Genomic DNA, 40,814 nt, shown 5'->3' on the forward strand with positions numbered 1-40,814 from the left:
GGTGAGGGCGCTTTGCTTGCGAAGCACTGCTTCGCAAGCGCCCGAACGCACAGCCGCCAGCGGCTGGGCCGGGCCCCGGAAGGGGAACTTGCAGCGCCCCCCGCAACCGGACCCACCCCGCCATCCCACGGAATGCATGCTGTTGCTGTTGCTTCTGAGGTTGCCGGCCAGCGGCCGGCACTACTGCGGATCGCGGGTGATGTGGATGTCGGTCGGGGTCGACAGCGGAATGTTCCGCTCGGCCAGGATCTGCAGCAGGCTGAAGTACAGATCGCTGCGGGTCGCATACACCTGCCGCGGGCTGGCCACGTACGCGAAGCTGTTGATGGTGATCTGACCACCGGCAATGCTGTCGATGTAGACCGTCGGGGCCGGCTGCTTCAGCACGTTGGTGTGCGCGGTGTACGCATCCAGCAGCGCCTGACGCAGGCTGCCGACATCGGTGCTTGGCGGCACCGCGAACTGGATCTGGATGCGGCCCTGGTTGTTGCCCATCGTCATGTTGCGCACGGTCTTGGTGACCAGCTCGGAGTTGGGCACGATCAGGGTGGACTTGTCGCCCACCTGGATCTCGGTCGAGCGCAGGCTGATGCGGCGGATGTCGCCCTCCTGGTCGCCCAGCTTCACCCAGTCGCCGATCTTCACCGGACGCTCGGCCAGCAGGATCAGGCCGGAGACGAAGTTCTGTGTGATCACCTGCAAGCCGAAACCAATACCCACTGACAACGCACTGACGAGCAGCGCCAGCTTGGTCAGCTCCAGCCCCATCGCCGTCAACGCCCAGATCACGGCGAGGATGATGCCGACGTAGCGGGCGACGGTACTGACCGAGTTGCGCGCCCCCAGGTCCAGTTCGGTCTTGGGCAGGTAGGTATCGGTCAGCCAGCGCTGCACCAGCTGGGTGATCGCCAGGCCGGCCAGGAGCACCACAACCGCCAGCACGATCTGCATCGGCTTCAGGGTGGTTCCGCCCAACGGAATGCCCGTGGTGAGCAGCGAAGAGAAGCGTTCCACCACCGCGCCGATGTTGCCAAACGGTGCCACCAGCGCCAGCAATGTGATCAGCACGACGATGGTGCGCAGGGCTGCAGAGAGCAGCACGCCGGCCTGCTCCAGCCGCGACACGCTCAGGCCGGTACTGAGCAGGATGGTCTGGCCCACTTTGCTGTCGGCGTTGAGCATCCACGTGCTCAGGTCATCGACGAATTTGAACAGCAGGGTCGCCGCCAGCACCACGATGCTGCCGCCGATCAGCTGCTGGTTCACAAACTTGGCGAAGTTCAGATACCCCAGCAGGGTGGCGATGATGGCCGCTACTACCGCGACGTTGCCCGCCACGCGTGCCAATACCAGCCAGCTGCTGCGGCGCACCGGTGGGGCCGCGCCCACGCCATCGGCCTGCGCCTCCAGCTTGGCTTCGGCCTCGGCGGTCTGCCGCCGATGCAGGCGCGCCAGGGTCACCAGCATGGCCATGATCAGGCCGAGGTAGGTCAGCGCAATCAGGCCGTCCAGCGCCACCGTGGTGACGTCGCTGGTACGTGTGGCCTGATCGAGGGCGACCAGCACCGTGCTCAGCCAAGCCAGCGCCGCCGCGCACCACGCGTACTTGCGCAGTTTGAGTGCGGCGGTGTCATCCAGATTCAGCAACCGCCATGACGGCCGCTTGGGAACCAGCATGCAGGCGCTGAGTGCCGCAATGAACGCAGCGCGGAACGTTGCGGTCTCCAGCCCGTCGGCCACCACCTGCAGGCGCGGCGCAATCGCATTGATGGCATCCAGCGCCGCCATCAGCACCACCACGGCATAGCCGGGCAGCAGTGTCCCCACCAGCAGCAGCCACATGGCCAGGCCGGAACGGCGCAGGCGACCGTCCGGCGCGCGCTCGGACTCCGCAAAGCGCCGCCCCAGCCTGCGCAGCCACAGCCGCAGCGGGAACATCATCACCAGCGCGGCCACCAGGCCCAGCAACGGCGTGCCCCAGCCATTGGCCCGGATGCCGGCGACGAAGGTATCGCGCCCCTGCTCGGCCAACGGCGCGACGCGTGCGATATCGATCGGCAGGCGTTCGGCAACCTTGCTCCACAGTGCCGGCGACAACGGCGAGGCGACCTTCTTCCCCATGTCTTCGGCGCGTTGCGCAGTGCGCTGCTGGTCGATGTCGGCTGCCAGCTGCTGGGCACGCACGGCACTGGTCTTGGCCTGCGCTACCGACGCGGCCAGGCCGTCGCGCTGCTTGTTGATGGTGCGCCGTTGTGCCGCCAGTTCGGGCGGCTCGGTGGTGCCCTCGGCAGGTGTGCCCAGCTGCGCCAGTTGTTCGTCGAGGCGGACGAGCTGTGGCTGCAGCTCCTTTTCCAGCGCCTCAGCATCCCGCCGCGCCTGCGAGGCATTCTCGGACAGCATCGCCAGCGTCTCGATGGCGGCCGCATCACCACGCTTGCGGTCGACCTCCTTCAGCTTTGCATCGATACCTGCCAGCTGCTGCTTCGGCGTGGGCTCATCATCCTGCGCCAGCACCGGCGCGGACAGCAGGAAGGCGCTGCACAGCAGCAGGGCCAGCCAAGGGCCCCGTGCACGGATCGATCGCAGGAAAGAAGACAAGCCAGCCACACCGGTTCGCGCGGACCACCGCGCCTGCGCGCGACTATACGGCAGAGGCGGTCAAGGGCGGATGGGCGGCCCTGGCAACGTCGAGCATCAGTACTTCAGGCGCAGCTCTTCCACGGCCGGCTGCTGCAGCGCGTACCAGTCCTGGAACTCTTCCTCGGTAATCTCATCGGGCGCATATACCGCCACCGGGTGCCAGTCGTGATCGGTCGGCAGCGGCTGGCGCGGGCCGGCGCGCAGGCTGTAGGCCACGCCTTCGTAGTCGACCAGGTCATCGACCTGCGGCCACTGTTCGCGTGCGAACGCGGATTCACTCTTCAACAGGATCACCTGGTACATCGGCACCTCCACCTCGGTTGGATCAGGAAAACACGGCGCTGGCAGCAGGATACCGCCACGCCGGTGACAACGGGCGCTCCGCCGGGGCGACGGAACGTTCTGGACACGGCCATCGCCCCGGCTTCACCCGCCCATGGCAAGGCCATCGGCATCGTGGAGGCCCACCCCTGCCACGACCGCCGATGACCGAGCACCCGCCGCTGAAAACCGTCGCCGACCTCAAGCTGCCCCGCTACCTGGGCACCTGGTACGAGATCGCACGCCTGCCGATGCGCCATGAACCGGAAGGCTGCACCGACGTGTCGGCGCACTACACCCTGCTCGACAACGGCAACGTCGGCGTCACCAACCGCTGCCGTATGGACGGCGAGGTCGAGGAAGCCACCGGTGAGGCCTGCGCCGTCGACAACGACAGCGCGCGCCTGGAAGTGAGCTTCCTGCCCAAGGGCCTGCGCTGGCTGCCGTTCGCCAAGGGCGACTACTGGGTGATCCAGGTCGCGCCGGACTACAGCGTGGCACTGGTCGGCAGCCCCGATCGCAAGTACCTGTGGCTGCTGGCCCGCGAGCCGCGCCTGGACGCGACCGTGCAGGACCATTATCTGGCGGCCGCCCGCCTGCAGGGCTTCGATCTGTCCGAACTGATCCAGACCCCGCATACCGGCCGTCCCACCGCCTGAGCAGCACACGGCCATGGACCTGAAGAGCGGTTACCCCTGGTGGGCGGTACGCAATGGATTGATCCAGGCGTTTCCGCCATTGGAAAAGGACCTGCGCTGCGACGTGCTGGTGGTCGGTGGCGGCATCACCGGTGCGCTGATTGCCGACGAACTGTCCCGTCATGGCCACGACGTGGCGGTGATCGAGCAGCGCGACATCGGCTGGGGCAGCACCGCCGCCAGCACCGCGCTGCTGCAGTACGAGATCGATACCCATCTGCTGGAACTGGCGCAGCGCCATGGTCAGGACGCCGCCGCGCTTGCCTATCGGGCGTGTGCCGAGGCGATTCCGGCCCTGGGCGACGTGGCTCGCGGCCTGAAAGACGTTGATTTCCAGCGCATGGACAGCCTGTACCTGGCCAGCCGCCATCGCGACGTGCCGCGCCTGATGGCCGAAGGTGAGGCACGGCGCGGAATCGGCCTGGATGCCCGCTGGCTGGGCCCGGAGGCACTGCGGGAGCGCTTCGACGTGGACGCCGGCGGTGCCCTGCTCACGCGCCAGGCGGCGCGGGTCGATCCCTATCGCCTGACCTATGCGCTGCTGCAACGCGTGCGCCGGCGCGGCGGCAATGTGCATGACCGCACGGTGCTGCACACGCTCACTCCCTCCGCACGCGGCGTGAGCGCCCTCACCGAGGGCGGCGCCACGATCCACGCCCGCCACGTGGTGCTGGCAATGGGCTATGCCAACCAACGCTGGCTGCATCAGCGCGTCGCACGCAACCGCAGCAGCTATGCCTTCATCACCGACCCGATCGATGCGGACGTGCTGGGCCGCCTGCGCAACACGATGGTGTGGGAGAGCGCACGCCCGTACCTGTACCTGCGCGCCACCGGCGATCGCCGCCTGCTGGTGGGCGGGCTGGACGACGCCATCGACATCCCCGCCCGCCGCGATCGGCGCGTAGAGCGCAAGGCCGACAAGCTGATGAAACAGCTCCAGCACTGGTTCCCGCGGCTGGATCCGGTGCCCGCCTTCTCCTGGGCCGGCACCTTCGCCGAAACCGCCGACGGCCTGCCGTTCTTCGGCCCGCACGATCAGTGCGGGCCACGGGTGCATTTCGCCATGGCCTACGGCGGCAACGGCATCACTTATTCGATGATCGGCGCCCAGCTGCTGCGGGCCCGGATCGAGCGGCGCAGGCATGCGCTGGAAGGGCTGTTCGGGTTCGGGCGGCTGTGACCTGCAGCCAGGCATGGCCTGGCTCTACCCCAATCCGGCGCCGACAGGCATCATTCAAGCAACCCCTGCTAGCGTCGGCCTGTACCGCCGCGTGTTGCGTGGCCACCTGTCCGCTGGAGCGCCGTCATGATCCGCCCCCTGACCCTGCTGCTGTGCCTGGCCCTGCCGGGAACCGTGCTGGCCCAGTCCGCCGCTGGCGCCACCGCGCCGCAGGCCGCCGGCCTGGACCTGACGCTGCCGCAGGCGCCGATGCGCTACCTCAACGACCCGGCCCTGCAGCAGGACCCGCCAGGCACGTACTACGGTGACAAGAGCGGCCCGCGCGTGCACGACGACGCGAAGATCGCCGACGTCACCGACGACAAGGTCAAAGTGTCCGGCAGCTTCACCACCGGCATCGGCTATTCCAAGAACGGTGGCAACAGCCACTACAACGCCGCCACGCTGAACCTCAGCAAGAACTACACCACCGATGAAGGCAAGACCCACGGGGTCAACGTCAACATCCACGTGAGCGAAGGCAAGGGCCCGGGCTTCTACGGCCCGTACGGCGGCTACTACGGCCGCGGCCCGGGCTACTGGGATTACCCGCCGCCGTTTGGCTGGTAAGCGCCGCGTCGGGCCTGGGCCGACCAGGGTCGGCCGCTACCGATGCGTACGTTTGGTAGGTGTCGACCTTGGTCGACACGCTTTCTCCCCGTGTGCCGGCCAGCGGCCGGCACTACCAGCAGGTCAATCCAGCCAGCCATCGCGCTCGCTGTGCAGGATGCGGCCGTCATAGCCGCTCAGGCGCACCTCCACCTTCTGGTTGCGGGCATTGCGGGCTTCCAGCGACCAGGTCGCACCATCGCGTTCCAGCGAATGGATTTCGCGCAGGCCATGCGCCTGTGCACGTGCCAGTACCTGCTCGGTGGTCAGCAGCGTGCGGCCGCTGTGCTCATCGAAGATCTCGCCGGTCTTCGGGTCCACGTAGACCTCGCTGAAGCGGCCATCAGCGCGGCTCACGTCGGCTTCCCACAGGCCGTCATCGCGTTCGATCTCGTGGATCTGGGTGTAGCCGGCCTTGCGCAGGGTCTGTTCGACCTGGGCCATGCCCAGCGGTGCAGCCTGTGCGGCCGGTGCGATGGCCAGCAGAGCAACAGTGGCGAGGGTGAGCGACTTCAACATGGGGGTTCTCCTGTTCGTGTTCGTGGCCGGACCATCCCGGCAACGCCACAATGCACCCCGTGGTTAACAGCTCCTTAGCCGGCACTGTTAGCCAGCTGTTACTCAGCCCCGGCACACTCAAGCCTGTTCCTACAGCCCGCCCTGCGCCCCGATGCTCTCCACCCTGCCCCTGCTGCTGGCCCTGGCCAGCGCCCCCACCGCCGCCGCACCGGCACAGGACCCGGCGCAGCAGGTCGCGCGCCGCGCCGTGCAGCAGGGCCGCTACGTGCCGTTGGAAAGCGTGGTGCGCGATGCGCTCAAGCGCTTTCCGGGCCAGCTGCTGGAAGTGGAACTGGACGATGGCGTCTACGAAGTGGAGATCCTGCGCGGCGACGGCGTGGTAGTGGAGCTGGACTATGATGCGCGCAGCGGAAAGCTGCTGAAGACGGAGCTCGACGACTGATGCGCATCCTGTTGGCCGAAGACGATGCCGCGCTGGCACAGCGCCTGGTGCCCCTGCTGGAGCAGGCCGGCTACGTGGTGCACGTGGTCGCCGACGGCCGCCAGGCCGAGGAGATCGGCCAGATCGAAGATCTGCAGGCCGCCATCGTCGACCTGGGCCTGCCCGGGCTGGACGGACTGAGCGTGATCGAGCGCTGGCGCGGCAACGGCCGCAGCTTTCCGGTGCTGGTGCTGACCGCACGCGGGCGCTGGCACGACAAGCTGGCTGGGTTCGATGCCGGTGCCGATGACTATCTCACCAAGCCGTTCCAGGCCGACGAACTGGTGCTGCGCCTGCGCGCCCTGATCCGCCGCAGCCATGGCCACGCCAGCCCGCGCCTGCACTGCGGGCCGCTGCAGCTGGACGTCAACGCTGGCCGTTTCGAGCTGGACAGCCAACCGCTGTCGCTCAGCCCGCAGGAGTTCCGCCTGCTCAGTTACTTCATCCACCACAGCGGCCAGGTGATCGGCCGCGACCGCCTGGGCGAACAGGTGTTCGACGGTGGCCACGACCCGGACTCCAATGCGCTGGACGTGCTGCTCGGACGCGTGCGCCGCAAGCTCGGCATCGATCTGATCCAGACCGTGCGCGGCCAGGGCTGGCGGCTGGCCGCGCCGTGAGCCGGCAACCCTCCCTGCGACGGCGCCTGCTGCAGGCTGGCGGCGCCGGCCTGCTGCTGGTTTCGCTGCTGGCCAGCGCGCTGCTGGGCGAACTGTTCAAGCGCAGCGCGCGTGACCGCCTCGACCACGAACTGCAGCAGGACATGCTGACCCTGCTGGCGCAGGCCGAAGTGGACCCCGAAGGACAGCTGCGCCTGCGCCAGGAACCCAATGACGCACGCTTCCAGCGCGTGTTCTCCGGTGCCTATTGGCAGATTGCCGGTGCCGATGGCCGCGTGCTGCTGCAGTCGCGCTCGCTGTGGGATGAAACCCTGCCGGCCATGGCCACAGGTGCGGCCACCCGCAATCTGGCTGGGCCACTGCAGCAATCCCTGCGTGCACGCGTGCAGCAGGTGCGCCTGCCGCGCGCCAGCGCACCGTTCGTCGCCGTGGTTGCCACCGACCGCAGCGCGCTGGATGCGGATGTGGCCGCGTTCCGCAAGCGCACCGCCATCGCGCTGGGCGTGCTGGTCGCGGCCTGGCTGGCGGTGCTGGCCAGCCAGGTGCACTTCGGATTGCGTCCGCTGCACCGCCTAGGTGCACAGCTGGAACGGGTTCGGCGCGGCGATGCGCAGCGCATCGAGACGCAGGGACTTGGGGCGGAGGTCGCGCCACTGGGCGAAGAACTCAACGCGCTGCTGGAGCACCAGCAACGCATGGTCGCGCGCGCGCGCACCAGTGCACAGGATCTGGCGCATGCGCTGAAAACCCCGCTGAGCGTGCTGGCCACTGAGGCCGACGGCGACGGCGCGGACTGGCGCGCCACCGTACGCGAGCAGAGTGCGCGTATGCAGGCCAGTGTCGACCGTTACCTGGCCGCAGGGTTGGCCGCCGACCATCGCCAGCGCACCGACGTGGCGGCAGTCGCACAGGCGATGTGCCGGCTGATGGCACGCGTGCATGGCGAACGTGGCATCACGTTCACGGCGGCAGGCATCGATCCGGCGCTGCAGTTCGCCGGTGCCAGTGCCGATCTGGAAGAAATGCTGGGCAACCTGCTGGACAACGCCGGGCGGTGGGCGCAACAGCAGGTGGACGTCACCGCAGACAGCAGTGACGGGCAGCTACGCATCGAAGTACGTGATGACGGCCCGGGCCTGGCCGCGGAGTCACTGTCGCAGGTCACCCAGCGTGGCGTGCGCCTGGATGAGCGCGAGGGCAGCAGTGGGCTGGGCCTGGCGATTGTGGGTGATATCGCTGCCAGTTATGGCGGGCGGTTGGCGTTGGAAAATGCACAGCCGGGATTGCGGGCCACGTTGTGGTTGCCGGTGGCGTGAGGCGGCCAACCTGACGGCGGGTAGTGCCGGCCGCTGGCCGGCAACCACGTGATCAACGGGAACACCCTGCGGAAGCCGGCCAGCGGCCGGCTCTACCAAGCGCCAACCCGACCGGTCGCCGTGCTCCCGGTAGGTATCGACCTTGGTCGACACGCATCAAAAGCGCCGACCAAGGTCGGCATCTACCAAAGCAGTGCATCGGTTCCGTCGGCCATCGCGCCCCCTGTAGGTGTCGACCTTGGTCGACACGCACCCAGCATCAACGGTGATGCATCCACCAGCAATCAATCGCATCCAGCACGATGTGGATGATCAAACCGATGCCGAACAACCGCGTTTTCTTCGGCACGCACAGCCCGGCATAGACCGCAATCGCCGGTGCGGTGTGCAGCGGGTGGAACCCGATGCTGCAGCGGTTCGGTGCATAGATCGGATCGGCCAGCAGGTGGTCCAGATCGATGATCCAGCCCAGCAGCATCAGCAGCCACGCCGAGGCGAAGCGCTTGCGCCAGAACAGCCATGCCAGCAGGGCTGGCACGGCGGCATGCAGGAACAGGTGGAAGATCGCGCGCGCGCTCATCGGGGCCGGTAGCGCCGGGCCATGCCCGGCGTTCCCGTTGACCTCACACCAGCGGTTCGTCGGACAGGTAGGTATAACCGGTCAGGCCGGCTTCCAGCGCCTCCGACAGCTCCTGCGCACGTTCCGGCGACAGCTGCGCCTCGGCCACGCGCTGCGCATAGGTGGCGCGCAGCTCATCCAGGCGGTAACCCACGTAATCCAGCATCACGTCGGTGGTGTCGCCGCGGCGCTGCTGGGTGATGGCATAGCCATCGGCATCGGCCAGCACTTCCACCGCGTCGGTATCGCCGAACAGGTTGTGGATGTCGCCCAGGATTTCCTGGTAGGCGCCAACCATGAAGAAGCCGATGCGGTAGCTCTCGCCCGGCTTCATCTTGTGCAGCGGCAGCGAGCTGTCCAGGCTCTCGTTCTCGACATAGGTTTCCACCATGCCGTCCGAGTCGCAGGTCATGTCGGCGATGATGCCGCGACGGTCCGGGGTTTCGTCCAGGCGCTCGATCGGCACGATCGGGAACACCTGGTCGATCGCCCACACGTCCGGGATCGATTCGAACACGCTGAAGTTGACGAAGTACTTGTCGACCAGGCGCTCGTTCAGTTCATCCAGCACCGGGCGATGGCTCTTCTCGTCGTAGCTCAGGCGCGCACGCACGCCATGGGCGATGGCGTAGAACAGATCGTCGATGCGCGCACGCTGCGGCAGGTCGATCTGGCCCAGCGCATAGCTGGCCAGGCCTTCGGCGTGGAAGTGCTGTGCTTCCTGGAACAGTTCCACCGCCGGGCGCACGTCCAGCTCGTCGTGGATCTCGCGCAGGTGGCGGATCGCGGCCGGCTCGTCGTCGTGCTGGTCCGGCACGCGGCCTTCCTGCGCCTCTTCCACTTCCGAGACATTGGCGATCAGCACCGCGTGGTGCGCGGTCATCGCGCGGCCGCACTCGGTGACGATGCGCGGCGGGGTCAGGCCGAACTCTTCGCAGGCATTGGCCAGCGGCTGCACGATGTTGCTGGCATAGGAATGCAGGCCGTAGTTGATCGAGCAGAAGCTGCGCGAACGGGTGCCTTCGTAATCCACGCCCAGGCCACCGCCCACATCGACGTGGGTGATCTTCGCGCCCAGGCGCGACAGCTCCACGAAGTAGCGGGTGGCTTCGCGCATGCCGTTGGCGATGTCGCGCACGTTGGAGATCTGCGAGCCCATGTGGAAGTGCAGCAGGTTCAGGCAGTCGGCGTACTCGGTGTCACGCAGCGACTTCCACAGGTCCAGCAGCTGGCGCGGCGACAGGCCGAACTTGGCCTTGTCGCCACCGCTGTTCTGCCACTTGCCGGCGCCCAGCGAGGCCAGGCGCATGCGCACGCCCAGGCCCGGCTTCACGTCCAGCGCCTTGGACTCTTCCAGCACCAGCTTCAGTTCGGAGGGCTTCTCGATGACGATGAAGGTCTGCAGGCCCAGCTTGCGGCCGATCAGGGCCAGGCGGATGTACTCGCGGTCCTTGTAACCGTTGCAGACGATCAGGCCACCCGGGCGTGACAGCGCCAGCACGGCCATCAGCTCGGGCTTGCTGCCTGCTTCCAGGCCGAAGCCTTCGCCGTGGTGGCTGGCCAGGGTGCCGGCCACGCCGCGGGTCTGGTTGACCTTGATCGGGTACACGGCGGTGTAGCCGCCGCTGTATTCCCAGTCCTGCTGGGCCTGGCCGAAGGCCGCCTGCAGCTTGCCCAGGCGCTGGCCGAGGATGTCCGGGAAGCGCACCAGCAACGGCAGCTTGGCGCCGGCCGCACGCGCCGCGTCGACCACCTTGGGCAGCGACACCACCGGGCCGTCCGCCCCGGTCGGTCTCACCACCATGTGCCCGGCCTGATCCACGTCGAAGTAACCGTCCGCCCAATGCGGGATCGAGTAGGTCTTGCGGGCTTGGTCGAGGGACCAATCGGTCATTTCAGTCGGCCTTGTTGGCAATAAAAGGGGGGGCATGATAACGCCTATATGCCCACAGGTTCGTTATCATGCGCGCCCGCGCCCGTGACAGGTTCCAACCTGAACGGGCCGATCCGTCCGGATGTGGCATCTGTGCCACGCGGCCCCGCCCGCCAGCCCGGCTTCACCCCTCCGAACAGGACTGTTTTCAATGACTGACAGCAACAACTGGTACATCGAACACTTCGAGCGCACCGGCTCGGCCATCGGCTACCGCATCACCGGCAAGCTGGACGAGGTGCAGTCGCCGTTCCAGAAGATCGAGATCTTCCAGACCACCGACTGGGGCAACCTGATGACCATCGACGGGGCCATCATGCTGACCAGCAAGGACAACTTCTTCTACCACGAGATGATCAGCCACCCGGTGCTGTTCACCCACGCCGCGCCCAAGCGCGTGGTGATCATCGGTGGCGGCGACTGCGGCACCCTGCGCGAAGTGCTCAAGCACACCGGCGTGGAGAGCGTGACCCAGTGCGATATCGACGAGCAGGTCACGGTGATGGCGCGCAAGCACTTCCCGGAACTGTGCGACTCCAACGACGACGCCCGCGCCGAGCTGCTGTTCGACGACGGCGTGGCCTACATGGCCAACTGCCCGGCCGGCAGCGTGGACGTGGTGATCGTGGACTCGACCGACCCGGTCGGCCCCGGCGAAGGTCTGTTCAACAAGGCCTTCTACGAGAGCTGCTTCAAGGCCCTGAAGGACGACGGCATCCTGGTGCAGCAGTCCGAGTCGCCGCTGATGCAGCTGGACCTGATCAACGAAATGCGCACCGAGATGGGCAAGGCCGGCTTCGGCTCGTTCAAGACCCTGCCGTTCCCGCAGCCGTGCTACCCCACCGGCTGGTGGAGCGTGACCATGGCGCGCAAGGGCGACAGCAGCTTCGACTTCCGCCAGGCCGACTCGGCCGCCAAGACCTTCAACACCCTGTACTACACAGCCGCGCTGCACACCGGCGTGCTGGTGACCCCGCCGTTCGTGCAGGCTGCATTGAAGGGTTGATCCAACAAAAAACCCGCGCTGGCAACAGCGCGGGTTTTTTCATGTTCCGGTAGTGCCGGCCGCTGGCCGGCAACCTCATGCAACGATCAAAGCGCCCAGATACCGGCGATCACCGCCACCACCAGGCCCCACTTGATGACCTGGTAAGCCACCACGCTGCGCTCGCGCAGTGCCTTGGCCTTCAGGCGCACCTTGTAGACGCTGCCAAAGGCCTTGTTGACGCCACCGGTCGGGTCACCCGGCAGGTTCGGCGAGGCACCACCGGCCAGCAGCGTGGCCGCCACCGCGCGGTTGAACAGGCCCGGCAGGCCGAAGCGCAGCGGACGGGCGATGTCGCAGAACAGGATCACGCGGTCATCCGGCGTCTCGTTGTGCGCGTGGTGGATGTAGGTCTCGTCGAACATCATCCACTCGCCGTCGCGCCAGCTCTTCTTGATGCCGTCCACTTCGATGTAGCAGCCGTCGTTGTTGGGCGTGGCCAGGCCCAGGTGCAGGCGCAGCGAACCGGCGAACGGGTCGCGGTGCGGGCGCAGTTCGCTGCCCGAAGGCAGCTGCGCGAACATCGCCGCGCGCACATCCGGCAGCGACTCCAGCAGCGCGGTGGTCTTGGGGCACATCGCCTTCGCCGACGGATGCGACGGGCCATACCACTTCAGGTAGAAGCGCTTCCAGCCACGGCGGAAGAACGAGTTGAAGCCGGCGTCGTTGAACGTGCTGGACGCAGCGATCTTCTGTGCATCGCGCAGCGCCAGCGCCTCGTCGCGGATCATCTGCCAGTTCTGGCGCAGCGGCTCCAGCTGCGGGAACTCCTTGGCCGGGTCCAGGAACGGCGTGGTCGGCACCTTCGAGAACATGTACATGACCACGTTGATCGGGGCCATGAAACTGGAGTGGTCCAGCAGCTGGCGCGACCAGCGCGCGCGGACCTTGCCACGGAAGTGGATGTACAGCACGCAGGCGACGAACAGCGCTGCAATGACGATTTTGATGATCAAAACACTTTCCTCCAGCCGCAGCCGGAACGGGAAACAGGGCGATGCACGGCCGGACGGCCAGCACCGGTGGGGACCGCGGCAGGGGACGGGGACGTGCCAGGAAGGGGCGGCCGCCGATGTCGCGAATTAACAGCTTATGGTCGGCAGGCCGTGCGTCGGGGTCAAGCTGGACGTGCGTGACGTTCAGCGGGCCGCGGATGAACGAAATAGAGCGAAACGCAACTTATTGATTCTGAAAGAATCACCGGCCAAGTGAGACATAATTGTCCGATTGGGCGCGACGAACTGTTCCAGCCACGACCCCGACATTTCTCCGACAAATCGTGGAATAGCGAACTGGCGAGTACTAAAATTAACGAAAACTTAGTAGCTCCCTGTAACACCGGTTCGCTTGACGCTTTGCGCCACCCACCGGGTCGTCCGAGACCCCGACATGTATCTTCCCGCTCTGCCCCCCTCCTCCTGCGGCGATGACGCCGCCACCCCGCTGCTGCTCAAGCGCGGCGAACGCTTCCTGGCCCCCGACGTCTACCGCACCTGCCTGGACGGGCGCGAGGCGGTCATCAAGGACTATTCCCGCTACCGCGGCACTCCCGTTTCGCTGATCGCCCGGCTGATGGTTCGCCGTGAAGCCCGCATGCTGCAGCGCCTGGGCGGCTGGAAGCATGCCCCCGCGCTGCTCGGCACCCTGGGTGGCCTGGCACTGGGCATGGAGTTCATTCCCGGCCAGACCCTCAGCACTGCACAGGCCGTGGGCAATGAAGTATTCGAGCAGCTGCAGCACGCGCTCAGCCGCCTGCACGCCGCCGGCATCACCCACAACGACCTGCATGGCACCAACGTGGTGGTCAGCAGCGGCGTACCGGTGCTGCTGGACTTCACCTCGGCCTGGCGGGCCCCGCGTTGGCTCCGCCGCAACCCGCTGAGCCGGCAGATGCGCCGCAGCGACATGAAGAACCTGCTGAAGATCCGCCAGCGCGTGACCGGCCAGGCGCCGAGTGCCGCGCAGGCCGCACTGGTGGCCGACCCTGGTTGGGTGGCGGCTGTGCGGCAGGGCTGGAAGCGGTTCTACAAGTGGGCCAAGCGCCGGTAGGGGTCGAGCTTGCTCGACCGCTTTACCGCTCTTTGTAGAGTCGAGCTTGCTCGACTGAAGCGCAGAGCAGTCGAGCAAGCTCGACTCTACAAAGAGCAAGCCGAGCATCGGCTCGGCTCTACAACATCCCGCCGAACGGCTTACAACGCGTCCGCGTCCAGTTCACCGGTACGAATACGCACCACACTGCCCAGGTCGTACACGAACACCTTGCCGTCACCAATCTTGCCGGTGCCGGCCGCCTTCACGATGGCCTCAACCACGGCCTCAACCTGGTCATCGGTCACCGCCACTTCCAGCTTCACCTTCGGCAGGAAATCGACCACATACTCCGCGCCGCGGTACAGCTCGGTATGGCCCTTCTGGCGACCAAAGCCCTTCACTTCCGTCACCGTGATCCCGGTGACCCCACGCTCGGCCAGCGCTTCGCGCACGTCGTCGAGCTTGAACGGCTTGATCACCGCCATGACCATCTTCATCGTCTATCTCCTGTCTTCCGGCGTGGAGGATAGCGCCTGAACGCGGCCCGTGCGAAGCCGCTGCCGCCTGTCCGGGCGATGGGTGCCAGCAGTATCCTTGTCCCCGAATGGCCTGCCCGCGCCGGATGCACGGGCCCACCCCCACGGAGCACCCCATGATCGACCTGAACCACATCGATGACCTCGCCCGTCGCCTCAGCGACCTGGTGCCGCCGGGCCTGCGCGAATCGCGCGAGGAACTGCAGGCCACCTTCAAGAGCGCGCTGCAGGCCGGCCTGGCCAAGCTCGACCTGGTCACCCGCGAGGAATTCGAAGTGCAGCGCGCCGTGTTGTTGAAGACCCGCGAAAAGCTGGACGCGCTGGAAACGGCCGTGCGCGAACTGGAGGGGCGCGGCGCCGCAGAATGAAAAAAGAGGCGCACCGCGCCTCCCACTACAGAGTATTTCCCGGATGGGGCCTTGCAGCAAGGCCCTCCGGGCGCCCTAGACTCGCCGGCCTGTCGATCCGGCAGGACACGCAGGGGCAGTGCCGATGGCGCAGGACACCGAATGGACACCCGTTTCGCATGACACCTGCGGCCAGGTCGCCGGGCCGTTCTACCACGGCACCCGCGCTGACCTGGCGGTGGGTGAACTGCTGAGCGCGGGCTTCCGCTCCAACTATCGCGACAGTGTGGTGATGAACCACATCTACTTCACCACGATTGCCAAGGGCGCCGGGCTGGCTGCGGAGATGGCCCGGGGTGAAGGGCGGCCGCGTGTGTATGTGGTGGCGCCGACCGGGCCGTTTGAAGACGATCCGAACGTGACCAACAAGAAGTTTCCCGGGAACCCGACGCGCTCGTATCGGAGTGCGGAGCCGTTGCGGGTGGTTGGGGAGATTGTTGAGTGGGAGCTTTACGACGCGGAATTCGTTCGGCAGTTGAGGGCGTTTGTTTCTTCGGGGAGTGGGGAGATCATTAATTGATGGGGGAGAACGTGCCCAGACGACCGAGCTACGACCTTCATCATGAGCTGCTAGAAGCACGTAGAAGCACGGAAATGCACTTTCTACGCAATAAGTTTTCACGATACCTCCAGTTTGGCTGGCATCGGCATGGCAATCATGCCAGCGAGAAATGCCCTTCCCAAGAAGCGAAACGAATAACAATCCCAACGGCCCCCTCATCTCCATTCCATCGCCTAATCCCCCCGACTCAATCAAGGGCCGACGGCCTAGTCAATCAAGGTCCGCCAGCACTCCAAAGAAGTGAAGCACAGAACATTCGGGCGCCGCGGACCGTTGGAGGCCATATGTATCTAAGGTCTTAGAGACCTCATATCACGCTGAAACGATCGCGCATCAGCCATTGGATTGGGTTAAATCCCATGCTTGATAGTGTCTATCCGTCAGATCTCAATGGGGAGGCCTAGGCGGTGCACGCAATCCTTATAGGACAGTGAGATCTTTACTTGAGCTCACCGGCAGCCCCTGACCCGGCTCAGTCTCTAGGGACAGAACTGCCAAATGACCATCTTTTTACCCTTAGGACCCGCCAACACCACCAACCGCCCCCTCGAGGCCGCCACATCTCTGGCATACATTCCACATCGTTCAGCCGCGATTGCCTAGACTCAAAGCTGCAGACTCGTGCGAAAAATGGGTTACCATCCCGAACACAGGGGCTGAATGGAATCGATTATGCAGGCGTACTTTTCGAGACTTACAAAAGATCTTAAAGGCTGTGAAAATGAAGTGGAGTGCAGAGCTCGCTTCATGTCGATCTTTAGAATGTTCATACAACAGATCGACTACGCACTTCTGGAGTGGTTAGCAGCCAAAAATATCGCCAAACAGATTCAACCAAGCGGCGACTACGTGCGCCCCTTGCTACAACCAGCAGACGGCTCTCTCATCGATGCTTTGGAAGCATTGCTAATAGCCGCAGAGCAAGCAGGTTGGTCCGGCGCCTCGAGAGTGCTTATCCTTCCAATAGGAGCACGCGCCGCCGGCAGGCTGGTCGGGGAAGAGAATTCAACCCTGATAAGCCTAATGCGGAGCATAGTTGCACGCCGCAACTCTGGCTCAGAGGGGCATGGCTTGCCAGGCGACTTCGATCGAGAAGCAGACATTGATGCACTCGAATTTTTTCTGGATGGCATGAAGCTGCTCTTGCCTACCATCTCCCCCGAATCTACGCTCCTCTTCGGCCCTACTAGAGAAATAATTCCGCTAAAGCTATTGCGTGCATTTGACGGGACACCCTGCCTAATCCGAAAGATAAAAACTCTCGCAAGTGATAGATGCAGAGTTTACGCCCAAATAATAACCGGACCGCTGCAACGCGAGGAGTTCAACTACGACGCTGCAAGCAATCCATTCTTTGGTGCGAGCGGACCTGGAATTCCGGTCATATCAACATGGGAAAACTCATGGAACCCACTTTGCTTTGTTCCTGATCGAACAACCGACACGTTCACTGGTCGTGCAGCCCAAGTTAGCGAACTGGAGGACTGGGCGAATGACGAGGGATCCAGGGCCAGTCTTATTTTTGGTGACGGAGGCTTCGGAAAGACAACACTTGCAATTGAATTTCTACATCAATTTCTAGATGAATATCTAGATATTAGGTGGCAACCAGCAGCAGTCATCTTCTACACTGCCAAGCGCACTCAATGGGGTTTGGACGGCTTGCGTCCGATAGGCGTTGGACAACCTCATCTCGTTGAAATGCTCGCTCATGTCCACCAATTGCTGTTCTCCGCTTATCCCGACGCAGCATTTTATAGATCAACCGCAGCCGAAGCTGCCAGCAAACTCCAAACGCGAATCAAGAAGGATTTAGGATACAAACCATCTGACATACTTCTCATCATCGACAACACTGAGACTCTAATTTCTAACGAGACTGAAAGAAATGAGCTTGGTAAAGAGCTGCGAGAAGTAGGTCGGCGAGTGGCGCGGATCATCTTGACATCACGCCGCCGCGAGCTAATGGAAGCAGTTCCCATTACAGTAGACGTCCTAGAGGAGCCAGATGCACTTCATCTTGTAAAACGCAGAGGTGAAAAGCTCGGCTCAAAAATTATTATTAATTCAACTGACGACCAGCTCTCAAAAGAGATTTCTCAGCTGGAGAGACGACCTATTGTTCTAGAAGCACTGGCAAATGCAGCATCCGAGCCCAGCGTCAAGAAGCTTTCAGATGCAACGAAGCGAGTTGCCAGTATGCTGCAAAGAGAACTCGGCGAGTTCCTATTTGCAGACGCGTGGTCGAGGTTCTCCAACGACGTACGCCGCGTATTACTTCTAATGACAAGAGTTGGCGATGCACACGATGCACAGTCTCTTCGAATCTGCTCTGATGTGATAGGAATATCACCCTCAGCCACCGAAGTGTCGCTTGAGGAATCTGGTGGCATCGCATCCGTTGTCATCATCCAAGGCCAGCCGCAGATAACTTTCTCTCGAAATTTCCTGGAGTTCTCCAAGAATAAGACGGTAAAGTCATCCAACAGCATAGATAGTCCGTCATCAGACGAGATATCCAAGGCTCAAGAGGCGTACTCAAATTTTGTCAAAGACTCTCAGAAATTCACCGGCGACCGGGTTGGTGAGGCATTCCGAATACCCCAGGCACGGGCTGCTCATCGTGCGCGGCAACAGGGGAAAATCTCCGAAGCTAAAAGACTCTTCGAGGCCGCAATACTCAGCGACGCCGCCAATGGATGGCTACTAGATCGATTCGCATATTTCTTGTTCCATGACTGGCGCGACAATGAATCCGCATTACATCAGGCGAAGAAGGCCGTTGAGCTCCTCCCTTCAGAGGGAGAGGTCTGGTTCACTCGCGGACTAATTGAAGCGCGCCAAGGGGACACCAGAGCGGCTGAGATTTCGTTGCGAAAGGCCCACCAGCTGGGAATTCCCGAAGTGCGCTGTGATGTGCAGCGAATTTGGGGGTATTTAAAGAGCAGGCCTGTGCAGTTGCCAACAGCGAAAGCGCTTATTGCAAAGCTCGATCGGGCGCTAAGCTCACATCGATCCGACGCAAGATTGAGAGGCGAGCTCCAGTTACTCAAAGGGAGATACGAGTTTCTAAACTCCAAGTACGGACGCGAAGTTTAATGCCACCAAAACTATGCGCCGTCATCAATACACAAATCGCAAAGCAGAAATTGGCTTCCGCAGGGCCAACTCAAGACGAACCATGAAGCGACGGAGGCTCTCGACCGCAACTCCTGAAGGAATCGGTCAAACGTCTTAAAAATAGCTCCGACAGGACCGGGACCATTCCTCGATCGCCTGTTGCGAATGAGCTGGGAAACACTCGTCAATGTAATCTGCGGCATCGTCGAGAGATCTTCCCAGAAGGAGTGGGCCGGCCACCACTTGAACACATCAACCCGCATGTGTGCGCATCAGTTCACGAGGTGCGTTTTCAGCGCGCTCGAACCCCGGCGCAGCAGATACAACGCAACCAGGAACGGCCACAGCGAGTTGATCGATGAAAACACGCGCTGGGTCAGCCCCCTGAACCCCTCCGGGTCCGCTCCCACCACATTCAACCAGAGATAGACAATCCCCGCGACGCTCACCGCAGCAGTCACGGCGTACGCTCTTCGGTTGGCAGACCACGCGCTCAATTCGATGTGCGACATCGCCGGTGCAATGATGTTTGCGATGCCAATGGTGTAGAAGCCGTGCATCGGATGGCCCATGGGCCAGAGCCCGTTGGTCAGCATGGAGATGCCAAAGATCATCCAGCAGATTGCGCCTACGGCAATCCGGCGGCCGGACTCCCGCCACACCCCAATGGCAAACGCCACGAAGCCCACGCCGGAGCCGATGGCGGCGATCCTGCCGCAGATGCTTGCAAGCGTGGGTGCCTGCAGCAGCTCGCTGGCGTGCTGCGCAAGCGGGCTGTAGCCCGGCGCGAACAGGGCGGCAACGCTCGTCCAGAACAGAAACCACGGAAGCGGGACCAGACCCGCAGACAGAAGAAGTCGATTGCGGCGTAACACGTACAGTGATCCTTGTTTTGGCCTGCGCCAGTGGTTGGAATCCGTTCAAACACCGCAGAACCTTTCTGCTTCGGGCAGGAGAGCTCCGGATGACTACAGCGGTAGTCAGATTCTGCGTGACGCCCCACGGGGTCAATAGGCAGAAAGTCACTCACTCTTGGAGGCGAAGCACACGGCACCCATCAGCGGCCGTCGCACCGGTTCCTTCGCATTGGCGATCACACATTGCCGTCGGCCCGATGTTGTCGCATTTGCCGCGCCTTACATCTCTGACGGAAGGTTCTGACGACTCCGTTCCAGAAGTGCCGCTCCGCCTAGCACGCCAAGGCTCTCGCCGCTTCCGGTGCTATGCGACAATGCCAAAAGCGTCTCGGGTTTTGGCGGCATTGACCCCTACCCGTTGGCATTCCGAACAACAGCAGGTAATCGTTACTGCGCCACCGTGCATCGGTGGTCGGGACTCGAAAACCCGGATTGCTAGACGTAAGTTTGCGCTTGCCAGCCGGCACCACCGCGCGTGGTGCCGGCTGGCAATCCGTCTGCCGGCTATGGCGGGCGGGGCGTGGGGGCCTCGTGCCCGCCGGCTTTGTCTAGCAACCGGTTTTCGAGCCACGCCCTGTCCGCCACCTTTATCGGTGGCGGCTTCTGCCTGCTTGCACGGAGCCCGCCATGACCACGCCGCACTCCCCTCCCCCGCGCCCGATCCAGGAAGCGCCGTCACGCGCTTCGGCCCCAGACCGCAACAGCCTCATCGCCATCCTGCACGCCATCGGCGCGGGCGCTGCGGCCGACGGCCAGCCCTGGCCCGAGCGACACCACCTGCGCAGCCGGCAGATGGCGTTGTCCGACGCCGACTGCGCGCTCACCGGCCAGCGCATCGTGCAGGAGATCCTGCTGGCGGCCGAGCGCACGCGCCAGAACGGTGAGCCTGAGCAGTACGTGGGCGACCGGGTGATGGAGGGGCTGGTGATGGCCGATCTGGCGCTTACCGCGTTCATCCACGAACGGGTACGGCCCAAGGACTGAGCGCGCTTGTGGCGCGTACGTTTCTGCCTGTGTCTGGGGTGACAAATGAAGAACCACGGCCTTGCCGCTGCGGCGGTGTGCGCCTCGATCATGGCGGCGGTGTGGATGGGGTGGCCCCAGCCTGCGGGCGATCAGGTGTGGGCCTACCAGAAGCTGCGGCCGGCCGATTACCGCCTGCTGCACAGTGATGCGCTCGGCTTTGTGACCGCGAAGGTCCACGAGGGCCTTGAACTGCATGCGCGCCGTGCCGGGGCGACGTCCTTCGAGATCCGGTGCAAGGGCGTGCTGGTGATGGACGTGGAGAACGCACCCTCGCGCGTGCTGATCCGCATGCCTGCCGATGCACGGTGGCGGGCACCGGACATCGAGCGTCTGCGCATCAGCTTCGAGCGTTGGCTGGATCTGCACCAGAGCCAGGGGCGGTTGCTGGTGGAAAGTGCGGGGCCTTCGTGGGTCGAGGCACGGCTTGGGCGCCTTGACAGGTCGGTGCCTGATGACCAGCGCTGCGTGTTCAGGGACCCAGGCCACCCTCGGCTGGAATCTCCCTCGTCATTTCGCCTATCCAGCAGACCATTGCAGGCAGTGGAAGGAATGGCAGCATCATCCGCGGCATTGTTCCGACTCCCCCAAAGAGTCGCGTGAATCACGTGCCCTCGGCACCGTTTCGGCGCAACTTGTGGCTGCGCAGAAGCCCCGCTAGCATCGGCTCAACGGTTTTTCCCGTTCTGCCCCCGCATCCATGATGGAAGCCCCCGTGACCGAATCGACCGCCACTGAAGTTTCAGCCGAAGCCGCATCCCACAAGGGCGAATTCTTCCTGATCGACGCAGGCTTGCTGAGCAATGGCGGGGTACCCGGTATAGAGATCGCCAACGAAGACAAGCTGATCGATCCGGGGATGAGTGTCATCTCGCGTCCTGATGGAACGCCAGGCCAGTATCCGGAGCGCCCCCACCTGGTTCATGTGCCCGAGAAGGGCGCAATGCCACGCGATCTGGAAGAGCTCGCTGGCATCTGGATTGTGTCGGAGCCGTTGAAGCAGCTGTTTGAGCAGATGGACCCCCAGGCGTTTGCCTTTGTGGCCTGCGACTTCAGCCTTGCCGACGGCAGCCCCGGGCCTCAGTACTACCTGGGCAATGTGCTGCGCAGGCTCGACGCTCTGGATGAAGCCTCGTCCCGCGTGAGAATCAAGCTCGACCACAATTATCAGACCGGCGAGGACGAGAAGCTTTACAGCCTTGTCGGCGGCGCCAGCCTGGTGTTCAAACAGGACGTTGTCGGTGATGCCCATATCTTCCGCCAGGATCGCATGGGCGCACCGCCCATCTGCGACCGCGCGATGTTTGATGCATTGAATGCCGCCAACTTTTCCGGCGTACGGCTGCGCGATGTAGCCGATCTCTAGGACGAGCGCCTTCAAACGGATTCTTGAATGAGGTGGTGCGCATGGCCGACACACCGGTTTTCCAGGGACACCATCTGATCGAACAGAATGCGTTCGAACAAAGCCAGCTGCTGAAGTCGCTTGCCAGGAGTGGTCATTTCGCGCTCCACGGTTCCGACAACATCCTCAACCTGCCCGCGAACCCCGCGCTGGCAACGCGGTTGGGTATCTCGCCGCACTCGGGCGGCCCGTTGAGTGCGTACTCGGATCAACTGAAGTTCGTTCTCGACGACCTCGCAGAAACCTACGACGGCCGAGCGCTGCTGGCGAAGGATTCTGCGCCGGATGTGCGCGCTGCCGCCGCCGAGCGTATGGGTGCTCGCATCCAGAACCTGGAGTTCACGCTTCGCGCCGGCATCCTCAACGGCGACCTGGTCACCAACACGCCGGAGAACATGACCCCGGCCGAAGCCAACGCCAGGATCCGCACCTTCTTCGCCGATCTGGACGGCTACCAGCGCACCCACGCCGCGCAGATTGCAGAACTGAAGACCCTCAACCCGACCGAGTTGCGCTGGCGCGGCGTCATCCACTCCGAAGCCAACGTGACGGCGGCGCTGGATGCCATCGACCAATCCGGCAACTCCACCCTGAGCGAGCGCTGGGGGGGCCGCGCATCGTTGGGCACCGCAATCCAGGAGGCCAACCAGGGCGGCCGCCTGCCGCTGAGCGAGCACACCGCGGCCCGCGTGCGTACGGCGTTCAACCCGGAGATGCCACTGACCATCGTGCGCCCTGGCCCGGCAACCACCACTCCGGAACTGGCCGGCTCTGCTGGGCGCGCTGGCGCTGCGGAAGGCGCCGCCGAAGCTGCCGCCGGGCGCGGACAGATCACCGGCGCGCGCGTACTCGGGGCCGCGGGTGTTGCCGCACTGGCCGTGGACTTCGCCATCACCGGCCACCGCGTGGCCGAGTTGCACAGCGAGGGCAACAACGCCGGCGCAAAATCCGCGGCCACCCACTTCGTGGGGCGCACTGCAGGCGGCTTCGGTGGCGGCTTCCTGTTGGGCGCGGGGTACGGATTGTTCACTGGATCGTGGACCGGGCCAGGTGCGCTGGCTACCGGGCTGCTGGGCGGCGTGGCCGGTGGCTTCGGCGGTGAGTACTGGGCGCAGTACCAGGACAAGAAAGCGGTTTACACCCAGGTGGACCGCAGCGGCAACGAATGGAGCCGCGATCCGGAAGATGCCAAGGGCACCTGGAGCCGCAGCGTGCGCACGCCGCAGCCCGACGGAAGCTACCGCGAGACCACCATGGTCGCCGGTGGCCGGCTGGCGGATGAGCTGAACTACAAAGCCGCCAACGACTCGTATTCATTGGGCATGGCCAACCTGCCCAGGCCGCAGAACCCCTTCAAGCTTGATGCAGGCGGCGAGAGCACGCCGCCGCGCGAGCCGTTTGAAACCAACCGCCACTACGTGCGCAATCCGCACAACGGCGAATGGAACCTCTCCATACACGCAATGATTGATGGACGCGTCCCTTTTGACTACAGCGTGCCTGTCAGCCCGGAGAAGTCGGGCCAACTGGAACGGGAATCGCAGCGCATCATTGCCCAGAACGCCTTGAACACGCCGGAGGCGCTTGCCGCCCGTTACCAGGTGGCGTTCAACCAGTACAACTGGCACGAGTTCGCCACCATTGAGCCGGTACCGGAGGTGATCACCAACGCGCTGACCCAGACGCAGCCCCTGCGCGCTTCCAATGGCGAGAAGTACACGCAGGATGCCAACGGGCAGTGGCAAACGCCGGGTTGGGTGTACGGCACCAACCCGGCCGAGGGCAGCATCGTCGAGGAGCTCAATCGTACGCGCCAGAGCCAGCAGGCCGGCGTACAGGAGCTGACGTCCATGGCCGACATCGCCCGGGCCAACCCCACGCCAACCGAATACGGCCTGCGCAGTCAGGTGGTGGACGCCTACCGTAGTGCCGGCATTGTGCGCAGTGCCGAAGAGATTGATGACGCCGTAGCCGCCGTTGCCCAGGATCACGCACGCGCCGTGCCCGACTTCGGTACGTTCATGCTGCAGGTACAGAAGGATGGCTCGCTGGCCACACTGGCCGGGAAAGATGACGAGCGCATGCAGATCGTCTGCGTCACCACGCCACAGGAGATTGCCCAGGCACACGTGCAGCGCTCGACCGCGGAGCAGCAGCCCGCGGATGCCTTGCCGCGCGCGCCAACTTCACCTGAGCCCGCACCGAATGCATCGCCGCCACACACTTCCAGGTCTGCCACGCAGCACGACGCTGACGTAGACCGGCGCCACGGCACGGCCCTGCGCCCAGATGGCAGCGGGCTGTTGGAACAGCTGCGCTCGTCGGTCGCCATGCTGGATGAGAAGAACAACAAGCCGTGGGACCAGAACAGCGACCGCCTGCTGGCCAGCGCCTACCGGCTTGCAGCAGAAGCCGGGTTCAAGCCCAGCGACAAAGTTGACATGGCACTGAACGGAGCCACCGAAGCCCATGCTGCGGGCTCCACGCTGTTCGTGACGCGCTCAGGACCGGGCGCGTCATCGGACCCCGCCGCCAACCGGGTGCAGATGCCAACACAGGAGGCCCTGGCGGTCGCACCGGAGCAGCAGTATGCAGCGGCCAACCGGAGCCTCGGCGCTCTGGATCGGGAGCAATCGCAGCAGCTGGCGCAAGCGCAGGAACGGCAGCAGGAAGAGAGCCGGCAGGGGCCGCGGTTGGGTTGATGTCACCCGTTCTGGCTGATCAACGCCGATCCACTTGATACCGGGCGAGTTCCGGTGCTCACGTTGCGGAAACTGGGCGCCGCGAAGGGAGAAGGCTGGCTCCAGGCACCTGTCGGAGTCCTCCTAGCCACTTCACCAGCAATTCCCGATAGCTCCCCGCAGAGCACCTGCCGCACCATCAAGCGTCTCTTCGCAGCAACCCACACATGAGCCTGGCGCTGGTCCACAGCCGTGCCCGCGCCGGGGTCGATGCCCCGCTGGTGCGGTGGAAATGCATCTCTCTGGCGGCCTACCTGTCACTCAGATTGTGGGCCTGGCCGAAACCAGCGTGCGCGAATCGCGCGAACGTGTGCGGCCCCCCCGCTTTGTGCACGCTTCGACTTTCCACAGCGGCGCATCACGTTGAACCTCGCGCCTCGAGCATGTCGCACCTTGGCGTCGTCGGGCTGCGGGCTCGGCTTCACCTAAAATGGGTCACAGCGAGCGGATCGCCTCTAAGGGCGTGATTGCTGAGGCCTTCAGTGCCGGAACCAGGACCGCTGCTTGGCCTAGCAACCACAATGCTATAGCACTCACCGGCAAGTAAGCTGCCGGTAGCCTTGGCAACTCGTAGAACCGCATTAGGCCAATATTCATCCCGTAGGAAAGGACCAGTCCAACCGCAATGCCGAGACTGACGATCAGAAAATTCTCGATCTGGAAGTAACGCAGAATATCCGATCGCGTGGCCCCTAAAGCACGACGAATGCCGATCTGCTTCCGGCGCTGCTCTACCCAATAGCTGGCCAAGCCCACAATTCCCAATGCAGTGGCCCCAAGAAGGGCAATGATCACGGCGGCAAGCAACCCCATCATGACCTTGGCACCGCGAAAGTGGTCTGACCTGAGTTCGGAGACCGGACGACTGGCAGAATGGTCAAAAACCACATCAGGTGCAGCCGCCGATATGGCCCTCCCTACTTGGCCAAAGATCTGCGGAAGATCTTTCGGATTGGCTCGCACCAGGTATCTGCCAGCGAGCCGAGGCCCGGCCAATGCTGGAACGATGAGCGACCAGTCATTGCCCAACGCCTCTCCCAATCCCGGTTGAGAAACAGCAAGGTGGTCGACGGTACCTATTACCGTGAATCGGGTATCCATGGCCCAAATGCTTTGGCCAATTGCGCTTTGCCCCGGCCAATAGCGATCGGCCAACTGCCGAGTCACCAGCACCGGGGCGTTGGATGGGACGTAATGCTCGATGGGCGCATACTCGGCCGGCTCCGGCATACGACCTGACACCACATTCAAACCGAGTAACTTCAGCGCCACAGCATCCCCAAGGTAGAAATCCAGAACACCGCCAGAGCGCTCAAGCGCTTCGTCAGTGTTCACACCGGCACGGACTCCAGGATCGCCAAAGGGAACAGCACTAATGGCGCCCACAGCCTCCACACCTGGAATAGCCCGGATAGCGTTCATCACACGGGCGTTGATGTCATGTGCGTCTTCTGCGCTGAATCCGGAGAGCTGGACGATCCCAAGTGACGACTCCTGAACGCCACTATCAAGGTTGAGCGCTCGACTCTTCTCCATGAACATGAAGATCGCGTTGCATAGAACTGCACACGCTAAGGCTATCTCAATGGTGATCAAGAATGTGGCCAGTTTGTGCTTCTTCAGCGCCGCCACGATGATTCCAACTTGCATGGCACACTCCTTCAAAGCAGCTTCAGCTGGGTAACCGGCTGGATAAAACTCGCTCGATACGCGGGAATCGCACCCGCCAAGAGGCTTGCGAGCAAAGATAGAATGGCGGTGACCAGAAACATTGCGATGTCCAGGTGCACCAGATCTGCGTATGCTACTGGCTGGATGCGTATCATCCACAAGCCAAGTAACGTTAGGAACAAGCCAAGCACGCCACCCAAAGCACCGATTAGACCGGCCTCGACCAGACACTGCGTGAAGATAGCGACTCTGCTCGCTCCCAACGCGCGACGCAGGCCGATCTCTCCGCCGTGCCTCATGAACTTCGCAAGCAGCAAGCCGACTACGTTTGCGAGGCAGATCAGAAGGAACGCGAAGGCCAAAATCGTCTGCACTTTTACGTCGCTGGGAACTACCTGATTGAAGTCCAGCCATTCCATCAGAGACCTCAACCGGGTGTTGTCGTCGTGCTTGATACGTCCAAGGCGCTTCTGCTCAGTTGCATAGTTGCGGAGGAAGCGATCGTATTCCTGAACGCGCTCCGGACCACTCAACTTTACCCATAGCGCGACCGCGACACAGGGCGAGCTCTCCAGAACACCAGGACGATCTGGGGTAGCCCAACAGGTAAACGGTTGGAAGTCGCCCTCGTTGATCTCGAGGCTAGCTGAGAGAGGAAGAAACACATCGTCCGCTGCACCGTAGAAGCCGGATGTCTCACCACCAGAGAAGCGCCCGCCTCTGATCTTGTAGAACAGTGGGGAAGGACGCCATGGGCCTAGAACACCGATGATCTGAAGATTCGTGTCTTTGACCCTTAAGCTCTGACCGACACTGTTGCGGCCGCCGAACAACTGCTGGTTGAGTCGATCTGAGATCACTGCGACACGGCTGCGACGCGCGTCATCCTCAGCACCCCAAGCGCGCCCGTACTGTAGCGGCACGTCGAACATGGTAAAGAATTCTGAAGTTGTTGAGATCGAAGAGATCATCAGCGGTACTCCGCTAGGAAGCTCTGACCTAACCTTGACGGGATTGGATACCACCATCGCCTGGCTGTCCGCCTGCTTGGCCGACCATAGATCAAACGCGGTGCGGTAATCCATTACATCATAGGGCTCGCGTCCTTTGGACTCTGGGTTCACATCAACTTGAGGGTAGTAGATGTGCCCGCTCTTTCCTGGAAGAGGGTCTCCAGACAGGATGTGCATGACTGCGAGGGTTGTCATGCTCGCCCCGATGCCAACCGATATCGCCAGAATCATCAATCCAGTGATGACCTTGTTCCTTGCGGCGTTATGCAGCGCAACCTTCACGTAATAGCCAAACATCTAAGCAACCCTCCTGTGCTGTCCCACCTGTTCTGCGCCGGCCCATGGGGTCCGACTAAGCCTGCTGGACTGCGTTCTCATCCATAGTCCCAGCACTCTCTGACTCAAGCGCAAGAGTTGTATCAAACAGATTTCGGTACTCGCTTCCGCCGTGCATGATCATTATCAGTATTTTGCCTTTCGTGATCGTCATGATCATATCCATGGCGATACGTTGGATGCCGGCGTCCAGGTTCGCAAGTGGCTCGTCCAATACATAGAGATCGGCCTTCTTGCTAAGTGCCATGGCCAAGGCAACCTTCTGTTGCTGACCTGCAGACAGCTGGTCAGGATAGGCCTCAAGAATCTCTGAAGAAAACACAGCCAGCGTTTTCAGAAGCTCTGCGTCAACCCCGAGGTCCTTTATGGCGAGAGGGGGAAATGCGAGCGGCAGAGTGGATGAGCTGATTCGTGCAGGCAGTGAAAGACTGCCTGCTGTGGGCAGCAGGTGCCTCGCGAGGATGTTGGCAAGTGTGGTCTTTCCAGAGCCGTTGTCACCAGTGACGAGAACCCTCCGCCCCCGATCAATGACTGTGGATACATTTCGAAGAACGCTGGTTTGGCCGAAGCTAAAGGACAAGCGATCGGCTATGACACTTTCTGAATACTTAAATTCAGACGATTTTCGCAACTCAAGAAACCCTGAAACTCGATGAACCGTGGCGCCGTAGCTCTTCAGCTCTGCCCAGTTCTTGAAGATGGCAATTAGGGTTGTAGCCGCACGCCAGAATGCGTTCATGAACGCAATGAACGAACCAAATGTCATCTTCTTCTGAAAGACAAATAGCGCACCAACGAATATCGAGCAGACATCCGACAGAACCATCGTCAGATCACTTGCGCCTTGAAGTGTGCGCACCACCTTGAATCGACTGTAGCCTGCATCCAAGAGGCCGTGCATGCCTCTATCGAACGAGCTCAACGTCTTGCTTGTCAATCCGAACGCCCCCACCATCTTCAGGCTTCCAACAGCGCTGGCAAGGATAACCAGAACCTGGGCTTCCTTTTCCCGCTCCGTAGATGTCAAAGCACTGATGCGTTTGCCAACCACCAAGCTGACAATCGTGGCAACTGGGATGATCGCGGCAAGAACTGCGAAGGCCTTCCATGAGATGTAGAGCAGTGCTATGACCAAGGCCACAAGCATGGAGATCTTGACTGCAACTCCTCTGACCAAGGCAAGCATTGGTACCAGACCATCCTTCACGTCAGATCTGATCCGCGAAATGTAGTATCCCACTCCGTTTCGCAGGAAGTCTTCGTAGCGTTCACTGTAGAAGACGCGCAGAAGCTCCTCGCTGACTCGCCTCACAATGCGATTGTCCAATCGCTGCTGCCAAAGCGAAGTCACGTAGGCACCCACGTTGAGCGAGACACCTAGCGCAAGATAGCCAAGGATCAGGTACATCAAACGCGAAAAATCGCCCTTCAACGACGCCTCATCAAGAATCGCCTTGATCAGGAGGGGGTGTATCAGACCTTCAAATGCACCAATTGCACAGGAGGTGATCGTCACCGCCACGTACTCATTCCGGTTCTCGCCTAGCAAACGCGAGAAGTCACGCCATGGTGTGTGGCCGCGGCCAGGATCCACCGCAGTGCTGCCGCTCGGCGTACTCATTCTTGACCTATTCCCCACTCAGGCCCTTCCATGAGGGTAGGGCCGAGCTGATGGTCTGCCTGCACCCTCAAGAAGGGGGCGTCCAAGATGTCCAGACAGAATTCATCGGGATACGGCGAACTCAGTCGATGCAAGGCCCGGATAGCCCCAGCAATACCCGTGGCGTAGTCACAGGAAATGCGAAACAGGTTCTCTCCCGGTATGGCCGCTGTGTCAGCGTCGCCAAAAACATAGATGTCGGTCAGCCCCTCATAAGGGCGATTGGCCAGATTCAGGTATTTTGCATCTCCTGAATACACATAGGCATCTACCAGCGTGTCTATCAATCCAGCAAGGCCGTAAATAAGACCCGGAAATCCGGAATACTTGCGGTAGAGATCCAAGGCCAGAGATTCAACTACTTCCCAGAGACCGTACCTGATGGCGACTTTCATAATGCCTGCGGTACCCTGCTCCACGTAGGGTTCGTAGGTGGTTAGGCCAGTAGGTGCGGCGGCAAACGTGGTGATACCTGCCTCCAGCTCGTCTCCCTTCGACAGGTCGTAGGCCAGTGCCAACTCTCCTATCGCCCTCCACTTAGAATCGTCGGTCACTTGAGACAGCCGGAGGAAGAAAAGCGCCACTCCGGATTGACCATAGCCGAGTCCAATTCGAATGACGCCGTCGTCCTCCCAATAGATTCCGTTCTCCGTACGAACCGCAGATGATTTCAGCTGCAGACCGAGCTCTAAGGCAGTTTCCAGATAGTTCCTGCCTTGCGAGGCAAGAAAGGCTGCCAGATTCGCCATTCCGATGCCGGCTGCTCCGTAGTAGAACGAGATCTGGCCCTTCGGAACCGAACTTCTGTTGGCCATGTCAATGAAGCCAAGCCCGACAGAATCGTAGCCCATGGCCAAATGGGCCCATCCGATTCCCGCCAGCCCCGTCAGCACACCGGGCGCTGTGTTCGCCTCATGAAGACGTCCTGCATCCGAAAAGTGCCGCTCGAGTACTTCATTGGCCACCTCGGCACCGGCGCGTGTGAGTGCGTAGATTACGCCGGACGAACCAAATCCCAAGCTAGTTGCATTTGTGGAGAGAGCAAAGGGGTCACAAGGAAACAGCGTGTACTTCGAATTCAGTCGATAGTTCATCAGAACGAACCTAGACAACCGTTCTATCAAGTGCTCCACTGGCTCAGAAGAGGCCTCGCGCATACCGTACGGCTCATCTATTGAGGCTCCTACCTGTAACCTTTCTTCGGCCTCGCGAAGATCGATCCGTCCCTGCGCGAGACCACGAATCACATCGAGCACCGGGGTCCCTTTCCAGCCGATATCCTGGACGAGAATGGGAAGGACGTTGTCGAAGAGGTCGTCTCTGACATACGCCATCGCCACGATCGGAAACATGGAGTACATCATGATCGCCGAAACTGCGTACAGGTCATCCTCGATGCTGCTTGCCTTTGTCCTGCTCTTCATCTTGCTTCTGAATCCAGGTGTATGAATGTCATCGGATTCTCCATGAGACGGTCGGAATGCAGCTTCCAGGTCAATCAACCGCACCTCCAGGGATTCCTTCTTAACCAGAATATTTGGGGGTGACAGATCGCCAATCACCATTCCTGCCCTATGCGCCAGATCAACGACTCTGAAGAGATTAATGAAGATCGTTCGATACATCCCATAGAACTTCTCACTGTCTGCCACCGTCGGGCGCACCGTCATCAGCGGCGAGAACTGGAGCATGACCTGCCGCATGTCGAGAGCATCGAAATGCTCCTCAACGAGGTAGAAATTCTCCCAATCCCAGAACGAGTCCAAGACTGCAGGGGCGACTCCCAGCGGACTGAGGATGCTCAGATTCGCCATCTCTCTTTTCAGGCGGGTGGTTGCATCTCCGCCATTTTCATAGAGCTCCACATGGGGCCTGGCCTCCTTGATGACGACTTGGCGACCGGTGAGAGTGTCCTTTGACAGGTACACTCCACCAGTGTTCGAGAAGCCCAGCGCGCTCTCGATCAAGTAGCGACCGTTGTTCAAGACCATCTCCCCTGTTTCCTCTTCCTCGGCAAGGAAGGGATCCTGAGCCCACTCAGGAGTCTCGAAGTACGGGGTCCGATGATCAGGGACATGGTCTCCTGACGGTGAAACAAGCATCGGGATCATTCTTCCCATGAAGTCCAGACGGTTCACTTGGATGATGCCGCCGTACCGGTAGTAGATACAGCGGCTGTCTTTGTAGCGCTTGTCGGACAGGATGTAAGATCCGACATTCGCCCCCACCTCTTGGTACATCAGCTCGATGAGTTCTTTGAACTCAGTCTCCGTATGTGGGTAGACCGTAATGAACTTCCCAGATCCACCTCGGGGCCAACGCTTGGATGTCATCATCCTCATCGTGCGGCAGTCGTTGGCGAACTTAAACTCCACATCACGCTGAAGCAGAAGCTCAGCAACACGCTGAAGAATCTGCTTGCAGTTATCTTCGATTGCTGACAAATGGATCTTCCAGCCCTGAGCTGGAAGCGACCGCGAGCCAGACCTCGCGAGTGGCAAGACATGGGACCACACTCCGATCCGGCGAATGCCCCAGCCTTGCCCATGCGCCACTAGAAGCTGATCAACAATCGACACTAGCTCATCGCTCGGCCTGTAATGCTCGTAGTTCGGCTCGTAGAAGCGCTCGTCGCTGCTGATGAAGTTGACCTTGTCAACATGCCGCAGCTCGCGCAGCGTAGGTTTTCTGGAAGACATCACGCGCTATCCTTGGAGATGATCGGCCCGCAGTCTCCAACCGAGCACTGGCAGCCGGCATTGTCATGGGAGGGCGCCAGATATCCGGCGCCCTCCTTTAGGTCAACTACTGCAGTTTCTGCTCCTCCGTGGGGCCGCAGCACGAATGGGTCGAACTGGTAGAGCTGTTGCCCATCAGGCTTAACGAGGTATCCAGAGACAGGCGCTGCAGATTCAGTACACGATTCATTCTTTCTCTCCTTAGTGACTCAAGGTAGCGTCACTCTCCTTGGCTCATCGTCCCTGGATGAGCGCGCCCCCTGAGTTGGCACTTACTCACGACAACTGGCGGATCACACGATCAGCTGACGACTCTTGTGTTAACGCTCTCCTTCCACAGGCGTGGCGCAGCAGCTGTGCTGGGAGCTGGTACAGCTGTTGGCAAGCGCAGACACGGTGCTTTCCACAAGCAGTCTCTGCAAGTTGAGAACTCGATTCAATGAAGGATCCTCTTTCTGATAGGAGATTCGCCGATGAGTCACTCTCGGCCATGTCGCTGGGTCGATAGCGTCGATGATGAATCCCTTGCGGTAGATCGATCAGATTGGTGCGGCAATACATGTGGTGTAGCCGGGACACCTAGGAAGCCGGCGGCGACACGTCATGCAGCAACAGCTATTACAGCCGCGGATCCTCTACGCTGCCATCACAGCAGCTGTGTGTGGAGCTGCTGCAGCTATTGCCCATCAGGCTGACATTGGTATCGAAGGCCAAACGCTGCAGATTCAGTACACGATTCATGACATTCCTCCTTGGTTGACTACGAATTTCCGATCAACCCCAGCCAAAGGTTGGGTAATCGGCGGCACACTGCGCATCTGAATGATCAGACGCGCAGATTGGTACGCGGAGAAGGATGGATAAGACCACCCCGGGGAGAAATGTTCCTGATCCCAGGAGATGGGGCAATTGAGCCTCTGAACTCACTCCATCACTTCTTCGCCATAGAAATTCCTCTCATAATTTTCATCGTGCACCGCCAACGGCAGGGAATGGCAGCACACATCATTGCTCCACATGTACTCACCAGAACCGGAAACTGATCCTTAGAGACTCACAGGCTGAGAACCGATTTCTCAACATGTTGAACGAGCGACTTACTTTCGGCCCGCCAGAGATACTGCATACCAGCGGCATCCAATTGCCAGACGCCGCACCGACATTACTGTCGCAATCTCCTTGATAGGCAGATAAGAACAAGGCATCGAACTTTTGGATTTCTACCGTCCTTCTCCGGATCACGATGGAATCAGTGTTGGATACTCTTCTGTCACCGACATCAATGAAATGACAATTGATTTTTCCTATCGGCGCTCCATTCCTTTCTCGCAGACTTGCAAACACCGTGATGCAAAGGGTTTTGGTCAGATCTTGAATTTCATATTCACCCATCAGCCGCGCATTGGGACATCTCATTTTCAGCCATATGCGTCACTTTGGCGGGAACAACGGTTGACGATTAGCGCTACTCGCCTTTTGGTCACGTGGACCCGTTTCTATGAGGCAACGCTTTGGAGCCGGAACTTGGAATTCCCCGAATCCATGATGTTCCATCAACCAAAGAAGATTCGCCTGTGCGTTCGTACACGATGATTCGGGCTTGCCCGGGACCCGACTACTGACTCCAACTTCCCACATCTCGATCAACGCCTACTTCAATGTCCAAAGTGACGGGCGTCGCTGCGTTGCCCATCACAACTTTCATTCAACGTTAGGGCATTTCCTAGCCGCGTCTGATGCAGTCCCCGATGGCTGACCGCCGATTGCTGTTGCACTATTCAATGTCTTTAAACGGGAAACCACACATGGGCCTGGCGCTGGTCTACAGCCGTGCCCGCGCCGGGGTCGATGCCCCGCTGGTGCGGGTGGAGGTGCATCTCTCTGGCGGCCTGCCTGTCACGCAGATCGTGGGACTGGCCGAGACCAGCGTGCGTGAGTCCCGCGAGCGCGTGCGCGCCGCCCTGCTCTGCGCGCGCTTCGACTTTCCGCAGCGGCGCATCACATTAAACCTCGCGCCTGCCGACCTGCCCAAGGAAGGTGGGCGTTACGACCTGGCGATTGCGCTGGGCATTCTGGCGGCCAGCGGCCAGGTCGATCCACAGTCACTGCTGCAGTACGAATTCCTGGGCGAACTTGGCCTGACCGGTGAACTGCAGCCGGTAGCCGGAGCGCTGCCGGCGGCGATTGCGGCGGCAGAAGCCGGGCGCATTCTGGTGGTGCCGCCGGGCAATGCCGCAGAGGCAGCTTTGGCCGAGCATGCTGATGTGCGAGTGGCCCGTACCCTGCTGGAATGCTGCGCGGGGCTTGGCAATCCGCGCCTGCTGCCGCCCGTGGAGCGCGTGGACACGACACCGTTGCCACTGCCCGATCTGGCCGACGTGCGCGGGCAGGCGCATGCGCGACGTGCGTTGGAAGTTGCCGCAGCGGGTGGGCACCATCTGCTGTTGATCGGCAGTCCTGGCTGCGGCAAGACACTGCTGGCCTCGCGCCTGCCCGGCCTGCTGCCGGACACCGAGGAAGCCGAGGCGCTGCAACTGGCCGCGATTGCATCTGTCAGTGGTGAGGGGCTGGATCCGCGGCGCTGGCGCCAGCGACCCTTTCGGGCGCCACATCACAGTGCCAGTGCGGCGGCGCTGGTGGGCGGCGGCACCCCACCCTGCCCCGGCGAAATCTCGCTGGCCCATCACGGTGTCCTTTTCCTCGATGAGCTTCCAGAGTGGAACCGCAGCGCGTTGGAAACCCTGCGCGAGCCGCTGGAATCCGGCCACATCCGCATCGCCCGCGCGGCGCGCAGCGTGCAGTATCCCGCGCGGTTCCAACTGGTGGCGGCGATGAACCCTTGCCCGTGTGGCTGGGCCGGTGACCGCAGCAACCGCTGCCTGTGCAGCGACGAACGTATCAACCGCTACCGCGCGCGGGTGTCCGGCCCGCTGCTGGACCGTATCGACCTGCATATCAGCGTGGCGCGCATGGACGCGGTGGAGCTGCGGGAGAGCACGCCGCTGGGTGAGCCCAGTGCATCGGTGCGTGAGCGGGTGGAAGCCGCCCATGCCCGGCAGCAGGCACGTGGCGGGCTGAATGCCCATCTGCCACCAGCGGCGCTGCGGGCGTGCACGAAGCTGAGCGAGGCCGATCAGGATCTGTTGGAGCAGGCGATTGAGCGTCTGCAACTTTCCGCGCGGGCCATGCACCGGATTCTGCGGGTCGCGCGCACGATTGCTGATCTGGCGGGTTGCGAGGTGATCCAGACGGCGCATCTGGCTGAGGCGATTGGCTATCGGCAGTTGGACCGGGGAAAGCCTTAGCAGCACCAGCTGGAGAGGACGTTGGTAGAGTCGACTGTTAGTCGACTCGCGCGCGAAGCGCGGATTTCTGCGGAGCCGATGAGTAGAGCAGTCGACTAACAGTCGACTCTACCAAGAGCAGGTCACGGCAGCGGATGGGTCAATGCCAGAGCAGGTCATGGCCGCCGGGCGACGCCAGGGTCATCCCCGCGCATCACGCCGCGGAATCCACGCGCCCACGTCTCGCCAGCAACGCCACCCGACGGCTGACCAGCGCGTGCAGCTCCGCCAGCTCCGACGCCCGGTCAGCCGTCATGTTCCCGCCAAACAGCACCCGCGACAACGCCGCCTCGTCGCTGTCGTGCGGGTGCTGCCACCGGTCCCGGTACACCTTCTGGCACACCAGCCAAGCCAGCCGCAGCCCCCCACCGGGCAACGGACGGACCACGCGCTCGTAGACGTGCCAGAACTGGTACTCGGCCTGCAGGTCGATCACAGGCGCCACGGACAGCGCCTGCCGGGGCCGTCCTGGGCCCCGGATGCCGAACAGCGGGGTTCGCGGGTTGTACTGAGCCATGCCGACAGCATGACCCAGCAACATTGTGGGAACCTTGCGTCGCCGCCAGAAAATCCCTGTTGATTGCGCAAGGCGGGTTTGTGGACGGATCTGGGCACCTGCCTGGGGACCGCCAGGTGCATCCACGCATGGCGTGGATCTACTTAGAAGGTCATCGAGGTGCTGAGCATCAGCTGCCGGGGCGCGCTGCGCTGCAGGGTCTGGTAATCCCCCGAGAACGACGAGCCGGCGATGGTGGCGGTACCGATGTTGTGGCGGTTGAACAGGTTGCTCACGTCCAGCCGCAGCTCCAGGCCCGGCACCGCGCTGTCCGTACCGAAGCGGTAGGCGGCATAGGTGTTGACCTGCCAGAAGGTCGGCACGCGGATGTCGTTCTCGTAGGTGAAAGGCTGGCGCAGGTAGGAGGTACTGGTGGCACCGAAGCGCCAGTCACCGAAATGCGCCGACAGGTCGCTGACCAACGAGATCTGCGGATAGCCCGGCTGGGCGTTGCCCTTGATCGGGTACACCGTGTCGCCCACCACGAAATCGCTGTCGTAGTACGAACGGGCCACGGCCACGCCCTGGTAGAACTGCAGGTGGTCGGTCAGGTCGGCGGTGATGCCGAGGTCGGCGCCGATCACGTGCATCTTCGGCATCAACCGCACGGTGTTGATCTGCGCGAACTGGGTGCCGATGGCGGCCGACAGCAGGCGGTTGCGGATGTCGTTGTAGAACACGTCACCGGTGATCGTCAGCCGGTCGAAGCGATGCGACGCGCCGACGGTCAGATTCCAGTTCTTCTCCGGGCGCAGCGTGCCGGCCACGCGGTCGAACTCTTCCTGGTCGGTGATGGTCCACGCGGAGGCGGTGTAGCCGATGTTGCCGCGCTGGGCCACGCGGTAGCCGTTCATGGTGTTGGCCAGGTCGATGAAGGCATCGGTGGATTCGGTCGGGCTCCAGAACAGCGAGACATGCGGCAGGAAGTTGCTCTTCGCGCGCAGCGTGCCGTTCACCGGCCGGTCCTTGGCATCGCCGAGGCCGCCGCCGCTGGTGCGGAAGTCCACGGCCTTGAAGCCGACACCCAGCTTCAGCGTGTCGTTCAACACGATGTCGTCCTGCAGGTAGAACTGGCGCGAGCGGGCCACCCAGCTCGATGCGTTGTCGGTCTTGAACGCGGGGCCGTACACATCGAACGGGCCGGTGGCCTTCAGCGGCGGGCCCTCACCCAGCAGCGGCTGCTGGTACCACTCGGTCTTGGCTGCGGCCTTGCTCTTCTCCTGCCAGAAACCGGCGGTGAAGGTGTGCGCGCCGGTCTCGAACTGCAGGTTGAGCATGCCGCCCAGCCGATTCACGCGCGGCGTCTGCACCTGTTCGGAGAACGGTGCGCCGTTGGGCGACGGCACGGTCGGGTCGGTCAGCGTGGCCTGGGTGTGGCTGTTGGCGTTGTACAGCTGCACGTTGCCACTCAGGGCCGGGGTAATCTGGAAGCGATGGTTGATCGAGGACACGCGGTCGCGGGTGATCTGGCCGGTGTCATACGGAATCAGCTCGGACAGCTCACCGCAGGTGTAGGCGCCGCAGGACTTGTCCGCATTCTCCGGCGAGGCCACGTACCACGCCCAGGCATAATCGGGATAGAAGATGTCGGCCTTCCAGCCCAGCTTGCGGATCATGTCGAACGAAATGTTGTTGTAACCCCAGACCTTGGCCTTGCTGTCGGACAGGAACACGGTGAAGTCGCCCCAGGCAACGTCCTGCTGCAGCTTCAGGTCGACGCGCAGGAAGTTCTGGGTGCCCTCGCCCTGGTACTTGTCGGCGGACACGCGCTGCAGGTCGACCAGCACCTTCGGGCCGTGCTCACCGAGTTGGCCGCTCTGCCCGGACACGGTGGTGACCAGCGTGTTGTTGCTGCCCACGCCCTGTTTCACGCGCAGGCTGGGCGTGTCCTGCAGCTCGCGCAGGCGGTATTCCAGGCTGCCGCCGTTGACGCTACTGGAGAACACGCTGACCGGTGCGCCACCGGGGCTGACCGTGATCGCGCCGATGCCATCGGGCACGCCCACGTTCACCACGCTGGTGCCGGTGAGCGAGAGGAAACCGTTGTCGTTCAGTGGCACGCCTTCGAAGGTGATGCCCATTTCGTTCATGCGGAAGCCGCGCACGAACAGGCTGGTGGCCGAGATATCCAGGCCCAGCCCATCGGTGGCGGTGTAGCTGGCGCCCGGTACCTGCTTGAGCATTGCCAGGCCGTTGTTGCCGGTGACCATCGCGTCGAGGTCTTCAGCCTTGATGACGTAGCGGTTGGGGCCGACCACCTGAGTAGGCGCAACGGCCGCGCCGCGCGGCGTGGCGATGACCTGCAGCGCGTTCAAGGTGGTGGGGGTGTCATGCGCGGCATCGTGCGTTTCTGCGGCGTACGCAGGTGCGGTGATGGCCGTGATGATGGCCAGAGCGAGGCGCGTCGTGGGTGGGGTGTTCATGGGCTGATCCAGGGTGCAGGGAGAGAGCGGCGCAGGCGCACGCCCAGCGCGTTGCAGCACCGGTGTCGGCGCCCTGGCTGGCGATGCGATTGCGTTGAGGGAGTGACGGCGCGGTGCGCGCCGGTCAGCAGACGAAGGCGATCATCTGCCGTGGGATTCGATGGGGTGATTTCGACGTGCGAAATTCTTGCATCGCAGTGCCGCATTCGCCATTGCGCGGTGGTACAGCGCGGATGGCGATGGGGATGGGTGGGTTATACGTGGGTATAGCCTGGGTCGGCGCTTACCGCCTGCGTGTGCCAACCAAGGTTGGCACCTACCGAGGCGGACGGGACCTGGTAGAGGCCGACCTTGGTCGGCGCATACGGTGCGCGTGTGCCAACCAAGGTTGGCACCTACCAGGGCCCACGAGACATGGTAGAGGCCGACCTTGGTCGGCGCATACGGTGTGCGTGCGCCAACCAAGGTTGGCACCTACCAGGGCATAGGGACGCGCGGTTACTGCAGGACGAAACGCTCAATGGCGCGCGCCACGCCTTCGTCTGCATTGCTGGTGGTCTCGAACCGCGCCACCGCCTTCACCGCGTCGATGGCATTGCCCATCGCCACGCTGGTACCGGCGTACTGCAGCATGGTCAGGTCGTTCTCCTGGTCACCGATGGCCATCACGTTGGCGCGGTCGATGCCCAAGTGCTCGGCCAGCTTCTGCAGGCTTGGCCCCTTGCCGGCGCGGTGGTCGAATACTTCCAGGAAGAACGGTGCGCTCTTCAGCACCGCGAAGCGCTCGGTCAGTTCGCTGGGCAGGCGCGCGATGGCGGCATCCAGCACGTCAGGCTCGTCGATCATCATCAGCTTGATGAACGACATGGACGGGTCCATGTCGGCCACGCGGCGATAGGACAGCGGCATCCGCGAGAGATGCGAGTCGGCCACGGTGTAGTAGCTGATGTCCTGGTTGGGCGTATACATGCGCTGGCTGTCCAGCGCCTGGAAGTGCACACCCAGGTCTCGGGCCACCTGCTCGCAGAACAGGAAGTCGTCGAAGCTGAGCGGATACTCGACCACGGTTTCGCGCGTGCCGATACGCTGCACCAGGCCGCCATTGCAGGCGATGCAGTAGTCGTCGTCGCCTGTGATGCCCAGCTCGTGCAGGAACGGTGCCAGGCCCGGAACCGGGCGGCCACTGGTCAGCACGATGTGCACGCCCAGCGCGCGCGCCTGTGCGATCGCCTGCTTGGCCCGCGCGGTGAGGGTGTGGCTGGGGTCCAGCAGGGTGCCATCCATGTCGATGGCGACCAGTTCGATGGTCGATTGCCTGCGGCCCATGTCCATTGCGTTCAACTCGTGCGGGGCACGCCAGTTTACCCCCTCATGCCCGGTTCACCTCTTTGCCCACGTTGGCCGGGATACTGCGGGAGCCTGTGCGTCCCCCACCGCAGGACGGCCCGCTGACCGCCCTTCCCTGGAGAACCTTGCGACGCATGACTTACCGTGCCCCCGAAACCAACGACAGCGCGCCCCTGGCCGAGCAGATCGAGCAGATGATCGACGAATTGCCCGGTGAGCAGGTCAGTATCGGCACCCTGCTCAGCGCGCTGGGCGATGAAGGCCTGCTGCTGATCGTGATCCTGCTCTCGGCCATCTTCATCATTCCGGTGTCGATTCCGGGGCTGAGTACGGTGTTTGGTGCCTCGATCCTGCTGATCGGCCTGAGCCGCGTACGCAACCGCCCGCTGTGGGTGCCGCAGAAGCTGGCGCGCCGCGAGATCGCCACCGACAAGCTGAAGGCCAACCTGGGCCGTGCGCTGAAGTGGGTGCACCGCATGGAGCGCCTGTCGCGGCCGATGCGGCTGGCGGTGATGGTGCGCTCGAAGAAGATGATGCGCCTGAACAACCTGATGCTGGTGTTCGCGACCCTGCTGCTGATGGCGCCGGCCGGGCCGATTCCGTTCAGCAATACCTTGCCGGCGCTGGCGCTGATGTCCTTTGCGATCGGCTTCATCCAGCGCGATGGTGCGGCGGTGGCGGCTGGTTATGGTTTCGTGGTGGCTACGGTGGTGTATTTCGGCGTGCTGCTGGGTGGCGTGGGGTTTGCTGCCGAATCGGTGTTCAGCGGGTTCCGCAGCAGTACCGCGGAACTGTAGAGCCGAGCCCAGGCTCGGCGGCTTATGGCTTTTTGTAGAGTCGAGCCATGCTCGACTGCTGCTGGCAGAAGCAGTCGAGCATGGCTTGTATGTTCCTCCCGGCTCCTACGCGGTATGTAGGAGCCAGGGTGGAGGGACCGTCAAGCATGCATCTGCGGATACTA

At 62.4% G+C, this 40,814-nt stretch carries 34 protein-coding genes and 1 pseudogene; 18 read left to right on the top strand and 17 right to left on the bottom strand.

The annotated features are described in order from the left end of the window. Nucleotides 1–180 precede the first annotated feature (180 nt). Nucleotides 181–2,607 (bottom strand): DUF3772 domain-containing protein, encoded by a 2,427-nt coding sequence (locus ACMZ91_RS20320; RefSeq protein ID WP_414577923.1) that lies wholly within the window; start codon nucleotides 2,605–2,607, stop codon nucleotides 181–183. An 87-nt stretch (nucleotides 2,608–2,694) separates the two neighbouring features. Further along, nucleotides 2,695–2,943, bottom strand: a complete 249-nt coding sequence (locus ACMZ91_RS20325) for a hypothetical protein (protein ID WP_049422925.1) — start codon at nucleotides 2,941–2,943, stop codon at nucleotides 2,695–2,697. Nucleotides 2,944–3,125: 182 nt separating this feature from the next. On the opposite strand from ACMZ91_RS20325, the gene ACMZ91_RS20330 reads away from it, so the two are divergent. From ACMZ91_RS20330 to ACMZ91_RS20340, 3 genes are all read left to right on the top strand, one after another. Beyond that, a complete protein-coding gene (locus ACMZ91_RS20330; RefSeq protein ID WP_012512342.1) occupies nucleotides 3,126–3,620 on the top strand; it encodes a lipocalin family protein in 495 nt (164 codons plus the stop codon). Between the two features lie 13 nt (nucleotides 3,621–3,633). Beyond that, entirely contained in the window at nucleotides 3,634–4,842 is a 1,209-nt protein-coding gene (locus ACMZ91_RS20335; RefSeq protein WP_414577925.1) for an NAD(P)/FAD-dependent oxidoreductase, read from the top strand. Nucleotides 4,843–4,968: 126 nt separating this feature from the next. Further along, the gene (locus tag ACMZ91_RS20340) at nucleotides 4,969–5,451 is read left to right on the top strand and encodes a hypothetical protein (protein ID WP_049400799.1); all 483 of its coding nucleotides are present in this window, start codon (nucleotides 4,969–4,971) and stop codon (nucleotides 5,449–5,451) included. Between the two features lie 123 nt (nucleotides 5,452–5,574). Here ACMZ91_RS20340 and ACMZ91_RS20345 read toward each other — a convergent pair whose 3' ends face one another. Further along, the gene (locus ACMZ91_RS20345) at nucleotides 5,575–6,009 is read right to left on the bottom strand and encodes a PepSY domain-containing protein (RefSeq protein ID WP_049461647.1); all 435 of its coding nucleotides are present in this window, start codon (nucleotides 6,007–6,009) and stop codon (nucleotides 5,575–5,577) included. A gap of 151 nt (nucleotides 6,010–6,160) precedes the next feature. Here ACMZ91_RS20345 and ACMZ91_RS20350 point away from each other — a divergent pair, with 151 nt between their 5' ends. From ACMZ91_RS20350 to ACMZ91_RS20360, 3 genes are read left to right on the top strand one after another with little or no spacing between them, the layout of a single operon-like run. Next, nucleotides 6,161–6,451: a PepSY domain-containing protein gene (locus ACMZ91_RS20350; RefSeq protein ID WP_005411366.1), complete on the top strand. Its 291-nt coding sequence runs from the start codon at nucleotides 6,161–6,163 to the stop codon at nucleotides 6,449–6,451. Continuing rightward, nucleotides 6,451–7,110: a response regulator transcription factor gene (locus tag ACMZ91_RS20355; RefSeq protein ID WP_049433288.1), complete on the top strand. Its 660-nt coding sequence runs from the start codon at nucleotides 6,451–6,453 to the stop codon at nucleotides 7,108–7,110. The genes ACMZ91_RS20350 and ACMZ91_RS20355 overlap by 1 nt, the downstream gene beginning before the upstream one ends. Beyond that, nucleotides 7,107–8,426, top strand: coding sequence for a sensor histidine kinase (locus ACMZ91_RS20360; protein WP_414577927.1), 1,320 nt, complete (start codon nucleotides 7,107–7,109; stop codon nucleotides 8,424–8,426). The genes ACMZ91_RS20355 and ACMZ91_RS20360 overlap by 4 nt, the downstream gene beginning before the upstream one ends. A gap of 259 nt (nucleotides 8,427–8,685) precedes the next feature. Here the strand turns inward: ACMZ91_RS20360 and ACMZ91_RS20365 are convergent, their stop codons facing one another. Both ACMZ91_RS20365 and speA read right to left on the bottom strand, forming a co-directional pair. Beyond that, on the bottom strand, nucleotides 8,686–9,006 hold the full coding sequence (locus ACMZ91_RS20365; protein WP_005411369.1) for a DUF6122 family protein: 321 nt from the start codon (nucleotides 9,004–9,006) through the stop codon (nucleotides 8,686–8,688). A gap of 43 nt (nucleotides 9,007–9,049) precedes the next feature. Continuing rightward, complete coding sequence (gene speA / locus ACMZ91_RS20370; RefSeq protein ID WP_012512349.1) at nucleotides 9,050–10,939, bottom strand: arginine decarboxylase; 1,890 nt, start codon at nucleotides 10,937–10,939, stop codon at nucleotides 9,050–9,052. A 190-nt stretch (nucleotides 10,940–11,129) separates the two neighbouring features. Between speA and speE the strand changes: the two genes are divergently transcribed. Continuing rightward, nucleotides 11,130–11,984 (top strand): polyamine aminopropyltransferase, encoded by an 855-nt coding sequence (gene speE / locus ACMZ91_RS20375; protein ID WP_049400802.1) that lies wholly within the window; start codon nucleotides 11,130–11,132, stop codon nucleotides 11,982–11,984. Nucleotides 11,985–12,070: 86 nt separating this feature from the next. On the opposite strand, the gene ACMZ91_RS20380 is transcribed toward speE, so the two are convergent. Then, nucleotides 12,071–12,976 (bottom strand): aspartyl/asparaginyl beta-hydroxylase domain-containing protein, encoded by a 906-nt coding sequence (locus tag ACMZ91_RS20380; protein ID WP_029550749.1) that lies wholly within the window; start codon nucleotides 12,974–12,976, stop codon nucleotides 12,071–12,073. 436 nt (nucleotides 12,977–13,412) lie between these two features. Between ACMZ91_RS20380 and ACMZ91_RS20385 the strand changes: the two genes are divergently transcribed. Then, on the top strand, nucleotides 13,413–14,072 hold the full coding sequence (locus tag ACMZ91_RS20385) for an RIO1 family regulatory kinase/ATPase domain-containing protein (protein ID WP_032127129.1): 660 nt from the start codon (nucleotides 13,413–13,415) through the stop codon (nucleotides 14,070–14,072). Nucleotides 14,073–14,212: 140 nt separating this feature from the next. Here the strand turns inward: ACMZ91_RS20385 and ACMZ91_RS20390 are convergent, their stop codons facing one another. Continuing rightward, nucleotides 14,213–14,551: a P-II family nitrogen regulator gene (locus tag ACMZ91_RS20390; RefSeq protein ID WP_005411374.1), complete on the bottom strand. Its 339-nt coding sequence runs from the start codon at nucleotides 14,549–14,551 to the stop codon at nucleotides 14,213–14,215. Between the two features lie 155 nt (nucleotides 14,552–14,706). Here ACMZ91_RS20390 and ubiK point away from each other — a divergent pair, with 155 nt between their 5' ends. From ubiK to ACMZ91_RS20405, 3 genes are all read left to right on the top strand, one after another. Next, the gene (gene ubiK / locus ACMZ91_RS20395; RefSeq protein ID WP_049456468.1) at nucleotides 14,707–14,958 is read left to right on the top strand and encodes a ubiquinone biosynthesis accessory factor UbiK; all 252 of its coding nucleotides are present in this window, start codon (nucleotides 14,707–14,709) and stop codon (nucleotides 14,956–14,958) included. Between the two features lie 124 nt (nucleotides 14,959–15,082). Next, nucleotides 15,083–15,517, top strand: a complete 435-nt coding sequence (gene arr / locus ACMZ91_RS20400) for an NAD(+)--rifampin ADP-ribosyltransferase (RefSeq protein ID WP_414577930.1) — start codon at nucleotides 15,083–15,085, stop codon at nucleotides 15,515–15,517. A gap of 714 nt (nucleotides 15,518–16,231) precedes the next feature. Next, nucleotides 16,232–18,658, top strand: a complete 2,427-nt coding sequence (locus tag ACMZ91_RS20405; RefSeq protein ID WP_414577932.1) for a tetratricopeptide repeat protein — start codon at nucleotides 16,232–16,234, stop codon at nucleotides 18,656–18,658. A 293-nt stretch (nucleotides 18,659–18,951) separates the two neighbouring features. Here ACMZ91_RS20405 and ACMZ91_RS20410 read toward each other — a convergent pair whose 3' ends face one another. Continuing rightward, on the bottom strand, nucleotides 18,952–19,554 hold the full coding sequence (locus ACMZ91_RS20410; protein WP_414577934.1) for a DUF998 domain-containing protein: 603 nt from the start codon (nucleotides 19,552–19,554) through the stop codon (nucleotides 18,952–18,954). Between the two features lie 669 nt (nucleotides 19,555–20,223). Between ACMZ91_RS20410 and ACMZ91_RS20415 the strand changes: the two genes are divergently transcribed. The 5 genes and pseudogenes from ACMZ91_RS20415 to ACMZ91_RS20435 form a co-directional block, all read left to right on the top strand. After that, nucleotides 20,224–20,580, top strand: a complete 357-nt coding sequence (locus ACMZ91_RS20415) for a hypothetical protein (protein WP_274849935.1) — start codon at nucleotides 20,224–20,226, stop codon at nucleotides 20,578–20,580. A gap of 45 nt (nucleotides 20,581–20,625) precedes the next feature. Beyond that, complete coding sequence (locus ACMZ91_RS20420; protein ID WP_414577936.1) at nucleotides 20,626–21,222, top strand: cold-shock protein; 597 nt, start codon at nucleotides 20,626–20,628, stop codon at nucleotides 21,220–21,222. Nucleotides 21,223–21,322: 100 nt separating this feature from the next. Further along, entirely contained in the window at nucleotides 21,323–21,985 is a 663-nt protein-coding gene (locus ACMZ91_RS20425) for an imm11 family protein (protein ID WP_414577938.1), read from the top strand. Between the two features lie 41 nt (nucleotides 21,986–22,026). Then, a complete protein-coding gene (locus ACMZ91_RS20430; protein ID WP_414577941.1) occupies nucleotides 22,027–24,726 on the top strand; it encodes an XVIPCD domain-containing protein in 2,700 nt (899 codons plus the stop codon). A gap of 206 nt (nucleotides 24,727–24,932) precedes the next feature. Beyond that, nucleotides 24,933–25,143: pseudogene (locus ACMZ91_RS20435) on the top strand (magnesium chelatase domain-containing protein); the annotation flags it as partial. A 57-nt stretch (nucleotides 25,144–25,200) separates the two neighbouring features. On the opposite strand, the gene ACMZ91_RS20440 reads toward ACMZ91_RS20435, so the two are convergent. From ACMZ91_RS20440 to ACMZ91_RS20465, 6 genes are all read right to left on the bottom strand, one after another. Then, complete coding sequence (locus ACMZ91_RS20440) at nucleotides 25,201–26,415, bottom strand: ABC transporter permease (RefSeq protein WP_414577943.1); 1,215 nt, start codon at nucleotides 26,413–26,415, stop codon at nucleotides 25,201–25,203. Between the two features lie 11 nt (nucleotides 26,416–26,426). After that, the gene (locus tag ACMZ91_RS20445; protein ID WP_414577945.1) at nucleotides 26,427–27,746 is read right to left on the bottom strand and encodes an ABC transporter permease; all 1,320 of its coding nucleotides are present in this window, start codon (nucleotides 27,744–27,746) and stop codon (nucleotides 26,427–26,429) included. 55 nt (nucleotides 27,747–27,801) lie between these two features. Further along, nucleotides 27,802–29,406 carry an ABC transporter transmembrane domain-containing protein gene (locus ACMZ91_RS20450; protein WP_414577947.1) on the bottom strand — a complete coding sequence of 535 codons (1,605 nt, stop codon included), beginning with the start codon at nucleotides 29,404–29,406 and terminating at the stop codon, nucleotides 27,802–27,804. Then, complete coding sequence (lanKC, locus tag ACMZ91_RS20455; protein ID WP_414577949.1) at nucleotides 29,403–32,144, bottom strand: class III lanthionine synthetase LanKC; 2,742 nt, start codon at nucleotides 32,142–32,144, stop codon at nucleotides 29,403–29,405. Before lanKC ends, ACMZ91_RS20450 begins: the two co-directional genes overlap by 4 nt. 106 nt (nucleotides 32,145–32,250) lie before the next feature. Further along, the gene (locus ACMZ91_RS20460) at nucleotides 32,251–32,373 is read right to left on the bottom strand and encodes a class III lanthipeptide (RefSeq protein ID WP_197573012.1); all 123 of its coding nucleotides are present in this window, start codon (nucleotides 32,371–32,373) and stop codon (nucleotides 32,251–32,253) included. 428 nt (nucleotides 32,374–32,801) lie between these two features. Further along, a complete protein-coding gene (locus ACMZ91_RS20465) occupies nucleotides 32,802–32,924 on the bottom strand; it encodes a class III lanthipeptide (protein ID WP_197573011.1) in 123 nt (40 codons plus the stop codon). Nucleotides 32,925–33,988: 1,064 nt separating this feature from the next. Here ACMZ91_RS20465 and ACMZ91_RS20470 point away from each other — a divergent pair. Then, nucleotides 33,989–35,488, top strand: a complete 1,500-nt coding sequence (locus tag ACMZ91_RS20470) for a YifB family Mg chelatase-like AAA ATPase (protein WP_414577951.1) — start codon at nucleotides 33,989–33,991, stop codon at nucleotides 35,486–35,488. A 193-nt stretch (nucleotides 35,489–35,681) separates the two neighbouring features. Here ACMZ91_RS20470 and ACMZ91_RS20475 read toward each other — a convergent pair whose 3' ends face one another. The 3 genes from ACMZ91_RS20475 to yidA all read right to left on the bottom strand — a co-directional run bounded on the left by ACMZ91_RS20475 (nucleotide 35,682) and on the right by yidA (nucleotide 39,838). Next, the gene (locus ACMZ91_RS20475; protein WP_414577953.1) at nucleotides 35,682–36,068 is read right to left on the bottom strand and encodes a hypothetical protein; all 387 of its coding nucleotides are present in this window, start codon (nucleotides 36,066–36,068) and stop codon (nucleotides 35,682–35,684) included. 119 nt (nucleotides 36,069–36,187) lie between these two features. After that, on the bottom strand, nucleotides 36,188–38,506 hold the full coding sequence (locus ACMZ91_RS20480) for a TonB-dependent receptor (RefSeq protein ID WP_414577955.1): 2,319 nt from the start codon (nucleotides 38,504–38,506) through the stop codon (nucleotides 36,188–36,190). A gap of 498 nt (nucleotides 38,507–39,004) precedes the next feature. Next, nucleotides 39,005–39,838, bottom strand: a complete 834-nt coding sequence (yidA, locus tag ACMZ91_RS20485) for a sugar-phosphatase (RefSeq protein ID WP_049462569.1) — start codon at nucleotides 39,836–39,838, stop codon at nucleotides 39,005–39,007. 149 nt (nucleotides 39,839–39,987) lie between these two features. Between yidA and ACMZ91_RS20490 the strand changes: the two genes are divergently transcribed. Continuing rightward, nucleotides 39,988–40,650 (top strand): exopolysaccharide biosynthesis protein, encoded by a 663-nt coding sequence (locus tag ACMZ91_RS20490; protein WP_049462570.1) that lies wholly within the window; start codon nucleotides 39,988–39,990, stop codon nucleotides 40,648–40,650. The last annotated feature ends 164 nt before the right edge of the window (nucleotides 40,651–40,814 follow it).

The sequence above is a fragment of the Stenotrophomonas sp. FR024 genome, assembly GCF_047500745.2.
In the GTDB taxonomy this organism is placed as follows: Bacteria; Pseudomonadota; Gammaproteobacteria; order Xanthomonadales; family Xanthomonadaceae; genus Stenotrophomonas; species Stenotrophomonas maltophilia_A.

What these genes read in the sequence shown, in the direction of transcription:
- lanKC (WP_414577949.1), bottom strand. Translation starts at nt 32,144, where the DNA reads ATGTCTTCCAGAAAACCTACGCTGCGCGAGCTGCGGCATGTTGACAAG.
- ACMZ91_RS20335 (WP_414577925.1), top strand. Translation starts at nt 3,634, where the DNA reads ATGGACCTGAAGAGCGGTTACCCCTGGTGGGCGGTACGCAATGGATTG.
- ACMZ91_RS20345 (WP_049461647.1), bottom strand. Translation starts at nt 6,009, where the DNA reads ATGTTGAAGTCGCTCACCCTCGCCACTGTTGCTCTGCTGGCCATCGCA.
- ACMZ91_RS20430 (WP_414577941.1), top strand. Translation starts at nt 22,027, where the DNA reads ATGGCCGACACACCGGTTTTCCAGGGACACCATCTGATCGAACAGAAT.
- ACMZ91_RS20445 (WP_414577945.1), bottom strand. Translation starts at nt 27,746, where the DNA reads ATGTTTGGCTATTACGTGAAGGTTGCGCTGCATAACGCCGCAAGGAAC.
- arr (WP_414577930.1), top strand. Translation starts at nt 15,083, where the DNA reads ATGGCGCAGGACACCGAATGGACACCCGTTTCGCATGACACCTGCGGC.
- ACMZ91_RS20470 (WP_414577951.1), top strand. Translation starts at nt 33,989, where the DNA reads ATGGGCCTGGCGCTGGTCTACAGCCGTGCCCGCGCCGGGGTCGATGCC.
- ACMZ91_RS20420 (WP_414577936.1), top strand. Translation starts at nt 20,626, where the DNA reads ATGAAGAACCACGGCCTTGCCGCTGCGGCGGTGTGCGCCTCGATCATG.
- ubiK (WP_049456468.1), top strand. Translation starts at nt 14,707, where the DNA reads ATGATCGACCTGAACCACATCGATGACCTCGCCCGTCGCCTCAGCGAC.
- ACMZ91_RS20460 (WP_197573012.1), bottom strand. Translation starts at nt 32,373, where the DNA reads ATGAATCGTGTACTGAATCTGCAGCGCCTGTCTCTGGATACCTCGTTA.
- ACMZ91_RS20415 (WP_274849935.1), top strand. Translation starts at nt 20,224, where the DNA reads ATGACCACGCCGCACTCCCCTCCCCCGCGCCCGATCCAGGAAGCGCCG.
- ACMZ91_RS20385 (WP_032127129.1), top strand. Translation starts at nt 13,413, where the DNA reads ATGTATCTTCCCGCTCTGCCCCCCTCCTCCTGCGGCGATGACGCCGCC.
- ACMZ91_RS20390 (WP_005411374.1), bottom strand. Translation starts at nt 14,551, where the DNA reads ATGAAGATGGTCATGGCGGTGATCAAGCCGTTCAAGCTCGACGACGTG.
- yidA (WP_049462569.1), bottom strand. Translation starts at nt 39,838, where the DNA reads ATGGACATGGGCCGCAGGCAATCGACCATCGAACTGGTCGCCATCGAC.
- ACMZ91_RS20405 (WP_414577932.1), top strand. Translation starts at nt 16,232, where the DNA reads ATGCAGGCGTACTTTTCGAGACTTACAAAAGATCTTAAAGGCTGTGAA.
- ACMZ91_RS20425 (WP_414577938.1), top strand. Translation starts at nt 21,323, where the DNA reads ATGGAAGCCCCCGTGACCGAATCGACCGCCACTGAAGTTTCAGCCGAA.
- ACMZ91_RS20330 (WP_012512342.1), top strand. Translation starts at nt 3,126, where the DNA reads ATGACCGAGCACCCGCCGCTGAAAACCGTCGCCGACCTCAAGCTGCCC.
- ACMZ91_RS20465 (WP_197573011.1), bottom strand. Translation starts at nt 32,924, where the DNA reads ATGAATCGTGTACTGAATCTGCAGCGTTTGGCCTTCGATACCAATGTC.
- ACMZ91_RS20355 (WP_049433288.1), top strand. Translation starts at nt 6,451, where the DNA reads ATGCGCATCCTGTTGGCCGAAGACGATGCCGCGCTGGCACAGCGCCTG.
- speA (WP_012512349.1), bottom strand. Translation starts at nt 10,939, where the DNA reads ATGACCGATTGGTCCCTCGACCAAGCCCGCAAGACCTACTCGATCCCG.
- ACMZ91_RS20325 (WP_049422925.1), bottom strand. Translation starts at nt 2,943, where the DNA reads ATGTACCAGGTGATCCTGTTGAAGAGTGAATCCGCGTTCGCACGCGAA.
- ACMZ91_RS20365 (WP_005411369.1), bottom strand. Translation starts at nt 9,006, where the DNA reads ATGAGCGCGCGCGCGATCTTCCACCTGTTCCTGCATGCCGCCGTGCCA.
- ACMZ91_RS20475 (WP_414577953.1), bottom strand. Translation starts at nt 36,068, where the DNA reads ATGTTGCTGGGTCATGCTGTCGGCATGGCTCAGTACAACCCGCGAACC.
- ACMZ91_RS20450 (WP_414577947.1), bottom strand. Translation starts at nt 29,406, where the DNA reads ATGAGTACGCCGAGCGGCAGCACTGCGGTGGATCCTGGCCGCGGCCAC.
- speE (WP_049400802.1), top strand. Translation starts at nt 11,130, where the DNA reads ATGACTGACAGCAACAACTGGTACATCGAACACTTCGAGCGCACCGGC.
- ACMZ91_RS20440 (WP_414577943.1), bottom strand. Translation starts at nt 26,415, where the DNA reads ATGCAAGTTGGAATCATCGTGGCGGCGCTGAAGAAGCACAAACTGGCC.
- ACMZ91_RS20340 (WP_049400799.1), top strand. Translation starts at nt 4,969, where the DNA reads ATGATCCGCCCCCTGACCCTGCTGCTGTGCCTGGCCCTGCCGGGAACC.
- ACMZ91_RS20350 (WP_005411366.1), top strand. Translation starts at nt 6,161, where the DNA reads ATGCTCTCCACCCTGCCCCTGCTGCTGGCCCTGGCCAGCGCCCCCACC.
- ACMZ91_RS20490 (WP_049462570.1), top strand. Translation starts at nt 39,988, where the DNA reads ATGACTTACCGTGCCCCCGAAACCAACGACAGCGCGCCCCTGGCCGAG.
- ACMZ91_RS20480 (WP_414577955.1), bottom strand. Translation starts at nt 38,506, where the DNA reads ATGAACACCCCACCCACGACGCGCCTCGCTCTGGCCATCATCACGGCC.